This is a genomic window from Proteus mirabilis ATCC 29906 (assembly GCF_000160755.1).
In the GTDB taxonomy this organism is placed as follows: domain Bacteria; phylum Pseudomonadota; class Gammaproteobacteria; order Enterobacterales; family Enterobacteriaceae; genus Proteus; species Proteus mirabilis.
On record NZ_GG668576.1, the window covers coordinates 714144 to 771814 of the forward strand.

Genomic DNA, 57671 nt, shown 5'->3' on the forward strand with positions numbered 1-57671 from the left:
TTAATCCGCTCTCAGAGCGCACAGATAGTGCAAATCAAGTGATCAATCGCCTTCGTATCAAACTGGCTAATGAACCCGGTGCAACACTATTTTTAATGCCTGTACAAGATGTACGTGCTGGAGGACGCCAAGCTAATGCCAGTTATCAGTTTACTTTACTCGCTGATGATTTAAGTGAATTACGTAAATGGGAGCCATTAATACGTAAAGCGTTAGGCGAATTACCTGAGCTGGTTGATGTCAACTCAGATAAAGAAGATAAAGGTGCCGAAATGGCACTCACTTATGATCGCGATACTATGTCGCAATTAGGCATTAATGTCAGTGATGCCAATAATTTATTAAATAACGCCTTTGGACAGCGGCAGATCTCTACCATTTATGCCCCGCTAAATCAGTATAAAGTTGTGATGGAAGTGTCTGAACAATATACGCAAGATGTTTCTGCACTAGATAAAATGTATGTGATGAATACACAAGGTGAACGTATTCCATTATCTGCATTTGCCAGTTGGTATCCCGCTAATGCACCTTTAAGTGTTAATCACCAAGGGTTGTCTGCCGCCTCTACCATCGCTTTTAATGTGCCAGAGGGCTATACCTTATCTGATGCCATTAACGCCATTGAGCGAACCATGACAGAGTTAGGTGTACCTAACACGGTACGAGGCACCTTTGCGGGTACAGCGCAAATTTTTCAAGAAACCATTAAGTCACAGCTTATCTTGATCTTAGCGGCTATTGTCACCGTCTATATTGTCCTTGGTGTGCTTTATGAGAGCTATATTCATCCATTGACTATTTTATCCACATTGCCTTCTGCCGGTGTTGGCGCATTATTAGCACTGCGCTTGTTTGATACCCCCTTTAGCTTAATTGCTCTTATTGGCATTATGTTGTTAATTGGTATTGTGAAGAAAAATGCCATTATTATGGTGGATTTTGCGATTACGGCTCAACGAGAAGGAAAACTATCCGCTCAAGAAGCGATTATTCAAGCCAGTTTATTGCGTTTCCGCCCTATTATTATGACTACCTTAGCCGCGCTCTTTGGCGCTTTACCTCTGATGCTAAGTAGTGGTGATGGTGCGGAATTAAGGCAGCCATTAGGCATTACCATTGTGGGTGGCTTGCTTATGAGCCAATTATTAACCCTGTATACCACTCCGATTATCTATCTGTTTTTTGATGGTGTTCGCCAACGTTGGCAACAACGACGCCATAACAAAAAAGAGGCAAATGCATGAAACTAAGAAGTAAGCTATTTTTGGTGATCTTCGCGACTTGCATGATAGTGGTATTTGCTATGCATATCGGTATTCGTAGTAGCTTCCAGCAGGGGTTTATTGGCTATATCAAGAAAAACAGTGAACAGCGGGCAACCTTGTTAGCCGAAGCGTTAAGCGATCAATATCAATTAACCGGAGATTGGCGTTTTCTCAATCGAGACGATCGCTCTATTTATCAGATACTACGAACCATTGACCAAATAAGTCAAAGTGGTGAAGGCCCTGCCCCTCGAGGATGGCGTACTCAGTTTTGGATCGTCGATAAACAGATGAAACGCTTATTTGGCCATGATAATCAATTTCCCGCAGAAACCTTTAAAAAACCTATTACTTATCATGATGAAATTGTCGGCTGGGTGATTGTCAGTGCAGCTGATAAAATCAGCAACGAAGCAGATATTAGCTTTGATAAGCAACAGTTACGCACCAGTTGGATCATTGCCGGCTTAACGGTGCTTTTTGCGCTATTAATTACGTTAATACTGTCACGCAGCATGATCCGCCCAGTAAAGCGATTAGTGGAGGCAACCCATAAATTAGCCGCTGGCGATTTTGCTGTTCGCGTGACCCCAACCAATAAAGATGAAATCAGCCAGTTAGCAACGGATTTTAATCAACTTGCCAGTACACTGGAAAAAAATGAGCAAATTCGCCGTGATTATATGGCAGATATCTCCCATGAGTTACGTACGCCATTGGCTATCTTAAAAGGAGAGCTTGAAGCGTTACAAGATGGTGTAAGAAAGCCAACTGCAGAAACTTTAAATTCATTACTCTTTGAAGTAACAAATTTAACTAAACTGGTAAACGATCTACATCAGCTATCATTATCTGATAGAGGCTCTTTGACCTATCGTAAGGATTTTATTGATATTAATGAAATTATTTTGTTAGCTGTCGCCTCTTATCGGCATATTTATCAAGCCAAAGAGATTGCTTTACAGACTGATTTAGATGATAACGTCAAACTGATTGTACAAGCTGATCCGGATAGGTTGATCCAACTTTTTCATAATCTATTAGAAAACAGTGTTCGTTATACCAATTCTGGTGGTCAATTGCATATTAGTAGCAAAAGAGAACATAATAATGTGTTGATTGTGTGGGAAGATAGTGCCCCGGGGCTAGATAAAGCACAATATGAAGCGGTATTCCAACGTTTTTATCGGGCCGAAAGCTCTCGTAATCGTTCCAGCGGTGGCTCTGGTTTGGGGCTTGCGATTTGCGAAAATATTGTCGAAGCTCATAATGGTAAAATCACGGCTATGCCATCCGCTATCGGTGGAGTAAAAATACTTATCGTATTACCTGTCTATTCTGAAGATAATTAAATTTTGCTCTATTGATTATACTGAATATTATTGTCCTAATTGATAACTATTGAGCCATATAGACAATGACCACGACCACATCTACATATTCAATTTTAATCGTTGAAGATGAGCCGAAATTGGCACAATTACTTATTGATTATCTTCAAGCATCTGATTATCAAACGCAGTGGCTGGCAGATGGTACTGAGGTTATACAACATATCAAGCAATCTCATTACGATTTAGTACTGCTTGATCTGATGCTACCGGGTAAAGATGGCATTACCCTATGCAAAGAGTTACGTCAGTTCTCCGATATTCCTATTATTATGGTCACCGCAAAAACAGAAGAAGTAGACCGACTATTAGGGTTGGAAATTGGTGCTGATGATTATATTTGCAAACCTTATAGCCCTCGAGAAGTGGTTGCCCGTGTAAAAACATTATTGCGTCGCTATTATCGGCCACAGGATATTGTGCAAAATAGCGCCTTAGTTATTATTGATGAGCAGGCTTACCAAATTCAATATCATAATAAAATTCTTGATTTAACTACCGCTGAATTTCGTCTTATTAAAGCATTAGCTACACAACCGGGCAAAGTGTTAAGCCGTGACCAGTTAATGGATCATCTGTATGATGATTATCGCATCGTAACCGACCGTACTATTGATAGCCATATAAAAAACTTACGGCGCAAACTTGAGCAACTTAACGATCAAATTGAATTTATTCGTTCAATTTATGGACAAGGCTATCGTTGGGAAACCGCAGCCTATCGTTTTCGATGATATTTTTTCAGGAATACATTGAACCTCGCTACAGTTAAGCGCTAGAATCCTCCCCTTTATGATATACCCTTACCTTTTGTGTAGGGGACTGACTTGAAATCAGAACCAGGAAATTAATCATGTTTACACCCGAATTGCTCTCTCCTGCAGGCTCATTAAAAAATATGCGCTATGCATTCGCTTATGGCGCAGACGCGGTCTATGCAGGTCAGCCTCGCTATAGTTTACGCGTACGTAATAATGAGTTTAACCACGAAAACCTTGCTAAAGGAATACAAGAAGCGCATGAATTAGGTAAACGCTTCTATGTTGTGGTTAACATCGCCCCCCATAATGCAAAATTAAAAACCTTTATCCGTGACTTAAAACCAGTTATTGATATGGGGCCTGATGCGCTGATTATGTCTGATCCGGGTTTGATCATGATGGTGCGTGAAGCTTTCCCTGATATGGATATCCACCTTTCAGTACAAGCTAACGCCGTTAACTGGGCTACCGTAAAATTCTGGCGTCAAATGGGCTTAACTCGCGTTATTCTTTCTCGTGAGCTATCTATTGACGAAATTGCAGAAATTCGTAAACAAGTCCCTGATATGGAGCTTGAAGTCTTCGTTCACGGGGCCTTGTGTATGGCTTATTCGGGTCGTTGCTTATTATCAGGCTATATCAATAAACGTGATCCAAACCAAGGTACATGCACAAATGCCTGCCGTTGGGAATACAAAGTTGAAGAAGGCAAAGAAGATGAAGTGGGGAATATCGTCGAGAAGTACCAACCTATCCCGGTAAAAAATGTTGAGCCAACGTTAGGTGTAGGTGCCCCCACTGATAAAGTGTTCTTAATTGAAGAAGCTAAACGTCCGGGTGAATATATGACGGCGTTCGAAGATGAACACGGTACTTATATTATGAACTCAAAAGATCTGCGCGCTATCGAACACGTTGAGCAGTTAACTAAGATGGGTGTACATTCATTGAAAATTGAAGGTCGTACTAAATCTTTCTATTATTGCGCACGCACAGCACAGATGTATCGCCGTGCTATTGATGATGCTGTTGCAGGTAAGCCTTTCGATCCAACACTGCTGACAACGCTAGAAGGTTTGGCACACCGCGGTTATACCGAAGGTTTTTTACGTCGCCATACCCATGATGCCTACCAAACCTATGAATACGGCTATTCTGTATCAGATACACAACAATTTGTAGGGGAATTTACAGGTAAACGTGTTAACGGTTTAGCTGAAGTGGATGTTAAAAATAAATTTATCTTAGGTGATAGCTTAGAGCTAATGACACCAACAGGAAATATTCAATTCACTTTAGATGCGTTATTTAATAAAAAACAACAGCCGACAGATGTTGCTCCGGGTAACGGCCATGTGGTTTATTTACCTGTTCCTGACGATGTTGATTTAAACTTTGCACTGCTTATTCGTAATCTGCCAGGAACGACAACCCGTCAACCTCATAAAATTGATGCGGTAGAAGTGAAGTAAATCATCATTATCTGATTTGATGTGGTCAATTTCAAAGATAGATCACATCAATACCTATTCATTTGCCGTATTATCTATTTCGAAAAATAAAGAACTAGAATGAATACAGTAAGACTAGGAACCACCTCCTTGGCAAATCCAATCTCCCTTGGATTTGCCTTTTCTTTTTTTATCCCCCGCTATTTTTATTATTATTTTTTGAGTAACGTAAATTGCTTTTGGCTTTGGTGATACTTTGTAAAAAAAATGGTAATTCGCCTAATATCCATTATCTTTAAATAAGTCATATTAATTAAGGAGTCATATTGATGGGCCAAATCAGTTTGCTGATTATCAATGGAAAAAACTCAGGCAATGAGGCTCTGCGACAAGCGGTTTATCAACAACGCAAGGAAGGTAATGATATCCAAGTCAGAGTGACATGGGAATCAAGTGATATTCAACGCTTTGTGCAAGAAGCACTACATATTCAAGCGCAAACCATTATCGCCGCAGGGGGTGATGGTACGATCAACAATGTCGCCTCTGAGCTGGTTCGTTTAGCCCCCTCTTCGCCCCCCGCGTTAGGCATTATCCCTTTAGGGACTGCAAATGATTTTGCCACCAGTGCACAAATCCCATTAGAGATGGACAAAGCGCTCAGTTTAGCGATTAAAGGTCGCGCCGTTCCTGTCGATATTATTAATGTGAACAAAACACATTACTTTATCAATATGGCCTCAGGTGGCTTTGGCACCAAGATCACCACTGAAACCCCTGAAGCACTAAAATCCGCCTTAGGTGGTGCTGCTTATTTTATTAATGGTTTATTGCGTATTGATACCTTAAAAGCGGATCAATGCACCGTTGAAGCTGAAAATTTTCATTGGAAAGGTGAAGCTTTAATTATCGGTATTGGTAATGGACGCCAAGCGGGAGGTGGACAACAACTTTGCCCCGAAGCACTGATTAATGACAATAAACTCAATATTACCCTTGTTGAAGCCCGTGAATTGCTTCCTTCTCTATTAACCAGTCTGTTCGATCGTAAGAAAAATGACAAAATTATTGAGCGAGAAAGTGATTGGGTCACTATTAGTGCGGCTCATGAAATGGTATTTAATTTAGATGGTGAACCCCTTTTAGGGGATAAATTTGAATTTATTGTACTACCTGAAGCGATCCACTGCCGGTTACCGCCCCAATGTGACTTGTTATCTTAATGTAGATAAATGACAATCACTATCATCTCATCGTGAACTGGAGTAAGTAATGACTGATATAGTAAGTTTGTTAGGTGCTGATGCTAACTCATTATTGGAACATCGCTGCCAAACCATCCCAAGCGAAAATCTCTACCTGCCAGGTTCTGACTTTGTTGATCGTGTGATGATTGATAACAATCGCCCTAATACTGTATTGCGTTCTATGCAAACCCTGTTTAACCATGGTCGTTTAGCAGGAACGGGTTATCTTTCTATTTTACCTGTCGATCAGGGTGTTGAACACTCTGCCGCTGCCTCATTTGCCGCGAACCCACTCTATTTTGATCCCAAAAATATTGTTGAGCTTGCCATTGAAGCCGGATGTAACTGTGTTGCTTCCACCTATGGTGTTCTAGCTTCTGTTTCTCGTCGTTATGCACACAAAATCCCATTTTTGGTAAAACTTAATCATAACGAAACATTAAGCTATCCAACTCAATACGACCAAACGCTGTATGCCAGTGTTGAACAAGCCTTTGAAATGGGCGCTGTTGCTGTAGGTGCGACTATCTATTTTGGTTCTCCAGAAAGCCGCCGCCAAATCGAAGAGATCTCGATGGCATTTGAACGTGCCCATGAATTAGGCATGGTTACCGTATTATGGGCATATTTACGTAATCCAGCCTTTAAGAAAGATGGGGTTGATTACCATGCAAGTGCTGATTTAACAGGTCAAGCTAACCATTTAGCATCAACCATTGGTGCCGATATTGTTAAACAGAAAATGGCTGAAAATAACGGTGGCTTTAAAGCGATTGGTTTTGGTCATACTGATGAGCGTGTTTACACTAAACTGACGAGCGAAAACCCCATTGATTTAGTGCGTTACCAATTAGCTAACTGCTATATGGGACGTGCAGGATTAATTAACTCAGGTGGAGCATCGGGTAATAACGATCTTGCTGATGCAGTACGTACTGCAGTCATTAATAAACGTGCTGGGGGCATGGGGCTTATCTTAGGTCGTAAAGCCTTTAAGAAATCCATGAAAGACGGTGTTGCTCTAATTAATGCCGTACAAGATGTCTATTTAGATAAATCTGTGACTATTGCTTAATTTTTACGATTAAATTACGCATTGAAGCCCCTCTAATAGGGGCTTTTTGATATCACCACCAGCGATGAAAATGATGTACAGGGCCGAAACCTTGACCCACCTCTAAACTGTCTGCCTGTTCTAACGCTTGCTGTAAATAGGCTTTTGCTTGTTTAACACAACTTTGCCAATCAGAAACTTGAGGACGAATAGCAGCTAAAGCGGCTGAAAGTGTGCATCCCGTACCGTGAGTATTTTTTGTATTGATGCGCGGTGAAGTAAATCGCCATTGCCCATCTTGGGTCAATAACCAATCAGGACTTTCTTTCTCGCTTAAATGGCCCCCTTTCATCAATACCGCCTGACAACCTTGATAAAGTAATGCCTCACCTTGTTGTTTCATAGTTGTTTCATCTGTCGCGATATCACAACCTAATAGTGCTGCCGCCTCAGGCAGATTTGGCGTGATCAAATCAACGCGGGGTAATAACTGAACGAACATTTTATCGATAGCATCAGGTTGTAACAGTGGATCGCCACTTTTGGCAAGCATAACAGTATCAAGTACGACAAAAGGAATGGGATATTGCTGCAGTTTATCGCAAACAACATCAATAATACTGGCATTAGAAAGCATACCAATTTTAGCGCTATCTATTCTGACATCAGAAAGTACCGCATCTAATTGTGCTGCGACAAAATCAGGGGATAAATCATAGACAGAGTGTACACCACAGGTATTTTGCGCTACCAGTGCAGTCATGACTGTTGTGCCATATACACCCAGTGCGGAAAATGTTTTCAGATCAGCCTGTATCCCCGCCCCACCACTCGGATCGGTGCCGGCGATAGACAATGCGTTATATCTCACTGATTAACTCCTCCTTTACCAGTTACAGAAAAGTCGGGCTCTGTTAATCAGCACAGTGACCTTGACTTCCCTACGCTGGCATTATCCAGATCAGGTTATACGGGTTCATCTCAGCCAATAGGCGCCCCGAGCCAAAGCTTATATGATATAAGCCACAAGAGTATCGCATGCAGAAGATAAAGAAGCTAGATAATGACAACCTTTATCAGCTCACTTAACGTGCTTTAAGTTAACTTTTCTATTTTAGAAGATAAATTAATCTAGCTTGTCTATAATAGAGGCAGGATCGATGATTTATATTTTATTAGCTATCAATCTTGAATATATATTCTCATCATAAAACAATGATAAGCATAAAATAAAATATTTTGCTCGTTTTAACGACAATCGATATATAATCTGCTAAATGAGGTATTTATAATGCATTTCTTGACCACCACTGATATGCGGAGGGGCTAAATGAAAAATGAACCATCGCAACAACAAAATGGACAATCAATGCCTTATCTTATTCCTGATGCAGATTTTAATGCGAAATTAAAACTACCAGCCAAAAATATTGAACATACAATACAATTTATAACCCAAGGGGTAAAAGATATTTCTTTAGACGGTTTTGAAATTCCTACGGGCTATCGGTTAGTTAAAGCTGTTCATAGAGATCAATATAGACTTATTACTACTAATAAAGAAAGCGAAACAGCCTATTTAGTTGAACTAAGATTTCGACAAGATATCGTTTATGGACAAACAACATGTACTCAAATAAAAGTATGGCGTTCTCGCCTTCCTAAACATCGCAATGTAATAAGAGATTTACCCCGCACTTTCTTTTATAACCTATTAAAAGTACACAATATTGTTGTGACTGATGAGGAACAAACCTCTGATGGTAAAGGTTTTTGGATTGATATGATTTTATGGGCTTTTAGTGAAGGATATTATATTTATGCTTCAGATGGCACTGAAATGGATCGACCATTACATTTAATTGATAGTGTGGAAGACTTTTATAATAAATGGGATGCGTTTTGCTGGGAAAAAGATCGCGATATTCATACTCATCGACTATTAGTTATTAGTAAAGAACCGTTATCTCAATAATTAAACGATTTTTTCTTAAAATCTGTGGGTTTTCCCCTCGTTACTCATAACTCACAGATTTACCCCTTCTTTAGGGGTGCTATAGTGAAGTGATCACTTTATCCAGCAGCCATAAAACTTAAACACTTTATAAACACATCTTCGTTTTTTGCTTTTTTTATTTAACTCTCATTATTAATTACTCTATTATCCTGCTCCTTTGCAATTTTGCCCATATAACAAACACTATTCATTATTAACGTTATATTAATATTTCAATATGCGATAAAAAAACCGATGGATATGTAATCGTTATATTATGTTATAATGTTTTTTAGATAATATTTAATCGTTATTATCTTGCTTAGTTTGTTTTATTCTAAAATCTAATAAATTATGTATCATTATTAAGCTTAATAAATCCTCAATTATATTAACTAATACTATAAATAATTATCTTTTAAATGGGAGCAACTGAGATACATCTCTTTGTAACCATTTGAAATTAAATATAATGTTATTAAAATAGTTCAATTTCGGATAGCTCTTATCTGAATATTTCACTAATTCAATAACACTATGGCACAAATTTTTTTAACATTACCAGAACCACCGCAATGCCGTATTCGGAGTTATATATGTCATCTACCTATTTTCACTCTAGCCTATTAGCAGCTACACTGTTTTCAGTTACGTTAACAGCACCTGCTTTTGCTTCTGAAAATACGCAAAACACACCTCAGACTATTACGACAAAAAAACCTCAGCCAGCAGAGAACACTTTCTCAGAAAAAAATGAGGAAAGCTATTGGGGAAAATTTAAACGTAATCTTACCCAAACTTGGGATAATGACCAATATAACTACTATTTACCGGTATGGACTTGGCATAACCGTTTTACTTACGATAAAGAAAAAACCAATCGTTATAACGAAACGCCTTGGGGATTTGGTATGGGTAAATATCGTTATGATAATGAGGGTGATTGGCATGGCTTATATGCTATGGCCTTTATGGATTCCAATAATCGTGTACAACCTATTATGGGCTATGGTTTTGAAAAAATGTGGTATCCCGGTGGAGATAGAGAGGGTTTTCGCATGGGGGCGGGCTTTACCTTAAGTGTGACTGCTCGTCATGAGTATAACTATATTCCTATGCCATTACCTCTACCGCTAGTGTCAGTCGGTTATGGACACTTATCATTACAGGCGACTTATGTACCAGGAACCTATAATAACGGTAATGTTTTATTTGCTTGGTTACGTTGGCAGTGATCGATTGCCCTAATAAAAAATAAAGTGACTCTTTTTAGAGTCACTTTTTTAATATCGCGTTTTTCTTATCTTTCGCTTAGGCTAACTTAGCCAAGATAATTTAACTATCTTGCCTTGCTTGTGTGGTTGTCAGCGATTTTTTAGTTCTTGAGATCTTAAAACCTATCCAGAGCAAGCCTACCCAAAATGGCATCAAAATAACGGAAATATTAATTTTTGGCATCATTAGAATAATGACCAAAATCATACATAAAAAGGCTAAACACAGATAGTTACCATAAGGATACCAAAGTGCTTTAAATGAAGGCTCTACACCCTCTTTAATTTTAGCTGCACGGAATTTTAAGTTTGCTAAACAGATCATGATCCAGTTAAGCACTAATGTTGTTACCACTAATGCCATTAATAGCTCTAAAGCTTGATCAGGGAGTAAATAGTTAACCAAAATCCCGAGTGATGTGGCTATCGCAGATAACCCCAAAGAAATAACAGGTACACCACGTTTATTAACCTTAGATAATGAATGCGGTGCATTGCCTTGTTTGGCTAAACCGTACAGCATCCGGCTATTAGAATAAACGCCACTGTTATAGACAGATAATGCCGCGGTTAAAACCACCGCATTTAAAATATGGGCAACAACAAAATTATCTAAATTATGGAAAATAAGTACGAAAGGACTTTCTCCTTTCACCACTTGGGTCCAAGGATAAAGAGAAAGCAGTACAATCAATGAACCAATATAGAAAATCAAAATACGATAAACAACTTGGTTAGTTGCTTTGGGAATACTTACTTTAGGATTTTCTGCTTCTGCGGCGGTGATCCCCACCAGCTCAAGTCCCCCAAATGAGAACATCACAATAGCTAATGCAGACATAAACCCAGTAAAGCCATGAGGGAAGAAACCTAGCTCCCATAAATTGCTCACAGAAGCTTGCGGACCACCATTACCACTGACCAATAAATAGCTACCAAATAAAATCATACCAACGATCGCCAAAACTTTTATAATGGCAAACCAAAACTCGGTTTCACCATACATTCTGACATTAATTAGGTTAATTAAATTAATAGCAACAAAAAACACCGCTACCGAAACCCACACCGGAATATCAGGTAACCAATAATTAATATATTTTCCTGCGGCGGTTAATTCAGCCATACCGACAAGAATAAACATAACCCAGTAGTTCCAACCTGATAAAAAGCCAGCAAATGGCCCCCAATACTTATTGGCAAAGTGACTAAATGAACCCGCAACCGGCTCTTCGGCAACCATTTCACCAAGTTGGCGCATGATCATAAACGCAATAAAACCACCAATCGCATAGCCTAATATAACTGATGGCCCAGTCATATTAATGGTTTGCGCGATACCAAGAAACAGACCAGCGCCGACAGCCCCACCCAGCGCAATCAGCTGGATATGTCGATTTTTAAGACCGCGCTTTAATTCTGCTTGTTGCGACTCTTTCGCCATACATCCTCTTTTCTTCATCTATCAGGTAAAAGTGTAAATCAATGTTTACGATTTTGTTTATTTCAAGCCACCATTAAAACACTAATCTGACTTGAATAACAAATACATTTTGTGATAGAGGGGAAAAAGCATAGAAAGCGGGTTTTTTACGGCTGCTTAGAGGGGAATAAGATGGTAAAGCGACAGATACCTTGCTGAAAATCTTCGCCTTGATCGCAAAAATTATCTAACGCCACAAGGTACAACCCCAAGCTGATAGCTAATATAATTATTAAGCTAATAATTATTTTCTTTGCGTTCAAATTAAAATCCTTTAAATACATTTTGTTAATAGTACTTATTACAAAATAGGCATTCGCTTTAATACGATAACAACGCCTATCACTGTTGTTATAAAATTCGCAATAAGTTATCTCTAAGATTAAATTTAGCATAGTTTTCATAAAGAAAGTTAAATGCTTCCTCGACAGAAAACAGATAATTGGCACTATTTTTTCTTAATTGTACGCAAAATAGGCATTTTTATTTTAATTACACATTTTGCCAACACATAGAAACAGCAATCAACTAATATGGATTTCTCTGTTTGCCACTTTTTGTATAATATTAAGGAGTTAATTTTGTTTTTTACCTTAACTTCATCGATAGAATGGAACTGTAATGCCACAAGATAATCATCTCGCATTAGTTTGCGCGCTAAGTAAATGGATTGAGGAGCATTTAGGTCGCGTAATACACCTTGAAGAGCTAGCGGCTTACTCCGGCTATTCCCTTTGGCATATGCAGAAAATTTTTAAAGAAGTCACGGGCACCTCTTTAGGAAAGTATATTCGCCAACGCCGTTTAGCGGGGGCTATCCATCTTTTACGCACCAGTGACCGCTCAATATTTGATATTGCATTAGATTTCGGCTTTGGCTCGCAATCACACTTTACTTATATGTTTCGTAAAGAGTATGGCATCACTCCATTTGACTTTAGGCAAAATCAAAATATCGAGTTAGAGACAAAACAGCCCTTACATTTGCAATCACTTTGTTGTGATTAGACTGACTTTTATGTGGCATAGAGATATTCTCTTTCGTGTCACATAAATAAAGCCCCAGTTATGTGATGATAATACCTCGCCCTTACCAACCATTAACTGCTTTACTTTAATATGGGGATGATAATGAGTATTAAGCTTATCGTTATTGATTTAGATGGAACGTTACTAAACGAACAACATGAGATCACACCTGAAGTACATCAAGCGATCCAACATGCTAAAAATTCTGGAGTGCATATTGTTCTTGCATCTGGGCGATCTTTTAACGGCATCTCTCCCTATTTAAAAGCACTGAATCTTGATACATCTGATAACTTTTGCATTAGCAATAATGGTAGCCAAATTCACCAAGCAGAAAATGGTGAAATTATCACCGAAGACTTGCTCAATTTTGAAGATTACCTCTATTTTGAAGATCTCTCCCGTGAGATAGGTGTTCACTTTCATGTTTTAAGTGATAATAAAATTTATACCACCAATCGCCATATTAGCCATTTTACTTGTCGTGAAGCATTCTTAACGTGGACACCTCTCTATTATCGCCCCTTAAGCGAAATGCAAAGAGATATGCGCTTTAGTAAATTTATGATCGTTGGTACACCTACGGTATTAGATAACGCAATGCAATATTTACCTGCTAATATCTATCAACAATACAGCATATTACGTAGCGCTCCTTATTTTATTGAGATATTAAATACCGATGTCAATAAAGGAAACGCGGTACAAAAAATAGCAGAACATTTAAAAATCACTCCAGAGAAAATAATGTGTATTGGCGATCAAGATAATGATTTAGCGATGTTACAGTATGCGGGATTGGGTGTTGCGATGGGAAACGCCCCTGAAGAGATCAAAAAAGTGGCGAAATTTATTACATTATCTAATAAAGAACACGGTGTTGCCGTCGCTATCAATAAATTTATTTAAACACGATATTTTTTGTGTTTTATCACTAATGTCTACAAAATTATATAGCAATTGTGATCCTAGCTAGAGGATCACACTGCTTGCCCCCCTGCTTTATAGCCATTTATTATGCTCCTTTTCCTGCTGGATCAGGATTAAACACCTATTTCTTCTTACATCTCCGTCAGAATTTGTTACTATTAATTCTCTTTTCGTTATTCAAACACTATTTTTACAAGATAATTACCTAGTAATTAGGCTAAATATAGAATAACAAGTATAAATTATTAATATATTCTCTCTCAGACAGGTAGTATTAGTTATGCTTTCAACAAAAGACATGCTAGTCCTTGGAATGATGGTTTTTGCTCTTTTCCTTGGCGCTGGTAATATTATTTTCCCTCCAATGGCAGGTTTCCAATCTGGAAACCAATGGTTTAGTACGTCATTAGGATTTTTGGTTACGGGTGTCTTACTCCCTTTTTTAACCTTAGTCACCGTAGCTATTCGTGGACGTGGTGAACGCCTTTCTATCGACTTGCCATCATGGTTTGCGGTGTTATTTTGGATTGCACTTTACCTGATTGTCGGTTCTACCTTTGCAATGCCTCGGGTCACGAACACCGCCTATGAGATGGGATTTTTACCTCTTGGTCTTATTGAAAAAAATACTACGACCCATCTGACTTTCGCATTAATATTTAACCTATTAAGTATGTTCTTTATGCTTAAACAAGGTACGATGATCAGTGCCATCGGTAAATTCATGACCCCAGCGCTCTTAATACTCCTGGTTGTCGTTGGTATTGCTGTGGTGGCTAAACCGCTTTCCCCTATTGAAGAGCCTACCGGCCTTTATGCGGTAAATGGCTTCTTCTCCGGTATTATTGACGGTTATCAAACCATGGATGTGCTATCTGCTATGGCTTTTGGCGGGATCGTCGCTCGTGCGTTATATACCAAAGGGATCACCAATCCTAAACAAATTGGTTTTATCACCATAAAAGCGGGGATGATTTCGGTTTTACTCTTAGCCGCCCTTTATTTATGTTTATTCTATTTAGGTGCCACAAGTCACGCAGTATCTGTTTTTGCTGATCCGGCACTAAATGCCACTAACGGTGGTCAAATCTTCTCACGCTACGTAGACGCTTTATTTGGCTCTGTCGGTACTTGGTTGATGGGCGGGATTGTTTTATTAGCCAGTATGACAACCTTAGTCGGGGTTACTAGTGCTGCGGCAGACTACTTTGCGACATTCCATCATCGTTTAGGCTATCGCTTCTGGGTTGTAGTATTTACACTGTTAACGACGTTAGTCTCTACTTTTGGTCTTGATACCTTATTACGTGTCACTATTCCTGCATTATTAATGATTTATCCAACATCGGTGACACTAGTCTTACTACAATTTGTTCGCCATAAACTAAAATCACCGCGTTTTACTTACCGCTTTACAATCTGTGTCATTGTTTTAATGAGCCTACTTGACACATTAAAACAGTTAAAATGGCTAAATGGAGATTTATTACAACTATTTAGTTACATTCCACTGTCTGAGTATGGGCTAGGTTGGTTATTACCGGGTATTATTGCATTCGCAATTTCATTACTAATTAGTCTCAGTTTTAAAGAAACCGACACAGAAATTGCTACACCTAATACAGTAAAATAAATCTATTATTGCAACTAGCCCCAAAGTAAATAGTCACTTTGGGGCTAGTTTTTATCCTTAATAACGATCAATTATCTGAATGTTTTATTGGCTCAGTTGACGGCTGTATCCACTTAGTTCGATATTTATCAATTAACGCCATTAAAATAGCTTCTGACTGCGCATCAGGAATACCTTTAATATCACTTGGTCTAAAATGCATTTGAAATGCGCTAACCACTTTTTGCGTTTCAGGATCTAATATCCCTGTTGTTGGTGTTTGATAACCATACTTCGCTAACAAGGTTTGAAAATTAGCAATATCAACAGGCTCCGATGCAGCTCTTCCCGCTAAATAGAAAGTGACTGTTTCATCATCTGGCCAAGCGCCTATTCCTTGTTTCGCTAATTCAGCCCATGGGAAAAGTGGTCCCGGATCCACTTTACGTTGTGGTGCAATATCACTATGCCCGACTACATTTTGAGGTTCAATACCATAGCGTTGAATAATATCTTTCATCATCATAGTAATGGTTGAGAGTTGTTCTGCGGTATAAGGTAACCACTCTCTTAATGTACCCTGATCTTTATAACCATAATTCACTATCTCAATACCAATTGAACCATCATTCAAACCTGCACTATTTCCCCACTGACTTAGCCCTGCATGCCATGCTCTTTTATCTTCACTCACTAAAGCAAACACAACCGGCTTACCATCAACATAATTTGGTTTGGTAGGAATTAAATAATGACTGCTTACATTTCCCGAAGTTAACGTTTTTAACGATTCTTTATCGTCAACGGCGGTGTAGTGCATAACTAAAAATTTTACGCGATTATCTTGCCCAGGATTATTGGGAACAACTTGTGCAAAATAATCCCCCCTATCAATAAGCTGAGGTTGCTGAACACAACCTGAAAGCAACCCCAAAGTAACAAGTAAAAAGAGACTGTAGCGACTAAAGATCATTATCCATCCTGAATACATTAGACTATAAATTTAAGGCTAAATTGTAGACAAAAAACCCATATTAAAAAATATGGGTTTTGTATTTTGGTTTTTTTTTAATAATTTTTTAATGAATACCGTACTTGCTCAATTATTGCCTCACCTTTTCACAGCGGACTAACGGCTCATTAGGTAAAGGCTCTTTATCCCAAATACCTTGCTCAATATCATTTTGTAATTCAGGGTATTGGCGAATATTGAAAGTGGGTAATACACCAGCTTGTCGCTGTTGGTTATAATCTTTAATTAACTTCAACGCGACGCCTGAAAGTAAAATAATGGCAATTAAGTTAGTGACAGCCATCAATCCCATCGAGAGATCAGCCATTTTCCACACTAACGGCATTTCAGCCAAAGCGCCAAACATCACCATCGCCAGTACAGCTGATCTGAGTAAGAATAGCCCTGTCATATGATTGCGGCCTAAAAAAATCATATTACTTTCAGCATAGGCATAATTTGCAATAATCGATGTAAAGGCAAAGAAAAAAATCGCAACAGCAATAAAAGTACTCCCCCAACCACCGACAGTTGACGATAATGCTAGCTGGGTTAACTGAATACCATTAATACCATCTTGATAATTATCTAACACACCTGAGGATAAAATAATCACTGCAGTCGCACTACAAATCACCAAGGTATCCATAAATACCCCTAACATCTGAATATAACCTTGCGATGCTGGATGAGGTGGGTAAGGTGTTGCAGAAGCGGCGGCATTAGGTGCAGAGCCCATACCTGCTTCATTAGAAAATAGGCCGCGTTGAATACCTTGGGTCATCGCTTGACTAATACCATAGCCAATTGCCCCTGCTGCGGCTTCCTGTAAACCAAATGCGCTTTTAAAAATTAGCATAAACACTTCAGGTAAACGTTCAAAATGATCTGCAACAACCCAAAATGCTAATAATAAATAGGCGATAGCCATAATGGGTACAACCAGCTCAGCAACACGCGCAATCCAACGTAGACCGCCAAAAATAATAAAGCCGCTCATCACCACCAGTCCAATACCAACATATAATGGATCGAAATTAAATGCTGATGCAGCTGCTTGCGCTATTGAGTTAGCTTGTACCGCATTAAAAACAAGTCCGAAGGCAATGATGAGGAAAATGGCGAATAATACGCCCATCCAACGCATATTGAGACCTTTTGTCATATAATAAGCAGGGCCACCGCGATAGTTACCTTCATCATCTTTAGTTTTATACAACTGTGCTAATGTACTTTCTATTAAGGAAGTCGCCATACCTATAATTGCAACTACCCACATCCAAAAAATGGCCCCAGGGCCACCTGCGGTCAGCGCAATTGCTACACCGGTTAAGTTACCTGTTCCAACACGTGCAGCTAAACTGGTACATAAAGCTTGGAATGAAGAGATACCTGATTTATCTGACTTATGACTATTTTTTAAAATAGAAAACATATGACCAAAATGGCGGATTTGAATAAATCCTGTTCGAATAGTGAAATAAATACCCACACCAAGGAGTAAGTAAATAAGTACATATCCCCATAAAATGTTATTTGCAAAGTTAATTAGCCCTGTCAAATTAATCCCCTTATGTAATAACGTATATAACCTATCCTTACATCGCTATTGAAATAAAAAACAGATAAACACCTATAATTGAACCAATAAATGGCTTATGTATGTCTTTATCTCATATCAAAAATGATTGTCTAAAAAGCGACTTAAATGTAACACAAGATTATACGATATGTATATTTTTTGTTTATTTTTTTATTATTTAATCATTCTATTTAATTATCTTATTAACTAGAAACTTTAGCATAACAAAATAAAAAACCTATAAATATCATTTAGATAAATAATTAAAACATTCTATATTATATAATAAAATAAATTTACTGATCTACAAAATATTGTTAATTGATTATTTAACAACATGCTAAAAGATGAAAAAAACACCAATAAGAATTGATTGCCAAATATACAATTTTCATTTTAAAGTGAGATTTAAATCAAATAAGTGGATTTATTAATTAAATATTCTCTTAGTAGTAATGCTAATAAGAATTTGAAAAGTGCATTAGCATTATAAGAAATGCATAGTGAAAAAATAATATAACTTTAACGAACGGAATTATTATTTTTTAACAAAATATTAATAACTTTACTTTAGGGACAGGACTATTACGAACTCTATTAATAAAAAATGTTTTAAAGTACTCCGTTTTTCTTCTCTATCTTCTTTGTTTTTACTTAAATTTTATTTTACTTATTTCCATTTTCTGCTTATTTATTAGCGCCTTTTCCCTTTTGTTTCCATAACAATTTAATGTTGATTATTTTTTGATTAATAAAAAAATCAATATTCACGTAAATTTACTTATTAACCATTTAGTTAATTTTATTTATAATACATTTTTCCCTGGTGTTGTATTATTTTTTGCCCTGTTTCCCCAACAGGGCTTTTTTTTATCCTTATTTTTCATTCTGTTAGTGATTACTCAATCGTTTTTATAAAAATTAACTTAAAAAATAAAACATAAAATAGACAATATTAACATTTTATTAAAATTTAATTATTACTTTATCTATAATGTAAAAATAATTGATATAAATAAAATTGATCTAGATCAAATATAAAACTCGTCAAAATTGGTTACTAACTCAGGGAAACATTAAAAAAACTAATTTTAAATATAATTAATTCAATATAATAAATATGTTACCTTGGCTAGCTAAAAAATGTACCAGTAGAATAATTTATTTAAAGGCAATATTATTTACTACTAATAACTATTAGTAATAAAGTTTTTTATCCATTATCTATACAATTGCTTTCTATTTCTTTTTTTAAAATTTTTTAAAATAATTTCTTTTAGTTACTTGCATTACTCATCGCTCTCTTTTACTTTACTCTCATATAACAAGGGAGAAAGTACGATGGGTTATAACCTTGCTGAACTTACACAAGAAGAAAAAGATAAAATTAATGTCAACCTAGCCGCTTCAGGGGTTGCCTTTAAAGAGCGTTATAATATGCCAGTAGTGGCTGATGCGATAGCAAGAGAGCAACCTCAAGCTTTACAAAGCTATTTTCAAGAAAGAGTGACCTTTTATCGAGCACGAAGCCAACACTATTCTCGCTTACCTTTTGAGTCGAAATAAATACCGTGCTCAATATTAAAAAAAGAGATAAACATTTACGTTTATCTCTTTTTTATTTTCAAGTAATGATATAAAAAATGGGCGAAAAATCGCTATTTCTTATCAGTTAAATGATACTATTTACTTGATATATAGGTAATTTTATTCTCATCACAATTAACTTCAACATTGTAACGTAGATCGGTACGAGCACCTCTTACATCCAAGATAACATGATAGCTATTATCTCTTTTGATAACATCGTTCGCATTAATATTCGCCACAGGTTTTGGTCCTAGTGCTTTTTTATCATCCTGCCAGCGAGGTAATCGATTGAGTAAATAATCATTTTTCACTCTAGTGGCAAGTTGTTCTTTATCAAGATTAACACAACTAGCAAAAGGGGCTGAGCGCACAACATTATTATCATTATTCACATTTGTGACACTTTCTGCAGAGGCTCCAAAAGAAACCGCAAGAAAAAGACCTGCACCAAGTATCCCTGTTTGACCAACTAATTTGCTTAATTTCATAATAACCTCCCGAAAATATCCCTTAAAGCAGGACGAGTTTCTATTAAGCATAGCATAAGCAAAACAGGGTATTTGTGACATTTGTTAAAAAAATGTTTTAATCATTGTCATCGTCAAACACAATAGAGACTGATTCACGAGTCGTGTGTTTTTCTCTTAATTCTTGAGCGACCAATTGGATCGCCTCACCACTACTCATACCTTCGGACATCAGATGTTGAATTTTTTCTACTGCTTTTTGTTGTTCTTCATGTGTTAATGTAGGCATTCCTAGAAACATAATGTTACTCTTATCTTAATCGATTTCTATGTTGGTCTTTACAATAATGCAATCACTGAACTAATGATTGATAGTGTAAATGATACAGAATACTTGTTTAAATGGTCATAAAATGGATATGCAATTACAGCAACGTGAATTAACTTATACCCCTGATTTAGCATTACGGGTATTTGCACCTATCGCCTCTTTGTCTTGGTCTAGTTTACTGCATTCAGGTTTTGCCGAACATCACCATAATCGTTTTGATATTGTTGTATCCGATCCTGCTATTACCTTAGAAACACGCAAACAAATTACCACTATTAAAGAGAAAACCGGTCGAGTCAAACGCTCTAAAAAAGATCCCTTTACGCTTATCCAAACAGCATTAGACACTTTTAATTTTCATCCAGTCAGTGATGAAACGCTTCCTTTTCTAGGTGGCGCATTAGGTATATGGAGTTACGATTTAGGTCGTCGCATTGAAATATTACCAGAATTAGCAAAAAATGAACTTAATTTCGCTGATATGGCTATCGGTATTTATGATTGGGCACTAATTGTTGACCATCAACTGAAAAAAGCCACATTAATAAGCTACCAAGATATTGACGCACGTCTCCAATGGCTAGCAAAGCACGCTGATAATAACACAATAGAAAAAAAAGAACCTTTTGTCTTAACTTCTCCATGGCAATCAAACATGAGTAGTGATGAATACAATGAAAAAATTGCTAAAATTCATCAATACTTACTTTCAGGGGATTGCTATCAAGTCAATTTAGCGCAACGTTTTTGTGCTAATTATAGCGGTGATGAATGGAATGCATTTTTAACACTAAATCAAGCGAATAAAGCGCCATTTTCTGCTTTTATGCATTTACCTCATCATTTTGTTATGAGTATTTCTCCTGAACGTTTTATTCATTTAAGTGATCATAAAATTGAAACACGTCCAATAAAGGGTACCCTTCCCCGTAAAGCGCATCCCGATGAAGATGATGAACAAGCGCAATTGTTGGCCAATTCTCGTAAAGATCGTGCTGAAAACTTAATGATTGTCGATTTAATGCGCAATGATATTGGTAAAGTTGCCACAACAGGATCAGTCAAAGTACCTGAATTATTCGTTGTTGAACGCTTTCCCGCCGTGCACCACTTAGTCAGCACCATTACCGCTGAACTTCCAGAAAATTTAAACGCAACTGACTTATTACGTGCGGCCTTCCCCGGTGGCTCCATTACTGGCGCACCTAAAATTAGAGCAATGGAGATTATCGAAGAACTAGAGCCACATCGTCGCCATGGATATTGTGGTGCCATTGGCTATATTAGTTTTTGTGGTACGATGGATACTAATATCTCAATTAGAACCCTACTGACGGAAAAAAATAAAATTTACTGTTGGGCGGGGGGTGGAATTGTCGCTGATAGCGTTGCCGAACAAGAGTACCAAGAAACCTTTGATAAACTTGGTCAAATATTAACTGTTTTAAGTGAAGTTTCTCTCGATGACACTTATTGATACCTTTATCAATCGCTTTCAACTTACTTTACCCGAGCCGGTAAATCAGCCTATTGATGCTAAAAAATCGGCAGCGGTTTTACTGCCGATTATCAATAAGCCTAATCCAACGATCCTCTTAACAGAGCGCGCATCAACGTTGCGCTCTCATGCCGGACAAGTTGCGCTCCCCGGAGGGAAACGCGATCCACAAGATAAAAGCCTCATTGAAACTGCATTACGTGAAGCCCATGAAGAGGTCGATATTCCGCCCAGTATGGTTTCTGTGATCGGCCAATTAGCCCCATTACGCAGTTCAGAAGGTTATTTAGTAACCCCCATTGTCGGGGTGATCCCCCCCAATTTATCTTTACGTCATAATCCCACAGAAGTCGCTTCTGTCTTTGAAATGCCATTAAGTTATGTACTCAATACTCAGCGCTATTTACCGTTAGATTTTCGTCGTGCCGGTAAAATGCATCGCATCTATTTTTACCCTTATGAAGGGCATTTGGTGTGGGGACTAACCGCAGCTATTTTACATAACCTCGCGTTGCATATTACTTAATTTATTATTTTATTATCCAACGCTATCTTTTTATCGTCACCACTACAACTGTACTTAGCTATTTTAAAAAAATGTTGTAAACTAGACTATTAACGGGACGATATAATCGTAAAAACGCTCCCCTTACTATAAATAACTATATTTTTATTATTTTTTTAACCCTCACTCTTATTAAGGAGTCTGACGTGATTAGCGTTTTCGACATGTTTAAAGTGGGCATTGGGCCATCTAGCTCTCACACCGTAGGCCCCATGAAAGCGGGGAAAGAATTTGTCGATGATTTAGTCAGCCAGGATCTGATTGCGTCTGTCACTCGCGTAGCTGTTGATGTATACGGCTCATTGTCATTGACAGGCAAAGGTCACCACACTGATATCGCAATTATTATGGGCTTAGCAGGTAATGCACCCGCTACTGTCGATATTGACAGCATTCCCGGTTTTATTCGTGAAGTTGAAGAAACTGGCCGTTTACCATTAGCAAATGGATTAAAAGTTGTCGATTTTCCAGCTGAAAGTATGCATTTTAGCAATGATAATCTTTCATTACATGAAAATGGCATGACAATTCATGCTTTTGCAGGTGACAAAGAAATTTATCGTAAAACCTACTACTCTATTGGTGGTGGATTTATTGTTGATGAAGAAAACTTCGGCAAATCTGTGCTTGATAGCCAACCTGTTTCTTATCCTTATGCAAGCGCTGAAGAGTTATTAAAACATTGTAAAGAAACCGGATTATCAATCTCTAGCTTAATGATGAAAAATGAGCTAGATCTTCATACTCAAGCCGAAATTAGTGCCTATTTTGCTGATGTTTATAAAACCATGCAAGAGTGTATCGAGCATGGTTTAAATACCGAAGGCGTATTACCGGGACCACTTCGTGTTCCTCGTCGTGCTGCGTCACTAAATCGTTTATTAACTTCCAGTAATAGCCTGTCAAACGATCCGATGAAAGTCGTTGATCTTATCAATATGTTTGCACTGGCAGTGAATGAAGAAAATGCCGCAGGTGGACGAGTGGTCACCGCACCAACGAATGGCGCATGTGGTATTGTTCCAGCTGTATTGGCTTATTACGATCGCTGTATTGAAAAGGTCACGCCTGAAATTTATACCCGTTATTTCTTAGCCTCAGGGGCGATTGGTATTCTTTACAAAATGAATGCTTCTATTTCTGGCGCTGAAGTAGGTTGCCAAGGCGAAGTGGGCGTTGCTTGCTCAATGGCTGCCGCAGGACTTGCTGAATTACTCGGTGCTAGCCCTGAACAAGTCTGTGTTGCTGCTGAAATCGGTATGGAGCATAACTTAGGTTTAACTTGCGATCCTGTTGCAGGACAAGTACAAGTTCCTTGTATTGAACGCAATGCAATTGCCTCTGTTAAAGCGGTAAATGCTGCTCGTATGGCATTACGTCGTACCAGTGAACCACGAGTTTCACTTGATAAAGTGATTGAAACTATGTACGAAACAGGTAAAGACATGAACGCAAAATATCGCGAAACCTCTCGTGGTGGATTAGCAATAAAAGTTCAATGTGACTAATTAGCCTGATTTTATTTCTAAAGTCCATTTATAATAAATGGACTTTTTTATTTCAATAATAGTTAAACCGATTAAAAATAATAACCCCATAAATAACACCTATATTATTTATCTATAAATTACTTATCTGTTTTAAAATGTCAGTTAATAACTATATACCTACCAAATATAGGTTTATTTAACTTTCATTTAATTTATTCTCATTTTTATAACTTATAATTTATGTGTGTATTAATTTTTTATTTTATCTAAAAAATAAGATAAAAATAAATACATTATTTATTATATGGTTAATATTTCATCATATTGAATTTTATCATTTTTTTAACATGATAATAATATAAAAAATATATTTTCAAACGAAAAAACAATAATGATAATTATTATCAATATCATCTTTTAAATATATGAAATAATATGTTGCCTTTCATAAATAATATGATATCTTCTGCATCAAGTCATTGGGGAGTAGCCTGTCTTAAAATAAATCTCATTATTTTAAGAAGTCTGTATCAACATACTCGCTTATTTTTATTTAGCGTGGTACAGACGCCATTATTTGGTTGGCAAGACCATAGACACATAATTGTACTTCTTTGGTTGGGGGTCAATTGTGTGTATATGGAAACACCCCAACCGAGGCTATTGTTATGAGTTTTTACGCCACAATTATTCTCGCCCTTGCTCTTTCTATGGACGCATTTGCCGTCGCTGTCTGTAAAGGCGCCACCTTACATAAACCTCATTTTCGTGAAGCCCTCCGCACCGGTTTTATCTTTGGTATTATTGAAGCAAGCACCCCGATTATTGGTTGGGCATTAGGTTTATATACCAGTCAATATATTATTCAGTGGGATCACTGGGTCGCCTTTGGTTTATTGGTTATCTTGGGTGGACGAATGATTTATCAGAGTTTAAAGCGTGGTGATGATTGCATTTGTGAAGAGGCTCCTCAACGTCACGGTTCACTCTCTTTAATTGCGACAGGTATTGCCACCAGCCTTGATGCGATGGCAATTGGTGTCGGCTTAGCCTTTCTACAAGTCGATATTGTCCATACCGCGATGACCATCGGTATGATGACCATGATTATGGCAACACTGGGTATGCTGATCGGTCGCTATATTGGCCCTGTGCTTGGCAAAAAAGCTGAAATTATCGGGGGTATGGTGTTGATTGCTATCGGCTTTAATATTCTTTTTGAACATCTTGATCTGTTTATGTACGCACATTAAGTCGCCATAATATGAAAAAGCTTAGGTATGAACACAACCTAAGCTTTTTTATTCTAAACACGTTGATAAACACGAATTAGAAAATCAGTTTCACAAGCAAATTGCTCTGTTTTATCTAATGTCTCTTTTACCTCTTCACTCGCACGCCAAGCAAAAGGCGTCATTTGTAATAAATCAACCGCTTGTTTACCTGTTAACGCCATATTATAAGCAACTTGATGCTGTGCTATTTGCTTGAACCCAGCAAATATCTCATCTTTTAGTGGATGAAGATGCACTGTTGAATAAATCAACGCTTTAAGTTGATAAAGATGACGTGGTGCGGGTGTCACCGTAATAATATATCCATCTTGAGCAATAACTCGTGTTAATTCGCTGGCATTGCAAGGGGCATAAATACGTACCACTGCATTTAATGACGCATCACAAAAAGGCAGACGTTGGCTGGACGCAACACAAAACTGAATAGGAGCATAGCGTTTTGCTGCATATTTAATGGCAACCTTCGCCACATCTAAGCCATAGACTTGTGGATTTTTTGACTTTAGTTGTTGATATATCTGATAGGTATAATACCCTTCTCCACAACCAATATCTAACACCTGAGGATTATCTTTCGGTAAATGTTCAGCCACTAATTGAGCCACTTTGTCTCGCATTGGTTGATAAAAGCCCGCATCTAAAAAATCACGCCGAGCACTAATCATCTCTGCACTATCCCCCGGCTCTTTAGAACGTTTAAATTGTACCGGGAGTAAATTAACATACCCCTCTTTAGCGCAATCAAATTGATGGTGATTGTCACAAACCCAACTATGGGCTTTAAGAGCAAGTGGCTGGGAGCAAAGTGGACATTGATAAGACATAATATTTTTACATATTCCAAAATAAAATTGGGAGAGATAATAACATATCTCCCCCAATCATGCGGAAAACCTTAATGCACAGAGACCATTTCAATGCATTGTTGACATATTGTTATTCGGTTAGCTTCGTTTTAATTTTTCGGTATTTGCAATAAATAACGCGATAACGAGCAATAAAATGGCACCGGACTGAATCAAAGTATCTACCGAGTCTTTATGTTCAACAATAATCAGACGCACAATAGCTGTAATACCTATATAAATAAAATACCTTAAAGGGAAATGACCACCGGATAAAAAATATTTTACAATCAATGCGATAAACTCAAAATAGAGGAAGTAGATCAAAATTCCTTCTAATAACTGATAAGAAGATTCTTCAGCAGCTAAGTTAAATAATAAAGAGGCGATAACATAAGTTTCTTTGATCAAAAAACTGACTAATACGATGGCTAGAATAAGTAATCCGCAATTCAGCACCCATTGTAATATTGTTGCAATACATTTTAATAATTCTTCGCTTGATTTTCTCATAGCTTTATAACCTAAGGTTATCATTTATTGATAACAAATAATGATAGTAAACTACCTGTCGTTAACTTGGCACAAGTTTAATAGAACAATCTTTTTTCCACACCTATTTTTTATCTTTTAGGGCTAAAAACCCCAAAATAATGGCGCCATAATCGCAATATTCATCTTTAAATTTCAGCTTAGCCACTAAATTACCTATACTACTCGAGTGAAAAGGTTAATTTTTTACAGAAGGTAAATTATGGCTAAAACAATACTGGTAGCAATTGACTTATTAGAAGATGATAGAATTCACCGTATGGTTAAAGATATTCAATTTCTAGCAAGAAAAGCTGATCACTATTTTCATTTTGTCACAGTCATGCCTAATTTACGTTCTCTTGAAGCTTATGGGCTTGATTGTGATAGCCCTTCAGTTATAGAGAAAAAACATCAAGCCGTTATTTTGTTAACTGAAAAACTAGCACACTGTGTTCAACAACAATTCCAATTACCTAAAGAGCAGTATCAATGCCATGCCCTTATAGGGACACCAAATTATAATATTCTCGAACTCGCCAATAAGATGGATGTAGACACTATTGTCATTGGCTCTAGCTCTCGTAATAGACATAATATATTGCTTGGCTCTACTGCAGATTATATTGTTAACAACACCAATTGTTCTGTTTTAGTGATCCGTTGATAATTGACGATACATTGTTAATAAAAAATGCTAGGATTAAAATCAAAAACCTTTTTTTAATCCCATACTAAAATCAACCATCCCATTTTTGATTAACATATTGATGTATCATTTAAAAAATAATCTTTGCCCTGTATTAAAATCTTTGGCATTAAGATAGCTACGGCCAAGCGCACCGGTACAATGGCAACCATAAACCTCAACATGGTGACCTATTGCTTTTTTCGCTCTTTTTAACGCCGCCAGTGAGGCACAGCGAAGATGTAGCCCTCCGACAATAGCTTGGATCTTGTCATTTCCCGTTATTTTTTTCGCATGGCGAATAATCGCATCAATACCAGAATGGCTACATCCTGTAATAATCACCAGTCCTTGCTGACCTTGCCAAATTAGAAAACTATCATCAAGTACATAATCATCCGTTTCGCTACTTTCACTGACAATAACGCCATAACGTTTATGTATTTGACGCTCTGTCACTTGACCAGAATAGATAAATCTTTTATCGATAGCTTTAGGTGTCGCTGTTAACTGAAATGAAAACTGCTGTTCTAGCCGCTGTCGGTTAAAAAATGGAGTAAGGCGCTTAAATTTAATAGACTGGCGCCCCATAAAAAGTGCTGAATAACGTACTGAAAATAAATCAGGATGGGCAATAATATGTGGCTTAGTAATAAAGAAATCTTCATTTAAATGAGTTAATCCACCAAAATGATCATAGTGCCCATGGGAAATAACAATTGTCGTTAATGACGTCAAATCAATCGCCATTTTTTTAGCATTATTGATAAAAGTGAGATCTTTACCAGTATCAAATAAAATTTTACTTTCGCTTTCAGTGTCTTCTAATAGCAGTGAAAGGCCAGGATAATGGCTAAGAGCGGGATCGCTTGTCTTATTTTCTAGTAGTGCCGTAATAGTAAGCATAATTTTTAATTATTATCTTATAGGGGATAATGCATGATAATTAAAAACAGCTAGAGTGCCAAATTAAAAAGGCAGTTGATGAGACGCCATCAACCGCTTAATGGTATTGCTAATAAAATAAAGAGTCGGCTATCTTGCTACCATCACTGAACGTTTCGCATAACGGGTAATATCTGCCGCTGTTGAGCCTAAATGATAGCTGTCTGCTTCAGGATTATGTGAGCTAACAACAATTAAATCAGCATTAACCTGATCGGCTATCTGCAATATGCCATCCCGTGGTTTACCAATACAGATATGCGTTTCAATACGATCTTCCGGTAAATCAAATCGAGCAATAATTTTTTTTAACTCTTTTTCTGCTGATTTTTTTAAGCATACTTGGTCAAGTTGATCGCCATTCATCACTAAGCGATAATAAGAAGATTGTGGCAACTTTGGTAAAACATACAAAAAATGGACATAGGGATCTTCTCTTTTGGCAATGTTCTCCACTAATGTAATGGCTTTATTTAGTAAGTTATCTTCATCGATATCAATGGGAACCAAAATAGTCTTATACATATCGCCTCCTATTATTTTTTAATTGTAGGATAGTCTATTTTGAAAAAAATACCGGATATAGTTAACATATTTAAGAAATAGATTAATAATAATAGATATGTATAATTCACATGCACTTAAAGTTTTTGAATTAAATTATACTTAGAGAAAATAAAATTTATTTTAAAATAATACATTACTTTAAATTTTAAATTAAAAAATAAAATAACAAATTTATATTCAAAATATTCTGACTAATGGTTTAACTCAAATTAAAGTATAACCCTATCGAAAAAGATAGGGTTATATTTATCCAATGACCATCAATTCAACTAAAAAAGATTAATTTTTTAATTGTGCTTTTTGTTTACGCTTTTTCACAAAATGATACCCTATTCCTAAAGCAATAAACCAAATGGGCGTTACCATCAGTGCTTGACGGGTATCATGTTCAAATGCCAATAACACGACCATAAACACAAAAAATGCTAAGCATAGCCATGACATCACTATCCCTAATGGCATTTTATAAATAGATTGTTGATGTAATTGAGGACGTTTCTTACGATATGCTAAATAGCAGCATAAGATCATACTCCAAATAAACATAAATAATAACGCAGAGACCGTTGTTACTAACGTAAATACCCGCATCACATCTGGAATAAAATAAATTAGCACAATACCGCAAGATAAACAGAGACTCGTAAAGAGTAAACCATTGGCAGGTACTGAACGTTTTGATAGCTGGCTAAACTGTTTTGGTGCCTCCCCCTCTTTCGATAAACCAAATAGCATACGACTGGTTGAGAAGATACCACTATTTGCTGAAGAGGCGGCTGCCGTTAATACCACAAAGTTAACTAAACTGGCTGCGGCTGGAATACCAATCATGACAAAGAGTTCTACAAACGGGCTTTTGTCTGCCAAAATCGAACGCCACGGCGTTACTGACATAATAATCGCCAAAGCCAAAACATAAAAAGTAATAATACGAATAGGAATAGCGTTAATCGCCTTAGGTAATGATTTCTCAGGATCACGTGTTTCAGCCGCTGCTGTACCTACCAGCTCAATCCCCACAAAAGCAAAGATAGCAATTTGAAAACCAGCAAAAAATCCGCTGATCCCTTTAGGGAACATACCGCCATCATTCCAGATATTTTCAATAGTTGCCGTGTGGCCGGCTGGAGATTGAAAATTTATGCTAATCAATACGATACCAACAATAATTAAAGAGACAATAGCGGTAATTTTGATCATCGAAAACCAAAATTCCATTTCCCCAAATAATTTTACTGTGGCTAAATTCAAAATAAGGAGTGTCAGCACACAAATAAAAGACGTTCCCCATTCAGGAAAATTGGGCGCCCAATAACTAATATAGGAGGTAATGGCAACAATATCAGCGATACCGGTGATAACCCAGCAAAACCAATAACTCCATCCAACAAAAAAGCCAGCCCAAGGCCCTAATAAATCCCCGGCAAAATCGCTAAATGATTTATATTCTAAATTTGATAATAATAGCTCTCCCATTGCTCGCATAACAAAGAACAGGACAAAGCCGATTATCATGTAAACAAAAATAATCGATGGCCCAGCTAGCGAAATGGTTTTCCCAGACCCCATAAATAAACCAGTACCGATAGCACCACCAATAGCGATTAATTGGATATGACGATTGGTTAGCCCGCGTTGTAGAGTGGCATTTTTCACTCTAACGGGCTGAGTAACTTCTGTTTGCTCTTCCATACAATACCTGAAATGTTTTCATATTTTTGATGTTGTTACGCCACTTTTTTATTTTTTCGCCGTGGCTAAGTTTGCGAAATTATTGTGACACAAATCTCAGAATAAGTAATGAAAAGATCACTTTTAGTAAAATGAGTGACGATTTGATAACCAAATAATATCCTTTCTTCATTTTAATAGACGATATTTTATACATTTGGAAAAAATTTCAAATTAAGGGTTGACCCGCCCTTAAGAGAGGAGAATAATTAGCGCATCGGGTTGTTAGCTCAGTTGGTAGAGCAGTTGACTCTTAATCAATTGGTCGGGGGTTCGAGCCCCCCACAACCCACCAAATTTACGCTGAGTAATCAGGCAGATAGGCCACTTAGAGATAAGTGGCTTTTTTGTTTCTATCGCTGAGTGTCGCAAAAGTGTCGCACGAGTTTTTTTATCTCTACCTTTCGAAAGCCGAAAGTTATCGGTTTTATTTAAAAATAATTAGTCGTAATAAATTTAATAATTAATAAAAAACACACAGAATAAAAAACCATTAAAAACAATAAAATTAGATAATAAATTCACACCTACTCTATGTTAATCGCGCATCTCAAAAATAAATTTTCTTAATCATTTCAATTCGGCACTTACGCAAAGAACCCAATTCCCGCGCACTCTCGCGATATATTTTGTAAAAAATTTAAACTGAAATAATTTTTTGATCCAAATTGTGCAGGCGAGTGCATATGGTTAATATGGTTACTTCCAATAATCCTGACTGTCTACTATACTCTGCAACTGTAATATAGTAGGAACACTGATTGAAATCACTGGGTATATAAGGCAAAATTTTATGGTCTCTATTTATAGCTATCAGTGCTTATCGTTTTTTCCTACAACTTGCGAGTAAATTATCCCGTATTTTACGTAATAAAAAATACCACTAGTAATTTAATCTAGAAATATTTGGTAATAGCTCACCTGTAATTGACCGCATTATTGAGGAGTACGGTTTTAATTTATGCTAGTTTGAATTAGCATTGAGTAACTTGCATTAACGATATAAAAAGACAACTTCCCAGCTAATTTAATTGTTTATTGTATGGTTGAGACTGTAGTTACTCTTGGATAGCTAATATTAGATATTTTATGTTTACCTAAAGACAAACCACTTATTTATGGGGAAAAATTCGAAGCTAATACTGATATATAATGTTTGTCAAAATTTTATTTAAACAAGGTGTTCTATTCCCCAAAACCCCAATAGCGATTCAAAATGGACAAAATTACTACATTATAAATTGCCAATTTTGTGAGGTTTACGATGGTAAATGGCTAGTCAAAATAGATAATAAAGTTAGAGTAAGAGAACTAACAAGGATGCCAATGCAACGCATACGCGTTTCTGGTATTAGAATGGCATTTGATTGTGAGCTAAAAAACTTAGAAATTATAAGGCATGTCGTCAAAAGGATTATTGATATGAAAAATACAGATTTTATTGTAAATAAAGAAACTATTAATGAAACACTTAAAAAAAATGAAGAATTTCTAATCCAGAATACAGAAAAGTGGTGTGCTCACCATGCAACACAACCATCAGCAACAGATTATAGTGACCCTATATACCAAAGTATCTACACAATGAGATATTTTCCTGCGTATTATACTGAATACTGTATGCTGTCCTGTTGTTTTTGCTTATATATATTAAAGAACAAAGTTAAACACTTAAATTTTATTTCTTTAGGTTGTGGCGCAGCAACAGATTACTATGCATTAAAAGACAATCTTATAAATATAACCTTTAATTATAAAGGATTAGATATTAACAATTGGGATGATACATTATTTCCGAATAAAGATAATAATTTTTCACGTATACAAAAGTCAATACTAGATATTGATTCAAGTGATTTAAATGACATTGACGCTATCATTTTCCCAAAATCAATATCAAATTTAGATATTGATAATGCTTTAGTTAATCTTGCTGATTTATTAAATAAAAGCGGTCGATCTTCATATTACATACTTATATCTAGAGAGAATTATTATTATTCCATGTCATATAATAAATTCCATAGTAGAATGATTGATAATGGATTTTCCTTGTCAACAATATGTAACCTAAAAGATGAAGTAGATAAAACGCAAACATATACAACAACATGGTATTTTATTGGGGAGTCTTTTTATGAGGCTTCAAATAACTTTATGACTCGAACTATTTCATGTGCTACTAAAGCAGCCAGTACAAAGCAAGAGTGTGAAAATTGTATGGTTGTTTATAATCCAATATCGAAAATCGATACAAATAAAATGGGGTTTAATTTTTTCATGTATACAAAGGAGCAGTCATGATCATTAGTGCTAGTAGGAGAACTGATATCCCTGCTTTTTACACTCCATGGTTTTTAAATAGATTAAAGGCTGGATTTGTTCTAATACGTAATCCTTTTAATAGAAGAATAACAAGAGTTTCCTTGTTACCAGAAGATGTTGACGCATTTGTTTTTTGGACTAGAAACGCATCAATGCTGATGAAAAACTTGGGAGCATTGAGGGAGTATAAATATTATTTTCAGTACACAATAACAGGGTATCCAAAAACAATTGAAAAAAATGTTAAAAGCCCATACAAAACAATTGAAAATTTTATTGAGCTAAGTGAGCTAATAGGTAAAGAAAAGGTTATTTGGCGCTATGATCCTATTTTAATATCTAACACTCTAACTCTAAATGAGCATAAAAGGCTATTTACTAAAATAGCCGATAGTTTAGCAGGAAAAACCAATAAAGTTGTTATCAGTTTTGCTGATTTCTATAAAAAAACTATAAAAAACCTTAGTTTAATAGAAAATTTTCAGTATGTAGATATTTTGAATGAAGAAACAACTATGAATGAATTAGTAAAATTCATGATCAATATAGCAAATGATAGAGGGATGGTGATAGAAACTTGTGCTGAATCTATAGATTTAAGCTATCTAGGGGTCCAACATGGAAAATGTATTGATGATAGGTTATTAAAATCAGTTTTTAATATTGATATTTCGTCTAAAAAGGATGCGGGACAACGAGAAGCCTGTGGCTGTGTAAAAAGTATTGATATAGGTGAATATAATACATGCCTACATAATTGTACATATTGTTATGCAACATATAATCTAGATTCGGTAAAGAAAAATAAATCTAGGCATTTTTCTGATAGCCCTTTTCTTATCGGTGATGCTGAAGGTATTGATCCCAAGTTATTAATACCACCAATTAAACAAGGCAGTTTATTTTAAATGGCAATAAACAAACAACCAGATGCTCGTTGGCAAGTTGAGCTTTACCCCAACGGACTAACAGGTAAACGAATTAGAAAAGTATTCACTACAAAAGGTGAAGCCATTTCATTTGAACGTTATGTTCTTGAACAAACAGAAGATAAACGTTTATTATCTGAGTTGGTTGACATCTGGTTTCGTACTCATGGTATTACATTAGCTGATGGTGAAAGCCGAAAACAAATGATGTTATTCGGTTGCCAAGCAATGGGCGAACCTTTAGCAACAGAGTTTAATGCTAAGTTATTTTCTGTTTATCGTGAAAAGCAATTAAGTGGAAAAATTACTCGTGCTGATAGGATCAAGTCCGTTGCTCCACGAACAACAAACCTTGAACTAGCATATTTTCGCGCTATGTTTAATGAATTGCATCGATTGGGTGAGTGGAAAGATGATAACCCATTAAAGAATATTCGTTCATTTCGTACTGATGAATCAGAAATGGCCTTTCTTTCTGATGAACAGATCATCCAACTGCTAGAAGAATGCGATAAAAGCAAAGCGAAAGACTTATCTATTATTGTCAAAATCGCACTTTCTACTGGAGCGCGCTGGTCAGAAGCTGAAGGTTTAACCAGTTCACAAGTTACTCCTTACAAAATTACATTTACTAAAATAAAAGGCAAACGCAATAGAACTGTGCCCATAAGTAAAGTTTTGTACGATGAAATCCCTAAAAAGCGTGGTGCTTTATTTACCCCTTGTTATTCTGCTTTCAGAATGGCAATGAAAAGAACAGGTATAGAATTACCTCATCGACAATCATCACACGTATTAAGACATACATTTGCATCACATTTTATGATGAACGGTGGCAATATTCTTGTGTTACAAAGAATTCTCGGTCATACGGATATCAAAATGACTATGAGATATTCTCATTTCTCTCCAGAGCATTTAGAAGATGCTGTTAAATTTAATCCTTTGAGTAATAATTATGAAAAATAGATTAACCTTTTATATTTTTATACCTATATTATTATGCGCTCCAATATTAATGTATATGTACTCATTTTTTGGTCATCCTATTTCAACTAAAAATACAGACTGGGGAAGCTTTGGTGCTTACATAAGTGGTTCATTTAGTATTATCACCACAATATTTGCATTTTTTTCAGCGCTCATTCTTTATGAAACATATAAAAATTCAAAACAAGAGCTAACACTGAGTAAGTTTAATTTATTGCTTAATGATGCATATAAGCATCTAGATTCAATAGCTGAAAATTTCAAGCGTGAGTATGGTCTTGTTGACTATAGAGAGATATTTCAAAAAATATATTATGCACATTTGTACAATGTAGAGGAAACTCATTTAAATAGCATTGAAGCAGTAATTAAAAATAAGATGAGAGAAAATATAAATGACCAAATTTTGGATATAGCTAAGGATTTATTCAACTGCCCTCCCTTTAGGTCTCTTTCAAAAACTCTATATAATATGTGTATAATAATTAAAACTGAAAAAGATAATTCATTAAAATCAATAATAAAATCATTACTAGAGGCAAATTTAGATAATGATAGTATTTATTGGATATTAATGTTTAAGACAAAAGGTAATTCATTAAGTGATTTTGACATATATGATTTTTGTAAAGCACCTGACTTGGTTGGAATTTCATCGCAAGAGTGTCGTCAAGAAAATGAACTCTGAGCATTATTCACCTTGTAGCTCTTTAACCACTATCTTTATTTATAAGATATTATTTTACATGTCAAATTTAAATGATTTGTGATTAACGGTGAGAATATTCTTGTGTTACAAAAAATTCTCGGTCATACGGATATCAAAGTACTATGAGATATTCTTATTTCCCTCCAGAGCATTTAGAAGATGCTGTTAAATTTAATCCTTTGAGTAAACATTATGAATGATGAATTACATAAAAAGTTTCTAGATTTTCTTTATAAAAATATTAATTCGATTTTATTTTGGGTAATCATGTTTTTTATTTTACCTATAATCTTTTTTATAATTATATATGGATTTTTTTCAAATAATATTGATAAACTTGGTGCATTTGGTTCATACATAGGTGGAGTATCTACTTTTTTTATATCTGTGCTAACACTATTTACTTTAATTATGTTATATATAACATATATAAAAACCATAAACTTCAATAAAAATCAATTGAAAATTGCACAAAATGAACTTGAAATTAACAACTTCAACTATATTACAAATATAATAAAATCCAATTTTGAAAATATGATAAAAGACGATATTAAAAATCATGAAAAAAAAATAGCCTACATCCCTGATGAATTTAAAAAAATATATCCTTTAAAAGAAACAAGAATAGATTTTCTTTCTAATTACTTTATCAGTCTATTAAATGACCCTAGCGGTTATATTATGAAAGGAGATTTATCACCTGAATTAATTAATTTCTTAAATAAGAGACTAGCTGATAAATCACCTAAAATAGACATTCGCTTATATGCTAAAGAATATGTCAAATATATGGAAACCAAATATCTTAACTCTATATACTCATTAATAAAATCATTATGTGTTAAAATAAATAATAGTACTGATAAGGAACAAAAAGAATTATTAAATGATATATTGATTGCATCAATAGATAGCCAGATTTTATTTTGGAGTTTAGCTCTGATTAATGACTCTTGTTTTGATAAATTTATGGTAATTCCAAGTTATATTATCGAAAAAAGTAACTTTGACGTCTAAAGCACAAAAGTGTCGCACAAGAAAAGGGATATTGAACATTATTTATCTTTATTGCTATTTAAATTATTGTTTTTATTTCTAAATTATTGTTTTATATATTGCATTCAAACGACTCTTAATCAATTGGTCGGGGGTTCGAGCCCCCCACAACCCACCAAATTTACGCTGAGTAATCAGGCAGATAGGCCACTTAGAGATAAGTGGCTTTTTTGTATCTGGAAGAGAATGACGACAAAATAGCGATAACAGCTAGCTATTATCACGCTCATTAATTGCGTTATATAGCTGACTAATATTTAACCTATAAATTGTGATTAAAAAATAAGTGTATTACAAAATATTAAACCAATAAAAATATTAGTATCAGTATTATTGACTAGTAACAGCATCAATGAAGTTTGATGGGTTAAATATCGCTTTTATTAAGCAATCTTAATGCTATTAATATCATGCTAAACAAAACCCTTTAATGGTTAATATTTACTGTTATTTTGCCAAAAAAATACCACCTATATTTTTATATAGATGGTATTTCATGAAATAAAATCTCACTGCTTATTAATAATTAAGTGTTACGATATTCCGCTTCTGCTTCATCAAAACGTTGTTGATTTTCTGCCGTTGGTGACTTACCCATTAAACTGACAATAACAATGGCTATGGACGCGAAAATAAAGCCCGGAATAATTTCATAAAGGCCGAACCATTTATATTGCATCCATACCAGTACCGTTAATGCACCAATTAACATTCCCGCAAAAGCACCATTACGAGTCATACGTTTCCAAGTGACAGAGATAAGGATCACCGGACCAAATGCAGCACCAAATCCTGCCCAAGCATTACTCACCAAATCAAGTACTTTATTTTCTGGATCACGGGCTAAATAAATAGCGATAACCGCAACTAATAACACCATGCCACGACCAACCCAAACTAGCTCTTTTTGACTGGCATTTTTACGAATAAAAGGCTTATATAAATCTTCAGTTAATGCACTGGCGCAGACTAATAATTGGCAGCTTAACGTACTCATTACCGCAGCTAAAATCGCAGATAACAAAATACCAGCTATCCACGGGTTAAAAAGTAACGAAGCTAATTCCATAAAGATACGCTCATTTTTAGCCATAACCGGACCTGCAACGGTCGGATTAACCTCAAAATAAGCAATACCAAAGAAGCCCACCGCCACCGTTCCGCCTAAACAGAGGATCATCCAAGTCATACCAATACGGCGCGCTTTACGAATAGTTTGATTTGAATCTGCTGCCATAAAACGCGCGAGAATATGAGGCTGTCCAAAATAACCTAATCCCCAAGCTAATAATGAAACAATAGCAATAAAATCAAGCCCTTTAAACATATCAAGATAAGCCGGATCTTTCGCTTTAATGATCTCTATAGAGGTGTCAATTCCACCAATTGAGAAAATAACAATAATTGGTGTCAGAATAAGTGCGAAAATCATTAATGTGGCTTGTACCGTATCCGTCCAACTTACCGCCAAAAAACCACCTAGGAAAGTATATGCAATGGTTGCTAGTGCACCATAAATCATCGCTTCATGATAAGGAATGCCAAAGGTAGACTCAAAAAGCATACCTCCTGCGACGACACCTGATGCACAATAAATAGTGAAGAAAATAAGAATAACTAACGCAGAAATAATGCGTAGCATTTTGCTTTTGTCATCAAAGCGAGAAGTTAAATAGTCTGGTAAAGTCAGTGCATTATTGTTTTTTTCTGTTTGTAAACGTAAGCGCCCTGCAACTAAACGCCAGTTAAGCCATGCACCTAAACATAAACCAATGGCTATCCAACTTTCGGAGATCCCCGCAAAAAAAACCACACCTGGTAACCCCATTAATAGCCAGCCACTCATATCAGAAGCGCCCGCAGAAAGTGCCGTTACTACACTACCAAGCCTTCGGCCCCCTAAAATATAATCATCAAAATTTTTTGTTGATCGATACGCTAGATAGCCGATAAAAAGCATCCCCAATATATAGATCGTAAAGGTAATTAGCATTGGCGAATTTAGAGCCATAATCGCAGTTCTCCATATATCTGTTACGATCAATTGCTATGCTTTCAACTTATGCAGGAACGTTGCACTTCGTTGCACACCAATGACCTTATCAGTTTTTATTTAAAATAATTTCTTACTGTAACAAATAAAACATTCATATCAATCCTAGAATAGGTTATAAGCATTTAACAAGAAATTAACGTATCGGTGTTTAATTTTTGTATGTAACTTCACACTATTTGCTTCGGTTGAAAGAGATTAATATTATCTCTTCATTGAAGAAAAATATATAACCTAATGAATTATAAGTATTATTTATTTATCCATCTAAGATAATATTTTTTAACCATTTATAAAACCTGACAACTTTCACATTATTTATAAATTTATTGTTAACAATGTTGCACAAAGTTGCAACATGGCTGATATTAAGAAAAATAACTGGTCAATGTGCCGTATAAGTAAGATGCACGATATGAGGAGCACTGCATGAGTAGCACAACAATGGGTGTTAGACTTGATGAAGAAACCCGTAATAGATTAAAAGATGCTGCACAAAAATTAGATAGAACATCTCATTGGCTAATTAAACAAGCCATCTTCAATTATCTTGAACAAATTGAAAATGATCAGCTCACCCTAACCCCTATCACACAGGCTGAGCAAGATATTGAAGAAAGCACAGCCCCCCTAACGGCACATTATCAACCGTTTTTAGAATTTGCAGAGCAGATCCACCCACAATCGGTGTTACGCTCGGCAATTACTTCTGCTTATCGTATACCTGAAACACAAGCGGTGCCTATGCTACTACAGCAGGCAACACTACCTGAGCATGAGGCTCAAGCCACGCATAAACTGGCTTACTCCATTGCAGAAAAATTACGCAAACAAAAACAGGGTGTTGGACGCTCAGGTCTGGTACAAGGCTTACTGCAAGAGTTTTCTCTCTCTTCCCAAGAGGGGGTTGCCTTAATGTGTTTAGCCGAAGCTTTATTGCGTATTCCTGATAAAGCAACCCGTGATGCCCTGATCCGAGATAAAATTAGCCATGGCAATTGGCGCTCGCATTTAGGGCAAAGCCAATCTATGTTTGTCAATGCCGCCACTTGGGGTCTACTGTTTACAGGCAAACTCGTCTCTACCCATAACGAAGAGAAATTATCTAATTCTCTAAATCGCATTTTAACTAAAAGTGGTGAACCTTTAGTGCGTAAAGGCGTTGATATGGCGATGCGGTTAATGGGGGAACAATTTGTCACCGGTGAAACTATCTCCCAAGCGTTAGCCAATGCACGCAAACTTGAAGAAAAAGGCTTTAGATATTCCTATGATATGCTAGGAGAAGCGGCCTTAACGGAAAAAGATGCGCAAGACTATTTAGTCTCTTATCAACAAGCCATCCATGCCATTGGTAAAGCCTCTAATGGACGAGGTATTTATGAAGGACCGGGGATCTCCATTAAACTTTCAGCGTTACATCCCCGTTATAGTCGAGCTCAATATGATAGAGTGATGTCGGAGCTTTACCCTCGCCTACTCTCTTTAACGCTACAAGCCAAGCAATATGATATTGGTATTAATATTGATGCAGAAGAAGCGGATAGACTGGAAATATCCCTCGATTTATTAGAAAAACTCTGCTTCGAGCCTGAATTAGCGGGTTGGAATGGTATAGGATTTGTTATTCAAGCCTATCAGAAACGCTGCCCTTTAGTGATTGATTATATTATTGATTTAGCTCGCCGCAGTCGCCGCCGTTTAATGATCCGTTTAGTAAAAGGGGCTTACTGGGATAGTGAGATTAAACGCGCGCAAATGGATGGACTGGAAGATTACCCTGTGTATACCCGTAAAGTGTATACCGATGTCTCTTACCTTGCGTGTGCGAAAAAACTGCTCGCTTCACCGAATTATATTTATCCGCAATTTGCCACACATAATGCCCATACTTTATCAGCCATTTATCATCTAGCGGGTCAAAATTACTATCCTGGTCAATATGAATTCCAATGCTTACACGGTATGGGTGAACCCCTCTATGCACAAGTTGTGGGTAAAATTGCTGATGGTAAACTTGGTCGCCCTTGTCGTATCTATGCGCCAGTAGGTACTCATGAAACCCTACTGGCTTACCTTGTGCGTCGATTATTAGAAAATGGTGCAAATACCTCGTTTGTAAATCGTATCGCTGACACCACCATCTCCTTAGATGAATTAGTTGCCGATCCGGTTAAAGAGATCAATAAAATTGCGCAAGCTGAAGGACAAATCGGACTTTCACATCCTAAAATCCCGCTCCCAATGCAGCTTTATGGTGATGAACGTAAAAATTCACCGGGGATTGATATGTCCAATGAGCATCGTTTAGCCTCATTATCCAGTGCATTACTGACCTCTGCGATGGAAAAAATTCACAGCCATCCTCTCCTTGGTGGTGAGTGTAATAGTGCAGAAGAAGTGATTGCACCACAATCTATACTCAATCCGGCAAATCACACCGATGTCGTCGGTACAGTACGTGAAACAACGGCCGCCGAAGCTAATTTTGCTTTAGATATTGCCCAAGAAAATGGTGAAATTTGGTTTGCAACCCCACCTGCGGAAAGAGCGGCGTTTTTAGTCCGCACAGCAGAACTGATGGAACAGCAAATGGGTCCATTAATGGGTGTCTTAGTCAGAGAAGCGGGTAAAACCTATAGTAATGCTATTGCAGAAGTGCGTGAGGCGATTGATTTTCTTTATTATTACTCAGCACAAGTGGCAAATGATTTTGATAATAATACCCATCGTCCTTTAGGCCCTGTTGTCTGTATTAGTCCTTGGAACTTCCCATTAGCCATCTTTAGTGGACAAATTGCAGCAGCGTTAGCGGCAGGTAATACCGTACTGGCCAAACCTGCGGAGCAAACCCCTCTGATTGCTTTTAAAGCCGTAGAACTATTTTATCAAGCAGGAGTACCTCGCAGTGCATTACAACTCTTACCGGGTCAAGGGGAGACCATTGGTGCACAATTAGTGGCTGATGAACGCGTGCGTGGTGTGATGTTTACAGGCTCTACCGAAGTTGCCCACATTCTGCAAAAAACCTTAGCGGGTAGACTCGATAGCGAAGGTCGCCCTGTTCCTTTAATTGCTGAAACAGGTGGCTTAAACGCCATGATTGTCGACTCTTCTGCCTTAACGGAACAAGTGGTCACTGACGTTATGGCCTCTGCTTATGATAGTGCGGGTCAACGTTGCTCTGCTTTGCGTATTCTCTGTATTCAAGAAGAGGTGGCTGATAGCACGATTGAAATGTTAAAAGGTGCAATGGCACAAGCCATAATAGGTGATCCAAGTCTCTTATCAACAGATATCGGCCCTGTAATTGATAAAGAGGCAAAAGCGGGTATTGAAAAACATATTCAGACTATGCGCACAGCGGGTTTTGACGTTTATCAAGCAACCTATAATCAACTTACTAAACAGGCTGAAAATAACAGTACTTTTGTTCCTCCTACCTTAATTGAGTTAGATAAAATTAGTTCACTTAAAAAAGAGATTTTTGGCCCTGTACTGCACGTCGTACGTTATTCAAGCCAAGATCTGCCTGCTTTATTAGCTGAAATTAATGCGACTGGATATGGATTAACGATGGGGGTTCATACCCGTATTGATGAAACTATCGCTTATGTAGCGACTCATGCAAAAGTAGGAAATTTATATGTAAACCGCAATATGGTAGGTGCTGTTGTCGGGGTACAACCTTTTGGTGGTGAAGGTTTATCGGGTACGGGGCCAAAAGCTGGAGGCCCTGCTTATCTGTATCGTTTATTATCAAAACGTCCTGAAAATGCCATAACACAAACCTTAGCACGTCAAGATGAAACATTACCCCTTGATGCCTCTATGCGACAAAAGTTATTACAAACCTATCATCACTATATGACGTGGTTAGCAAATAAAACGGAACCTGCACATTATCAGGCGCTAGAAGAATACGCCAATGCATCACAAGCCGGAACATTGCGCGTATTGCCGGGGCCTACTGGCGAGCGTAATACCTATCAATTAGTCCCTTGTGGCAAGGTGCTTTGTCTCTCAGATAATGAGCAAGATATATTTACTCAGTTAGCGGGAGTCTTTGCATCAGGATGCCATGCTATTGTCCATAATGCTGTTTTCTCCCAAAAAACCTATCGTGAATTGCCTGATATGATCAGAAAAGCAATCACACTCACGGACAACTGGCAAGATGAGTCACTAAGCATTAATGCCGTTATTTATCATGGCGATAGTGATCAGTTAAAAGAAACTTGTCAGCAAATTGCACAACGTAAAGGGGCTATTATTTCAGTACAAGGCTTCTCACGTGGTGAGACAGCATTGTTATTAGAGCGTTTATTGCATGAACGAGCATTAAGCGTCAATACCGCCGCTGCCGGAGGCAATGCCAGCTTAATGACGATTAGTTAAACCCAGCGTTCTCTTTCTCACTTTATTTTTGAGACCACCTTTAACTTACTTATCTATTAAAGGTGGTTTTTTTATTTCTGGAACAAAAAATAAAAAGGAGCAACATAATGTTACCCCTTTTTTTAGGTCTCTCTTGAATGCGATTAGTGACCACTACTCATCGAGGTTGGCGCTTGGCACCAATCAAGATATTGCTCATACTTACGTAGGGCAATGTTGTAGTTACTAAATGCGGAGGGAGTGAGCTTTTTACTCAAGTCTGACTGAATTTTCTCTGTCGTAAATTCTTGACGAGGAAAATTAGTGGAAGTCAGCAATTCATCGAGTCGACGTAAACGAACCACATACTCACGAACAGTACTGTGGCTCATCTCCGTTTGTTCGAACAAATACTGCTTAAAAGACATAATGTCAAAGTAATCAGTTTCACTATTACAGTAAATCTCACTACAAAAACGGCACAGCGCAGAAAACTTTCCTTGCAAGGTTTCCCATGTTTCATCATCAATTAAATCTGTCATTTCAGAAATGGCTTCTTTATTGATAACTTGGCGATTGAATACGAGAGAAATCCGATCAAGCGCCTTATGGCAATGCAAACAATGAGTTTGGCTGTGTTTATAGTCTTTAATGTAACGGCTTAGCGGCCGTTTCTTTTGTGTTGAAACAGACATAAGAGATAAAGCCCTGTGTTGTAGTCTTAATAAATAAAAACAAAAATAAGCAAAACTTCTATTTCTCTGGGTTTAAGCGTGCTCGCAGCCTTTTGATTGCTTGGCTGTGTAGCTGACTTACGCGGGATTCCCCGACATTAAGCACTGCGCCTATTTCTTTCAAATTAAGTTCTTCCTGATAATACAGGGTAAGAACCATTTTTTCCCTTTCGGGAAGCAATTCTATCGCGTCTATGACTCTTTGGCGAATATCACTTTCCAATAACATTTGTAAAGGATTGTCATCGTGATCTTCGTCTTGAGATGGTTCACAGCTTTCACCGTAAATTTCATGCCATTCGTCATAAGAGAACAACTGGCTGTTATTTGTATCCAATAGGATCTGCCGGTATTCTGCTAACTCAATCTGCAAATGATCAGCAACTTCCTGTTCTGATGGTGGTCGTCCTAGATCCTGCTCTAACTGATGAATGGATTGTGTCACTTCTCTTGCATTACGGCGCACACTGCGGGGCGCCCAATCACGACTTCGTAGCTCATCTAACATAGAGCCTCGAATACGTTGCACAGCATAAGTAGTAAAGGCGGCACCTTGCATTGAGTCATAACGCTCAACGGCATTCAGTAGGCCAATCCCCCCTGCTTGCAAAAGATCATCCAATTCAACACTCGCAGGTAACTTGACCTGTAATCGTAATGCTTCATGGCGAACCAAAGGGACATATCGCTCCCAGAGGCTATTTTTGTCCATCACGCCTTCGGCGGTATACAAATCACTCACAACAAAAGACACCTTTGGATAAAAGACCGGAAACCATTATCCGACGAAATAGTGTTAGCAATCGGCTGAACAGTGAAGCAAAAGCCCCTCTTTTTCACCTATGCTAAATTTTCAGCGAAAATTGGGTTTTCATTGATAATTTAATTTGTTATTGCATTACAAGTACATACTGTACCTTAAGATGGGTCATACTAATCCGCAGAAAAACCGTTAAATAAATTGATATTTTGTCTTATTGAAAGAAATGTATTCATCAAATCTGTATTTTGTTGATAAAAAAATAACATATAAATCATATTACTTATCTTTTATCTATTTTTACCTACAACCTATCAATGGGAATACCTATCCATGATTAATAAAAAAAACGATTGTTTTGATGAAAAAACACCCACAGCAAAAATGGCTGTGGGTGGGATCTGAAGATGAGTTTAATGAAGGATTAACGTAACAGAGACAGAACAGTTTGTGGTACTTGGTTTGCTTGAGCCAGTACAGCAGTACCTGCTTGTTGCAAGATTTGATTTTTACTCATATTGGACACTTCTGTCGCATAGTCAGCATCTAAGATACGGCTACGTGAAGCAGATAAGTTATTAACAGTGTTGTTTAAGTTATTGATAGTAGATTGGAAACGGTTTTGAATTGCACCTAATTTAGAGCGGCTTTCATCAACCTTACTAATTGCGTTATCTAAAGTTGCTAAAGCGTCATCCTTAACATTTAAAATTTTAACATCTTTACCTGCATCTGCTGTAAATTTAGTGGTTTTACTACCAGTGAACTCAATTTCACCAGTAGTAGTACCTGATTTTAATGTAAAGTCTGATTTACTTACTACGTACTCGTCGCTACCCTCCTTTAAGACAACTTTATCAGCAGAAACCTTACCATCTACTTTATACTCTTTTACTGAAATACCAGACAAATATGATGTACCACCTGAAACACCGATATCTTTCGCATCGATTGCAGCACCCGTTTCTTTAACCCCTTTTTTCTCTGTTTTAGCATCAAACAGGTTATCACTAGCAACACCTAATGTGTCGTTATCAATTTTATCTAAATTGAATTCAATCACTTCATTGTCATTAGTACCGACTTGAATGGTCATTTTTGACTTTTCACCACTCAGTACTTTCACACCGTTAAACTGAGTTTGTTCTGAAACACGATTGATTTCATCTAAACGTTGATTAACTTCATTTTGGATAGAAGTGATATCTGAGTTAGAGTTAGTCCCGTTTTTCGCTTGAACAGTTAATTCACGAATACGTTGTAAGTTATTGTTGATTTCGTTCAATGCACCTTCAGTGGTTTGAGACACTGAAATACCATCATTCGCATTACGAGATGCTTGAGTTAAACCGTTAATATTTGAAGTGAAACGGTTAGCAATAGCTTGACCTGCCGCATCGTCTTTCGCGCTGTTAATACGCATACCTGAAGATAAACGTTCAATTGCATTACCAAGTGCGCTTTGTGAACGATTTAGATTATTTTGAGTGACTAAAGACAGATAATTAGTATTAATAACTTGTGCCATACAATATTCCTTCAATTTTATTTGAAAATTTTTAATTAATAGGTTTGTTATTACACTCCTGTAATAACGTTGCCTAAACACTATCGTCATTAAATCGAAGGTATTTATGTGTTTTCGCGTCGCGAAAATAGTAAAAAAAGCCAATTAATTAATTTATAAGAGATAATGACTAGCAGAAAAAACAAAAATAGATGGAGAGAAAAAAATAAACTAAAACAGAGTGAGTTTAAATATAAAATAAAATGACAAAAAAGACCCTCAGATGAGGGCCTTTGATATAGAAAGGTATCTTTTGTGTCAGGGTACGAATTAACGTAACAGAGACAGAACAGTTTGTGGTACTTGGTTTGCTTGAGCAAGTACTGAAGTACCCGCTTGTTGCAAGATTTGACCACGGCTCATGTTAGAAACTTCTGTTGCATAGTCAGCATCTAAGATACGGCTACGTGAAGCAGATAAGTTGTTAACAGTGTTGTTCAGGTTGTTGATAGTAGATTCAAAACGGTTTTGAATCGCACCTAATTTAGAACGGCTTTCATCAATGGTGTTGATAGCTTTGTCTAAAGTTGCTAAAGCGTCATCTTTAACGTTTAAAGTTTTAACGTCTTTACCTGCATCTGCTGTAAATTCAGTTGTTTTAGCACCAGTAAATTTAGCTTTGTCAGCACCTTCCAGTGCGAAATCGCTTTTATTTACGAGGTAATCTTTAGTACCATCATTGAAAATTACTTTATCAGCAGAAACAACACCATCTACTTTATATTCTTTTACTGTACCTGAATCGTATGAAGTTGCACCAGCAACGCCGATATCTTTCGCATCGATTGCAGCACCTGCTTCTGTAACACCTTTTTTCTCTGTTTTAGCATCAAACAGTTTATCGCTAGCAACACCTAATGTATCGTTATCAACTTTATCTAAGTTAAATTTGATAGTTTCATTATCGTTAGTACCAACTTGGATAACCATTTCTGATTTCTCACCGCTCAGTACTTTCACGCCGTTAAACTGAGTTTGTTCAGAAATACGGTTGATTTCGTCTAAACGTTCTTTCACTTCGTTTTGGATAGAAGTGATATCTGAATTAGAGTTAGTCCCGTTTTTCGCTTGAACAGTTAACTCACGGATACGTTGTAAGTTATTGTTGATTTCGTTTAATGCACCTTCAGTTGTTTGAGCGATAGAGATACCATCGTTCGCATTACGTGAAGCTTGAGTTAAACCATTTACGTTTGAAGTGAAACGGTTAGCAATTGCTTGACCCGCTGCATCGTCTTTTGCACTGTTGATACGTAGACCAGAAGACAGACGCTCGATTGCACTTCCTAAAGTTCCCTGAGATTTGTTCAGGTTGTTTTGAGTTACCAGGGATAGATAGTTGGTATTAATGACTTGTGCCATAGCTAGATTCCTTTAAAATCAAGTCGATAAAATAAAAGTTTGCCTATTCATTTACGGTGTCAATCACCGGCAACAAGTTTATCGGCACCCCAGATACAACCTTTAACTTTTCCAACAAATTTTTCTGTGATTTTTTATAGAATTGTCATTAACTAAATGATATATAAAGAAATTAATTTATTATTTTTTTATATTATTTTTATCAATTCTCGTCATAAACCTTTTTTCTTATGCAAAATTCGACTTTAGTATTCAATGACAATAAAAGGCTTCTATATGGCGGTCTGTTTCCCTCATCAAAAATAGTAAATAGACGTAAACTTTTCGCCAATTCTTCCGATAACGCTGTGTAGGGATTATTTTACGAACACAGAAAGGAGACCAGTATGGCTGGTATTAGTGCACTAGGAATAGGCGCCAAGATGCCACTTGGCGAGACATTAATGCAATTAGAGGCTGCGGAAAATAAGCGCCTTGAACCTTTAGACAAACAGATGAAAAGCTACGATGCACAAATTACTGCATATGGAAAAATTCGTAGCCAATTAGATAAATTACAGAAAGCATCTGAAGAATTAAAAAAATTCGATAAAATCGTCGCCACCAAAGTTGATGATGAGTTTGATGCTTTTAAAGTAACCACTGATGGTAAAGCAAGCATTGGTAATTATACGGTCTCGGTAACAGAGCTTGCCCATGCTCAAACACTGAAATCAAAAGCCGTCAGTGATATCAAAGATCCTATTGGTGAAACATTAGGTGAAGGCAAAACACGGACTTTAGTGATCACCCAAAAAGGTGAAAAAGAGCCTTTAAAAATAGAGTTAACAGACAGTCAAACTTCTATTATTGAATTACGTGATGCTATCAATAAAAAAGAAGGCAACGTTTCTGCCACTATTGTAAAAGCCCAAGATGGCGTTAACCATTTAGTTCTGACTTCTCGTAAAGAAGGTACAGATTCTCAAATGGAAATCACTGTTGAAGGTGATAGTAAGCTTAACGATTTTATTAGCTACTCCACTAAAACAAACAGTGGTGCAATGACAGAGATCGTTAAGGCAAATAATGCAAAGTTAACGATTAATGGGATTGAAATTGAACGTCAAACTAATGAAATTAAAGATGCGCCTGAAGGGATCACGTTAAATCTTAAGAAAAAAACCAATGATAATAAAGATGGCGTAGATAAGCCTGAAATTATTACGGTTGCGCGTGATATTGAGCCAATGAAAAAGGCCATAAAAGCCTGGACCGATGCTTATAATGAATTAAATAAAACCTATAAAGATTTCACCAAGTACACCCAAGTTGAAAAAGGTGAAGATGCCTCTAAAGACAATGGTGTGTTATTAGGTGATACCACTAGCCGGATGATTATGTCTGAGCTAAAAAGCTTTATCACTCGTTCTCAATCTTCATCTGAGATTGATACCCTTAATAAAATGGGCATTAAATTTAAAGTAGATGGCACATTAGAAGTTGATGATAAAAAACTCGATAAAGCATTAAAAGAAAAACCTGCTAACGTCAAAGAGTTTTTTATGGGTGATGGTAAAGAAACAGGATTTGGTACTCAAACCTATAATTACCTGAAAAAAACGCTGCAATCCAACGACGGCACCCTTGATATTGCCACTGATGGTGTTAAAAAACGTAAAAAATCGTTAGATAACCAAATTAAAAATACCAAACGTACTATTGAAGCGACGATGGAACGTTATAAAAAACAGTTTCAATTATTAGATAAAATGGTTAATGCCATGACTAACTCAAGTGCATCAATTGAACGTTTATTACGCTAATTTTTAAGTAGGATATTAGGATATTATGTATCAACAATCAGCCAGTAAAATGTATGCTCAAATCGATGTTGAAAGTGAGATTTTAAATGCTTCACCTTACCAGCTGATCCAAATCCTATTTAATGGGGCGCTAAGCGCCCTTCGCCGTGCATTAATATTAATGGAACAAGGAAATATCGCCGGTAAAGGAGAAAATATTTCTAAAGCTATTAACATTATTGGCAACGGCTTAAAACAGGGGCTGGATAAAGAAAAAGGGGAGGAGCTTGCTGAAAATTTAGCATTACTTTACGACTATATGATCACTCAACTACTCGATGCCAATTTAAAAAATAATCCAGAAAAAATTCATGAAGTCATCAAGTTATTAACTGAAATTTCTGATGCTTGGCAACAAATTGGCACACAGATTAATTCTTATTAAAAAGCGTGGACAGCAAATATGGATATAATGGCAGCTTACGAGCAGGTTTTGAAATTAAGTGAGCAAATGTTAACGCTTGCCAAAAATCAGCAGTGGGATCAGCTGATAGAAATGGAAATGGATTATTTAAAAAGTGTAGAAATTATCACTAAGATGATAAAACCCACTGAGGGTGAGCTGATAATACAACAGCAGCTCACCAATATGTTAAAGAAAATACTCGAAAATGAAAATGAGACGCGAAATTTATTACGAGCAAGATTAGATAAGCTCGCTGTTTTAATAAGACAGACTGAACAAGAGCAGAGGGTACAAAATAGCTATGGTCAGTTTTCAGAGCATAGTTATTATCCTGATCTCAATCTAAAATAACTTTCCTCTGCGCCAAAAGCGGTTTTATTAGCTAATGGCGTCTTTATTTACCGAGTTATTTCTTGCTATACGATATTATTTGTTATCGGTAACGTTGTGACAATTAAACGATATGATATAAAAATAACATAATAAAAACTGAATTTATTACACTACATCATTAGACTATCACTATTATCATCTGCTCTTCCCCATCTATTTGTTATCCATTTACTGATATCATCACCGATAAATAAAAATCGCCTACACATGGCAGGCGATAAACTTACTGTTTCAAATAGATAATAATTGATTGATTTATTTAATCACATCGTAGAGTTGAGGATCTGCAAAATAGTCTGCGGTTAATGCCATAGAAGGCTCATATTGTGCCCCATATATATCAGAGAATGCTTTGCCCTCTTTACCTAATGAAACTTTACGTTCATCATCACCGCTACTTTCATATATGGAATAAGTTTTACGGCGCATAGCAATATATTTATCCTCATCATTTTTAATATCAGTATGATGCTCAAATATCTCCTTATCAGTTAATTCTAGCTTGTTCGCTAATTGACATCCCCAACGTGTTAAACATCTTTCTGCAAAATGTCGCACAATTAACCCCGGTGAAAATAGTGCATTTTTACCTTCACTACCATCAATCGCGGCATTGCCTACTAAGGTCGCATGGCGTCCAGAAAGCGGGAAAATATGCATTTTCGTCTCAGCAGTCACTGTTGGAATAACGCAAGCAAATCCTTTTGAGCGTTCATCAATGGCATAAAATCCGACATATTCCTTAACATTGCTACCTAGTGTCACCTTTTCTGGTTGGAAATTAAGTGGCCCTGGAACTGGGTCAATAGCAAAAATATTGACTGGAATATCTTTTAATAGGGGATCTTTTAACATGGCATTGGCAAGCATATGACAGGTGATGCCACCACGGCTCCAACCAATTAAATTCACTTGGGTGGGAATGATGCCATCTTTGCGAAAGGTACGAATAATTTGTTGCTGAAGTTGTTGTTGAGTGACATAGCGGTCACCATAATTATATTTACGCCATAAAAAAGAGCCGGTCACTTCAACATCTTCAATGGGAATGCCCGCTTTTTTCAGTTGATTATATTGTTGTTCTGTTAACTTTTCACGTTGCCAGTCAAAGTTGCCTTTCATTAAGCACAGTGCATGTTCAACATTTTCTTCCCATCCACTGCCAAATAAAGAGCCTTTTAAATCTGAATAATTAGGGCTTTCAACCCATAAATCATCTTCTTGCAAATTACCGCTACCTGGGCCATCTACAATAAACCACTGAGCAAATTCGCGATCTAGATTATTATGCGCCAAGGTGGAAACAAGCTCACCTTGCCAATAAACAGGATTATTATGATTATTATTATCAAAAGATGAAGCGCCGGTACCACATAAATAAACGGTTAATACTGTCATAATTAAAAATTCCTTGTATGTTTTACTAAAAAATCAAAATATGATCTCTATTTCCTTGTATCGAGCTATTCCTTAGCTCAAGTAAACTTTAACGACGACACTTTTTTTATTCAAATATAAAAAAGTCATTATCACAGTTCAGATCACATAATTAATAACTATTTAAGTTAAGTCGTATATTAATTGCTGTATAGCCATATTAATTAAACTAATGCTATTCATTATCTGCTTTTTTAGCGAAAAAATTATTTTGATTATAAAAATAATATCGAATATTTCACGAAGTTAAGAGACTAAATCTTAATAGATTTATTATTTATTGTGATAGCGAATTGGGATAGTGAAGAGAGTAGTTAAAAATAAATCATTAACGAAGTGTTTATTTTTCTTCTTACCGTTGAAGTTGAGATAAAAACAAAAAAATCTCGCTAATGATCTTAACGAGATTTTTATCAATTGATACGCTTATAAACGATTAAATGCCACAACTCTCACCGCAGGAATATCAGCTTGAGCCCCTTGTGCAACTTCCTGACATGCTTTTTCTAACGCAATATGGGGTGTGATCCCACTCTCAGTTTCTACTATTTTATGCCCGGCGTAGGTATCACCATTTCTGGAACGCACTTTATACGCAATAAACCAATATTCCATATCATCACCGTTTACGTTATTAATCATAAAATTACCATAACGGTTTATGACTAACGTTAATGTGATAATAATCAATAATTTTCAGTTTTTTCGTATCAGGTCGATAAAAATGATAACGGCGTACAGATTTAGCGATTAGCGTCCATTTCAGTTTGTATCATTTTCTTAATTTTTATGGCTTTTTCAAAATGATCTAATTTATGCGTCAATATCCACCAAGTTGCCGCTTCCATTAATAATTCAGGATCATCATTTTTATTAGCAAAAAAAGCATAAAAAGAGAGGCCTACCCCTTCTCCCTTTTGCGCTATTTTTATATCACATACTTGGATGATTTTTTGCTGCAACATTCTGCGCATCGTTTGTGTCACTCAGTGCGTTGTTAGTTAGTACAGCTTACATAGGAAATGTTGTCTTGTGAATACGAAAATGACGGAAAGGATTTTATTAAAAATGAGTGTTTTAAAGTTGATTAATTTAATTATATTTATATAAAAATATAAAACAATCTAAATAAGAGTATCTAATTACAAATCTTGTTTAATTAATATAAAATCCACATTTACCTATCGGGATTAAAACACTATTTTTAATTATCTCTTTTAGAGAACATCGGATAGTAAAATAAACTCACTTTAAGAAAGTCTAAATTAGATATATTAAAGAACATATTTATTTAACATTAAATAAATAAATAAAAGGTGTATTATATAATATTGTTTTGTTATTTATCCTCTAAAAAAGAATAAAGGAATAATGATATGAAAAAAGTATTACTCAGTCTTGCTATGCTGAGTGTAATATCAACGCCAGTATTGGCTAAAACGCCTGTTGCTAACTTAAAAATCAATGGTGATATTAAGCCACCAACTTGTACTGTTCATGGGGCGACACAAAGTGATGTTATTTTTGATTACGGAGTCATAAGCCCAACACTTATCCCTCAATCGAAAAACTACGAGTATCCTTTAGCTACAGGTAAAAATACCGTTACGGTTGAATGTGATGCTAAAACATATTTAACCTTTGTTGCATCTGATACTTATGACAGTGCGGAATTAGCTAATGATACGACAGGACAATTTCATTTAGTTGATAAAGCAAATCCTGAAACCGCTGTTGGTGCAGCTTTTTTTATATGGACAAATATTACTGTCGATGGTAAGCCTGCGTATATTTCACGAGCAAATGATGTTGCTATTACGGGGAATAAATTTAATAACGTCCTATACAAAGGCCCTACCAATGGTTGGACCTCAGAACAACAATCAGATATTAATAAAAACTCTCTGTCTCTCATTTCAGGTGAAATTTTCCAAGCGAATTTCAGTCAAGGAAAGACAAGTCGTACTTTTATTTTATCCAAAGATGCACTAAGTAAAAAAGGAATAGATATTGCTGATGGATTAGATTTTGTCGGAGAGGTTGTTCTCACTTTTAACTTTGGGGTCTAATTTTAACATATTGATAATCACATTATAATTAACCTTTATATTGTGATTATCTTTTACGTTAAAAAATAAAGAGGCCTGATTTATTAATTAATCAATTACCAATTTCTAGTGCCCTTATTTTCTTCCTCTTCTTTTTGTCTGGGTTCCTCTTTCACCTTCTGTGCTTGTAGTAGCATAAGTAAATTGGTCCCCCATTCAGAGGTAATATTATCACTTCATCAACAGATGGGGGACCCATCAGCAAAAATGGTACAGGATAATATGATGCTTAGATGCATGAATACGAGCAAAACCCAATATTGCTATTAAGCCAAACATTGAATGCTCCTATCCCCTATATGTCCCCATCGAGCCACAACAAAGATAATATTCTTTTATCTCAATGAGTTAACTTTATCACACCTGCATTGACATAATCTCTTGATAAGCGGCGACCAGCTTATTACGCACTTGTACGCCCATTTGTAATGAAATACTGGATTTTTGCATATCCACCATCACATCATTTAATTCAACGCCGGGCGTACCTAACGTAAATGCTTGTACTTTGTTGGTTGCATTAACACGAGTTTCGTTAATTTTACCTACTGCTTGAACCAACTGAGTTGCAAATCCTGCCTGTACTGGCTGGGGTTTGGCAATATTGGATGCTTGTAAAGTTTGAATTTGCATTTTATCCAGAACACTTTCAATAGCTGGAATTGACATATAAACCTCTGCGTTAATCATCTAATTCAATTTTTGAATCAATGTCATAGTAAGTAGGTGAACCAACACGCTTACCGAGTAATACCCTAACACAGGGGCTTCATTCCAAAGCGAGTAATTAACGCAAAAGTTAAAGGCTAATTACGCCATTAAATGAAACGCAAAAGGCCAATAATGAGACACCTGAGAGTAGGTTTATTTATTTGCGTAAGGGGAGTCTGTTTTGTTACGCCACGCTTTTAGTATTCATCCCGAACTACAAGGCAAGGATTGTCTATGAATGCCGAAAAAACCGACGTTGTGAACCAGAAAAAAGGTTTTAACGCCATTATTAACCGGATAAAAGCCGATCCGAAAATTCCGCTTATTATTGCGGGATCGGCGGCGATTGCCATTTTTGTTGCTGCTTTTTTATGGCTACAAAGCCCTGATTATAAAGTGCTTTATAGTAATCTTAGTGATAAAGATGGTGGCGAAATTGTCACACAGTTAACACAAATGAATGTACCCTATCGCCTATCACAAAATGGTTCTGCGATTATGGTACCTGACAATCAGGTTCATGAATTACGCCTGAAACTCGCACAAGCGGGGCTTCCAAAAGGTGGAGCTGCCGGTTTTGAACTACTTGATAAAGAAAAGTTTGGGATCAGCCAGTTCAGTGAACAGATTAACTATCAACGTGCACTTGAAGGGGAGCTTGCTCGTACCATCGAAACCTTAGGTCCAGTGCAAAATGCTCGTGTTCATTTAGCATTACCTAAACCCTCTCTTTTTGTTCGTGAGCAAAAATCACCTTCTGCTTCTGTAACAGTAGGTCTGCTGCAAGGTAGAGCCTTGGACGAAGGTCAAATTAATGCCATCGTACATATTGTAGCAAGTAGTGTTGCAGGTATGCCCGATAGTAATGTGACCATTGTTGATCAAAGCGGTAAGTTATTAACACAGCCCGATGCTTTAGGTCGTGATCTTAATTCTATTCAACTCAAATATGTCCAAGAGTTGGAAAGTCGCTACCAGCAACGTATTGAAACACTATTAGGCCCTATTGTTGGGCGTGGTAATGTTCATGCGCAGGTCACCGCTCAAGTTGATTTTTCTCATACAGAAGAAACCGCTGAAGAGTACAAGCCTAATCAGCCCCCTAACCAAGCTGCAGTACGCTCAAAACAAGTGAGCCAAAGTGAGCAAAATGGAGGCATGTTAGCTGGCGGTGTGCCCGGTGCGTTATCTAATCAACCTGTTGCACCACCGCAAGCGCCGATTGAAAAAGCCAAAGACACGGCGGCTGATGAGAAAGCAACATCTACCAATGCTAATCGTTCAATGACGCGTAATCCAAACAGCAATAGCCGTTTAGATGAAACAACCAACTATGAAGTAGATCGTCGTATTCGTCATGTTAAACGACCTGTTGGCAATATTGAGCGCCTTTCTGTTGCGGTAATCGTCAATTACAAAACCGTAGAAGACAAGAAAAAAGCAACAGAAGGTGAAGAGCCTATTGTCGAAAATAAACAAGTTCCGTTAACCGATGAACAGCTTCAACAAATTGAAAGTTTAGTACGTGAAGCGATGGGTTATTCCCAAGAGCGCGGTGACTCTTTAAGTGTGGTTAATTCTCAATTTAACGATACCGAAGAGCCAGTGATTAGCGTTCCTATGTGGGAAAATCCACAAATATTGGCTAAAGCATTAGATTTAGGCCGCTGGTTATTGCTTGTTATCATCGCGTGGATCTTATGGCGTAAATTAGTGAAACCTCAACTTGAAAAACGCCGTGAAGCAGAAGTCGCCGCACAAAAAGCGATTTTGAAAACCAAGCTTGAAGTGACAGATGATGTCAACGAAGCCGAATTAGATGAAGAATCAAGACGTAAACAAGCACGTCAACGTGTTAGTGCCGAATTACAAAGCCAACGTATTCGAGAGATGGCAGAAAAAGATCCTCGTGTTGTAGCCATGGTAATTCGTCAATGGATGAGTAAAGAACAATGAGTAATGACTTAACTGGAACCGAAAAAAGCGCCGTTATGTTACTGACATTGGGTGAAGATCGCGCAGCAGAAGTATTTAAACATCTAACGACACGTGAAGTGCAACAACTGAGTATTGCGATGTCTTCTATGCGTCAGATCTCCAATCAACAACTCATTGATGTGATGGCAAGCTTCGAAGAAGATGCTGTTCAGTATGCAGCATTAAATGTGAATGCTAATGATTATTTACGCTCTGTACTTGTTAAAGCCTTAGGTGAAGAGCGTGCTAATAATCTGCTCGATGAGATCTCAGAAACCCGTGAAACCACAACAGGTATTGAGACACTTAACTTTATGGAGCCACAAATGGCTGCCGATATTATCCGTGATGAACATCCACAGATTATCGCCACCATTTTAGTTCACTTAAAACGTGGTCAAGCTGCTGATATTCTTGCTCTGTTTGATGAAAAGTTACGTAATGACGTTATGTTACGTATCGCAACATTTGGTGGTGTTCAGCCATCAGCCTTAGCTGAATTAACGGAAGTACTGAACAATTTACTTGATGGTCAAAATCTCAAACGTAGCAAAATGGGTGGTGTTCGTACTGCAGCTGAAATTATCAACTTGATGAAAAGTCAGCAAGAAGAAAATGTTATCACCGCAGTACGCGATTACGACGGCGAATTGGCACAGAAAATTATCGACGAAATGTTCCTGTTCGAAAACCTTATCGATATCGACAACCGTTCAATTCAGCGCATTCTACAGGAAGTGGAATCCGAATCCTTGGTTGTGGCATTAAAAGGTTGCGATCAAGAACTACGCGATCATTTCCTCAACAATATGTCGCAGCGTGCTGCTGAAATTATGCGTGATGACTTGGCGTCTCGTGGACCTGTTCGCATGTCTCAAGTGGAAGCTGAGCAAAAAGCAATTCTGCTTATTGTACGTCGCTTAGCTGAGAGCGGTGAAGTTGTTCTTCATGGAGGAGACGATACCTATGTCTGATAAAAATACTGATACAAACTGGAAGCCTTGGGTTCCAAAAGAACTTATTGACTGGGAATTAAAAGTCAAGGAAGACACGGGGTTAGACGAGAAGGAAGACGAAAATCAAGAAAAAGAAGTCGTTCAGCAACAGAAAGTCCTCGAGCAAATTAATATGCTTGATGACATGAAAGAAAAGGCCCAAAAACTGGGCCATGCTGAAGGCTTTGAGGCAGGGAAAAACCAGGGTTATCAGGAAGGCTATCAGGCAGGATTACAATCGGGTATCGAAGAAGGTATCCGTCAAGGCATTGCTAAACAAGAACCTTTTATTAATGAATGGC

At 36.8% G+C, this 57671-nt stretch carries 51 protein-coding genes, 1 tRNA gene, 1 pseudogene and 2 riboswitches (2 of these 55 cut by a window edge); of the genes and pseudogenes, 32 read left to right on the forward strand and 21 right to left on the reverse strand.

Annotated features, from left to right (window positions below; genetic code table 11):
• From mdtC to fbaB, 6 genes are all read left to right on the forward strand, one after another.
• Window positions 1-1247, forward strand: partial view of a multidrug efflux RND transporter permease subunit MdtC gene (gene mdtC, locus HMPREF0693_RS03310; protein WP_004243447.1) — the final stretch only. The gene continues 1837 nt to the left of window position 1, outside the view; only the last 1247 of its 3084 coding nucleotides appear in the window; the start codon falls outside the window, past its left edge; it ends in the stop codon at window positions 1245-1247.
• Window positions 1244-2620, forward strand: coding sequence for an envelope stress sensor histidine kinase BaeS (gene baeS / locus HMPREF0693_RS03315; protein ID WP_004243448.1), 1377 nt, complete (start codon window positions 1244-1246; stop codon window positions 2618-2620). The genes mdtC and baeS overlap by 4 nt, the downstream gene beginning before the upstream one ends.
• Before the next feature lie 65 nt (window positions 2621-2685).
• Window positions 2686-3393: an envelope stress response regulator BaeR gene (gene baeR, locus HMPREF0693_RS03320; RefSeq protein WP_004243449.1), complete on the forward strand. Its 708-nt coding sequence runs from the start codon at window positions 2686-2688 to the stop codon at window positions 3391-3393.
• Between the two features lie 119 nt (window positions 3394-3512).
• Window positions 3513-4892 carry a prephenate-dependent tRNA uridine(34) hydroxylase TrhP gene (trhP, locus tag HMPREF0693_RS03325; RefSeq protein WP_004243450.1) on the forward strand — a complete coding sequence of 460 codons (1380 nt, stop codon included), beginning with the start codon at window positions 3513-3515 and terminating at the stop codon, window positions 4890-4892.
• 308 nt (window positions 4893-5200) lie between these two features.
• Entirely contained in the window at window positions 5201-6094 is an 894-nt protein-coding gene (yegS, locus tag HMPREF0693_RS03330; RefSeq protein ID WP_004243451.1) for a lipid kinase YegS, read from the forward strand.
• 49 nt (window positions 6095-6143) lie between these two features.
• Window positions 6144-7193 (forward strand): class I fructose-bisphosphate aldolase, encoded by a 1050-nt coding sequence (gene fbaB / locus HMPREF0693_RS03335; protein ID WP_004243453.1) that lies wholly within the window; start codon window positions 6144-6146, stop codon window positions 7191-7193.
• 52 nt (window positions 7194-7245) lie between these two features.
• Here fbaB and thiD read toward each other — a convergent pair whose 3' ends face one another.
• Window positions 7246-8043 (reverse strand): bifunctional hydroxymethylpyrimidine kinase/phosphomethylpyrimidine kinase, encoded by a 798-nt coding sequence (gene thiD, locus HMPREF0693_RS03340; RefSeq protein ID WP_004243454.1) that lies wholly within the window; start codon window positions 8041-8043, stop codon window positions 7246-7248.
• A 50-nt stretch (window positions 8044-8093) separates the two neighbouring features.
• A riboswitch (TPP riboswitch) is annotated at window positions 8094-8182 on the reverse strand.
• A gap of 320 nt (window positions 8183-8502) precedes the next feature.
• On the opposite strand from thiD, the gene HMPREF0693_RS03345 reads away from it, so the two are divergent.
• Together HMPREF0693_RS03345 and pagP are read left to right on the forward strand one after the other, a co-directional pair.
• Window positions 8503-9147 (forward strand): hypothetical protein, encoded by a 645-nt coding sequence (locus HMPREF0693_RS03345; protein WP_004243455.1) that lies wholly within the window; start codon window positions 8503-8505, stop codon window positions 9145-9147.
• Window positions 9148-9764: 617 nt separating this feature from the next.
• Entirely contained in the window at window positions 9765-10403 is a 639-nt protein-coding gene (pagP, locus tag HMPREF0693_RS03350; protein ID WP_004243456.1) for a lipid IV(A) palmitoyltransferase PagP, read from the forward strand.
• A gap of 100 nt (window positions 10404-10503) precedes the next feature.
• On the opposite strand, the gene HMPREF0693_RS03355 is transcribed toward pagP, so the two are convergent.
• Window positions 10504-11886: an amino acid permease gene (locus tag HMPREF0693_RS03355; RefSeq protein ID WP_004248300.1), complete on the reverse strand. Its 1383-nt coding sequence runs from the start codon at window positions 11884-11886 to the stop codon at window positions 10504-10506.
• A 146-nt stretch (window positions 11887-12032) separates the two neighbouring features.
• Window positions 12033-12329 carry a PhoP/PhoQ regulatory lipoprotein MgrB gene (gene mgrB, locus HMPREF0693_RS19715; protein ID WP_004243459.1) on the reverse strand — a complete coding sequence of 99 codons (297 nt, stop codon included), beginning with the start codon at window positions 12327-12329 and terminating at the stop codon, window positions 12033-12035.
• A 217-nt stretch (window positions 12330-12546) separates the two neighbouring features.
• On the opposite strand from mgrB, the gene HMPREF0693_RS03365 reads away from it, so the two are divergent.
• The 3 genes from HMPREF0693_RS03365 to brnQ all read left to right on the forward strand — a co-directional run bounded on the left by HMPREF0693_RS03365 (window position 12547) and on the right by brnQ (window position 15517).
• On the forward strand, window positions 12547-12933 hold the full coding sequence (locus tag HMPREF0693_RS03365; protein WP_004243460.1) for a helix-turn-helix domain-containing protein: 387 nt from the start codon (window positions 12547-12549) through the stop codon (window positions 12931-12933).
• A 123-nt stretch (window positions 12934-13056) separates the two neighbouring features.
• Window positions 13057-13863 (forward strand): sugar-phosphatase, encoded by an 807-nt coding sequence (gene yidA / locus HMPREF0693_RS03370; protein ID WP_004248301.1) that lies wholly within the window; start codon window positions 13057-13059, stop codon window positions 13861-13863.
• A 301-nt stretch (window positions 13864-14164) separates the two neighbouring features.
• On the forward strand, window positions 14165-15517 hold the full coding sequence (gene brnQ, locus HMPREF0693_RS03375; protein WP_004243464.1) for a branched-chain amino acid transport system II carrier protein: 1353 nt from the start codon (window positions 14165-14167) through the stop codon (window positions 15515-15517).
• Between the two features lie 67 nt (window positions 15518-15584).
• On the opposite strand, the gene HMPREF0693_RS03380 is transcribed toward brnQ, so the two are convergent.
• Complete coding sequence (locus HMPREF0693_RS03380; protein ID WP_017628032.1) at window positions 15585-16469, reverse strand: peptidoglycan recognition protein family protein; 885 nt, start codon at window positions 16467-16469, stop codon at window positions 15585-15587.
• Between the two features lie 130 nt (window positions 16470-16599).
• Window positions 16600-18069 (reverse strand): alanine/glycine:cation symporter family protein, encoded by a 1470-nt coding sequence (locus tag HMPREF0693_RS03385; protein ID WP_004243466.1) that lies wholly within the window; start codon window positions 18067-18069, stop codon window positions 16600-16602.
• A 1362-nt stretch (window positions 18070-19431) separates the two neighbouring features.
• On the opposite strand from HMPREF0693_RS03385, the gene HMPREF0693_RS03390 reads away from it, so the two are divergent.
• Window positions 19432-19656 (forward strand): DNA polymerase III subunit theta, encoded by a 225-nt coding sequence (locus tag HMPREF0693_RS03390; RefSeq protein WP_004243467.1) that lies wholly within the window; start codon window positions 19432-19434, stop codon window positions 19654-19656.
• Between the two features lie 116 nt (window positions 19657-19772).
• Here HMPREF0693_RS03390 and yebF read toward each other — a convergent pair whose 3' ends face one another.
• Both yebF and HMPREF0693_RS03400 read right to left on the reverse strand, forming a co-directional pair.
• Window positions 19773-20168, reverse strand: a complete 396-nt coding sequence (yebF, locus tag HMPREF0693_RS03395) for a protein YebF (RefSeq protein ID WP_004248304.1) — start codon at window positions 20166-20168, stop codon at window positions 19773-19775.
• A gap of 97 nt (window positions 20169-20265) precedes the next feature.
• Complete coding sequence (locus HMPREF0693_RS03400; protein ID WP_004243469.1) at window positions 20266-20448, reverse strand: YoaH family protein; 183 nt, start codon at window positions 20446-20448, stop codon at window positions 20266-20268.
• Between the two features lie 79 nt (window positions 20449-20527).
• Between HMPREF0693_RS03400 and pabB the strand changes: the two genes are divergently transcribed.
• The 4 genes from pabB to mntP all read left to right on the forward strand — a co-directional run bounded on the left by pabB (window position 20528) and on the right by mntP (window position 25284).
• Window positions 20528-21955, forward strand: coding sequence for an aminodeoxychorismate synthase component 1 (gene pabB / locus HMPREF0693_RS03405; protein ID WP_004243471.1), 1428 nt, complete (start codon window positions 20528-20530; stop codon window positions 21953-21955).
• A complete protein-coding gene (locus HMPREF0693_RS03410) occupies window positions 21942-22502 on the forward strand; it encodes a CoA pyrophosphatase (RefSeq protein ID WP_004243472.1) in 561 nt (186 codons plus the stop codon). The genes pabB and HMPREF0693_RS03410 overlap by 14 nt, the downstream gene beginning before the upstream one ends.
• A 185-nt stretch (window positions 22503-22687) precedes the next feature.
• The gene (locus tag HMPREF0693_RS03415) at window positions 22688-24049 is read left to right on the forward strand and encodes an L-serine ammonia-lyase (RefSeq protein WP_004248310.1); all 1362 of its coding nucleotides are present in this window, start codon (window positions 22688-22690) and stop codon (window positions 24047-24049) included.
• A gap of 451 nt (window positions 24050-24500) precedes the next feature.
• Window positions 24501-24639: riboswitch (yybP-ykoY riboswitch) on the forward strand.
• Between the two features lie 60 nt (window positions 24640-24699).
• Window positions 24700-25284: a manganese efflux pump MntP gene (mntP, locus tag HMPREF0693_RS03420; RefSeq protein WP_004248311.1), complete on the forward strand. Its 585-nt coding sequence runs from the start codon at window positions 24700-24702 to the stop codon at window positions 25282-25284.
• A 53-nt stretch (window positions 25285-25337) separates the two neighbouring features.
• Here mntP and rlmA read toward each other — a convergent pair whose 3' ends face one another.
• Window positions 25338-26150: a 23S rRNA (guanine(745)-N(1))-methyltransferase gene (gene rlmA, locus HMPREF0693_RS03425; protein ID WP_004243475.1), complete on the reverse strand. Its 813-nt coding sequence runs from the start codon at window positions 26148-26150 to the stop codon at window positions 25338-25340.
• A 120-nt stretch (window positions 26151-26270) separates the two neighbouring features.
• A complete protein-coding gene (gene psiE, locus HMPREF0693_RS03430) occupies window positions 26271-26684 on the reverse strand; it encodes a phosphate-starvation-inducible protein PsiE (RefSeq protein WP_004248313.1) in 414 nt (137 codons plus the stop codon).
• Window positions 26685-26925: 241 nt separating this feature from the next.
• Between psiE and HMPREF0693_RS03435 the strand changes: the two genes are divergently transcribed.
• Entirely contained in the window at window positions 26926-27369 is a 444-nt protein-coding gene (locus tag HMPREF0693_RS03435; protein ID WP_004243477.1) for a universal stress protein, read from the forward strand.
• Window positions 27370-27477: 108 nt separating this feature from the next.
• On the opposite strand, the gene HMPREF0693_RS03440 is transcribed toward HMPREF0693_RS03435, so the two are convergent.
• The 3 genes from HMPREF0693_RS03440 to cycA all read right to left on the reverse strand — a co-directional run bounded on the left by HMPREF0693_RS03440 (window position 27478) and on the right by cycA (window position 30594).
• On the reverse strand, window positions 27478-28296 hold the full coding sequence (locus HMPREF0693_RS03440; RefSeq protein ID WP_004243478.1) for an MBL fold metallo-hydrolase: 819 nt from the start codon (window positions 28294-28296) through the stop codon (window positions 27478-27480).
• A 129-nt stretch (window positions 28297-28425) separates the two neighbouring features.
• Window positions 28426-28860, reverse strand: coding sequence for a universal stress protein (locus HMPREF0693_RS03445; RefSeq protein ID WP_004243479.1), 435 nt, complete (start codon window positions 28858-28860; stop codon window positions 28426-28428).
• A gap of 321 nt (window positions 28861-29181) precedes the next feature.
• A complete protein-coding gene (gene cycA, locus HMPREF0693_RS03450) occupies window positions 29182-30594 on the reverse strand; it encodes a D-serine/D-alanine/glycine transporter (protein WP_004243480.1) in 1413 nt (470 codons plus the stop codon).
• Window positions 30595-30852: 258 nt separating this feature from the next.
• Between cycA and HMPREF0693_RS03455 the strand changes: the two genes are divergently transcribed.
• The 7 genes and pseudogenes from HMPREF0693_RS03455 to HMPREF0693_RS03480 all read left to right on the forward strand — a co-directional run bounded on the left by HMPREF0693_RS03455 (window position 30853) and on the right by HMPREF0693_RS03480 (window position 36606).
• A tRNA-Lys gene (locus tag HMPREF0693_RS03455) sits at window positions 30853-30928 on the forward strand.
• 857 nt (window positions 30929-31785) lie between these two features.
• Complete coding sequence (locus tag HMPREF0693_RS18335; protein WP_004243481.1) at window positions 31786-32937, forward strand: S24/S26 family peptidase; 1152 nt, start codon at window positions 31786-31788, stop codon at window positions 32935-32937.
• Window positions 32934-33866, forward strand: coding sequence for a DUF1848 domain-containing protein (locus HMPREF0693_RS03465; RefSeq protein WP_004243485.1), 933 nt, complete (start codon window positions 32934-32936; stop codon window positions 33864-33866). The genes HMPREF0693_RS18335 and HMPREF0693_RS03465 overlap by 4 nt, the downstream gene beginning before the upstream one ends.
• Window positions 33867-34856, forward strand: coding sequence for a phage integrase (locus HMPREF0693_RS19790; RefSeq protein ID WP_004243486.1), 990 nt, complete (start codon window positions 33867-33869; stop codon window positions 34854-34856).
• A complete protein-coding gene (locus HMPREF0693_RS03475; RefSeq protein WP_004243487.1) occupies window positions 34846-35565 on the forward strand; it encodes a hypothetical protein in 720 nt (239 codons plus the stop codon). Before HMPREF0693_RS19790 ends, HMPREF0693_RS03475 begins: the two co-directional genes overlap by 11 nt.
• 75 nt (window positions 35566-35640) lie before the next feature.
• A pseudogene (locus HMPREF0693_RS19415) lies at window positions 35641-35786 on the forward strand (site-specific integrase); the annotation flags it as partial.
• Entirely contained in the window at window positions 35779-36606 is an 828-nt protein-coding gene (locus HMPREF0693_RS03480) for a hypothetical protein (protein ID WP_004243488.1), read from the forward strand. The pseudogene HMPREF0693_RS19415 and the gene HMPREF0693_RS03480, both read left to right, overlap by 8 nt.
• Before the next feature lie 565 nt (window positions 36607-37171).
• On the opposite strand, the gene putP is transcribed toward HMPREF0693_RS03480, so the two are convergent.
• Entirely contained in the window at window positions 37172-38656 is a 1485-nt protein-coding gene (putP, locus tag HMPREF0693_RS03485) for a sodium/proline symporter PutP (RefSeq protein WP_004243490.1), read from the reverse strand.
• A 471-nt stretch (window positions 38657-39127) separates the two neighbouring features.
• Between putP and putA the strand changes: the two genes are divergently transcribed.
• Window positions 39128-43096 carry a trifunctional transcriptional regulator/proline dehydrogenase/L-glutamate gamma-semialdehyde dehydrogenase gene (putA, locus tag HMPREF0693_RS03490; protein WP_036932163.1) on the forward strand — a complete coding sequence of 1323 codons (3969 nt, stop codon included), beginning with the start codon at window positions 39128-39130 and terminating at the stop codon, window positions 43094-43096.
• 143 nt (window positions 43097-43239) lie between these two features.
• Here putA and fliZ read toward each other — a convergent pair whose 3' ends face one another.
• From fliZ to HMPREF0693_RS03510, 4 genes are all read right to left on the reverse strand, one after another.
• Window positions 43240-43770 (reverse strand): flagella biosynthesis regulatory protein FliZ, encoded by a 531-nt coding sequence (gene fliZ / locus HMPREF0693_RS03495; RefSeq protein ID WP_004243493.1) that lies wholly within the window; start codon window positions 43768-43770, stop codon window positions 43240-43242.
• 58 nt (window positions 43771-43828) lie between these two features.
• Window positions 43829-44551 carry an RNA polymerase sigma factor FliA gene (locus HMPREF0693_RS03500; RefSeq protein WP_004248319.1) on the reverse strand — a complete coding sequence of 241 codons (723 nt, stop codon included), beginning with the start codon at window positions 44549-44551 and terminating at the stop codon, window positions 43829-43831.
• Between the two features lie 442 nt (window positions 44552-44993).
• Window positions 44994-46097 (reverse strand): FliC/FljB family flagellin, encoded by a 1104-nt coding sequence (locus HMPREF0693_RS03505; RefSeq protein ID WP_036932165.1) that lies wholly within the window; start codon window positions 46095-46097, stop codon window positions 44994-44996.
• A 309-nt stretch (window positions 46098-46406) separates the two neighbouring features.
• Entirely contained in the window at window positions 46407-47498 is a 1092-nt protein-coding gene (locus tag HMPREF0693_RS03510) for a FliC/FljB family flagellin (protein ID WP_004243496.1), read from the reverse strand.
• Window positions 47499-47884: 386 nt separating this feature from the next.
• Between HMPREF0693_RS03510 and fliD the strand changes: the two genes are divergently transcribed.
• From fliD to fliT, 3 genes are read left to right on the forward strand one after another with little or no spacing between them, the layout of a single operon-like run.
• Entirely contained in the window at window positions 47885-49303 is a 1419-nt protein-coding gene (gene fliD / locus HMPREF0693_RS03515) for a flagellar filament capping protein FliD (RefSeq protein WP_004243498.1), read from the forward strand.
• Window positions 49304-49328: 25 nt separating this feature from the next.
• Complete coding sequence (gene fliS / locus HMPREF0693_RS03520) at window positions 49329-49727, forward strand: flagellar export chaperone FliS (RefSeq protein ID WP_004243499.1); 399 nt, start codon at window positions 49329-49331, stop codon at window positions 49725-49727.
• 18 nt (window positions 49728-49745) lie between these two features.
• On the forward strand, window positions 49746-50099 hold the full coding sequence (gene fliT, locus HMPREF0693_RS03525; RefSeq protein ID WP_004243500.1) for a flagellar protein FliT: 354 nt from the start codon (window positions 49746-49748) through the stop codon (window positions 50097-50099).
• 297 nt (window positions 50100-50396) lie between these two features.
• Here the strand turns inward: fliT and HMPREF0693_RS03530 are convergent, their stop codons facing one another.
• The 3 genes from HMPREF0693_RS03530 to HMPREF0693_RS03540 all read right to left on the reverse strand — a co-directional run bounded on the left by HMPREF0693_RS03530 (window position 50397) and on the right by HMPREF0693_RS03540 (window position 52552).
• Entirely contained in the window at window positions 50397-51539 is a 1143-nt protein-coding gene (locus HMPREF0693_RS03530; protein WP_004243501.1) for a hypothetical protein, read from the reverse strand.
• 465 nt (window positions 51540-52004) lie between these two features.
• Window positions 52005-52220 carry a hypothetical protein gene (locus tag HMPREF0693_RS03535; RefSeq protein WP_004243502.1) on the reverse strand — a complete coding sequence of 72 codons (216 nt, stop codon included), beginning with the start codon at window positions 52218-52220 and terminating at the stop codon, window positions 52005-52007.
• Between the two features lie 101 nt (window positions 52221-52321).
• Window positions 52322-52552 (reverse strand): DUF6500 family protein, encoded by a 231-nt coding sequence (locus HMPREF0693_RS03540; RefSeq protein ID WP_036932168.1) that lies wholly within the window; start codon window positions 52550-52552, stop codon window positions 52322-52324.
• Between the two features lie 402 nt (window positions 52553-52954).
• Between HMPREF0693_RS03540 and HMPREF0693_RS03545 the strand changes: the two genes are divergently transcribed.
• Window positions 52955-53647, forward strand: a complete 693-nt coding sequence (locus HMPREF0693_RS03545; protein WP_004243505.1) for a fimbrial protein — start codon at window positions 52955-52957, stop codon at window positions 53645-53647.
• Between the two features lie 396 nt (window positions 53648-54043).
• On the opposite strand, the gene fliE is transcribed toward HMPREF0693_RS03545, so the two are convergent.
• Window positions 54044-54355: a flagellar hook-basal body complex protein FliE gene (gene fliE / locus HMPREF0693_RS03550; RefSeq protein WP_004248328.1), complete on the reverse strand. Its 312-nt coding sequence runs from the start codon at window positions 54353-54355 to the stop codon at window positions 54044-54046.
• A 276-nt stretch (window positions 54356-54631) separates the two neighbouring features.
• Between fliE and fliF the strand changes: the two genes are divergently transcribed.
• The 3 genes in view from fliF to fliH are tightly spaced (each overlapping or abutting the next) and all read left to right on the forward strand, a layout consistent with a single transcriptional unit that may run on beyond the window.
• Window positions 54632-56353 (forward strand): flagellar basal-body MS-ring/collar protein FliF, encoded by a 1722-nt coding sequence (gene fliF / locus HMPREF0693_RS03555; RefSeq protein WP_004243509.1) that lies wholly within the window; start codon window positions 54632-54634, stop codon window positions 56351-56353.
• Complete coding sequence (fliG, locus tag HMPREF0693_RS03560) at window positions 56350-57348, forward strand: flagellar motor switch protein FliG (protein WP_004243510.1); 999 nt, start codon at window positions 56350-56352, stop codon at window positions 57346-57348. The genes fliF and fliG overlap by 4 nt, the downstream gene beginning before the upstream one ends.
• Window positions 57341-57671 carry the start of a flagellar assembly protein FliH gene (gene fliH / locus HMPREF0693_RS03565; RefSeq protein ID WP_004243511.1) on the forward strand. 392 nt of this gene lie beyond the right edge of the window, so only the first 331 of its 723 coding nucleotides appear in the window; its start codon is at window positions 57341-57343; its stop codon lies beyond the right edge, outside the window. Before fliG ends, fliH begins: the two co-directional genes overlap by 8 nt.

What these genes read in the sequence shown, in the direction of transcription:
- putP (WP_004243490.1), bottom strand. Translation starts at nt 38,656, where the DNA reads ATGGCTCTAAATTCGCCAATGCTAATTACCTTTACGATCTATATATTG.
- baeR (WP_004243449.1), top strand. Translation starts at nt 2,686, where the DNA reads ATGACCACGACCACATCTACATATTCAATTTTAATCGTTGAAGATGAG.
- HMPREF0693_RS03510 (WP_004243496.1), bottom strand. Translation starts at nt 47,498, where the DNA reads ATGGCACAAGTCATTAATACCAACTATCTATCCCTGGTAACTCAAAAC.
- HMPREF0693_RS19790 (WP_004243486.1), top strand. Translation starts at nt 33,867, where the DNA reads ATGGCAATAAACAAACAACCAGATGCTCGTTGGCAAGTTGAGCTTTAC.
- fliF (WP_004243509.1), top strand. Translation starts at nt 54,632, where the DNA reads ATGAATGCCGAAAAAACCGACGTTGTGAACCAGAAAAAAGGTTTTAAC.
- HMPREF0693_RS03365 (WP_004243460.1), top strand. Translation starts at nt 12,547, where the DNA reads ATGCCACAAGATAATCATCTCGCATTAGTTTGCGCGCTAAGTAAATGG.
- HMPREF0693_RS03440 (WP_004243478.1), bottom strand. Translation starts at nt 28,296, where the DNA reads ATGCTTACTATTACGGCACTACTAGAAAATAAGACAAGCGATCCCGCT.
- HMPREF0693_RS03530 (WP_004243501.1), bottom strand. Translation starts at nt 51,539, where the DNA reads ATGACAGTATTAACCGTTTATTTATGTGGTACCGGCGCTTCATCTTTT.
- fliT (WP_004243500.1), top strand. Translation starts at nt 49,746, where the DNA reads ATGGATATAATGGCAGCTTACGAGCAGGTTTTGAAATTAAGTGAGCAA.
- HMPREF0693_RS03380 (WP_017628032.1), bottom strand. Translation starts at nt 16,469, where the DNA reads ATGATCTTTAGTCGCTACAGTCTCTTTTTACTTGTTACTTTGGGGTTG.
- HMPREF0693_RS03445 (WP_004243479.1), bottom strand. Translation starts at nt 28,860, where the DNA reads ATGTATAAGACTATTTTGGTTCCCATTGATATCGATGAAGATAACTTA.
- HMPREF0693_RS03355 (WP_004248300.1), bottom strand. Translation starts at nt 11,886, where the DNA reads ATGGCGAAAGAGTCGCAACAAGCAGAATTAAAGCGCGGTCTTAAAAAT.
- fliE (WP_004248328.1), bottom strand. Translation starts at nt 54,355, where the DNA reads ATGTCAATTCCAGCTATTGAAAGTGTTCTGGATAAAATGCAAATTCAA.
- HMPREF0693_RS03505 (WP_036932165.1), bottom strand. Translation starts at nt 46,097, where the DNA reads ATGGCACAAGTTATTAATACTAATTATCTGTCTTTAGTCACTCAAAAT.
- fliD (WP_004243498.1), top strand. Translation starts at nt 47,885, where the DNA reads ATGGCTGGTATTAGTGCACTAGGAATAGGCGCCAAGATGCCACTTGGC.
- mntP (WP_004248311.1), top strand. Translation starts at nt 24,700, where the DNA reads ATGAGTTTTTACGCCACAATTATTCTCGCCCTTGCTCTTTCTATGGAC.
- HMPREF0693_RS03475 (WP_004243487.1), top strand. Translation starts at nt 34,846, where the DNA reads ATGAAAAATAGATTAACCTTTTATATTTTTATACCTATATTATTATGC.
- psiE (WP_004248313.1), bottom strand. Translation starts at nt 26,684, where the DNA reads ATGAGAAAATCAAGCGAAGAATTATTAAAATGTATTGCAACAATATTA.
- HMPREF0693_RS03480 (WP_004243488.1), top strand. Translation starts at nt 35,779, where the DNA reads ATGAATGATGAATTACATAAAAAGTTTCTAGATTTTCTTTATAAAAAT.
- trhP (WP_004243450.1), top strand. Translation starts at nt 3,513, where the DNA reads ATGTTTACACCCGAATTGCTCTCTCCTGCAGGCTCATTAAAAAATATG.
- fbaB (WP_004243453.1), top strand. Translation starts at nt 6,144, where the DNA reads ATGACTGATATAGTAAGTTTGTTAGGTGCTGATGCTAACTCATTATTG.
- mgrB (WP_004243459.1), bottom strand. Translation starts at nt 12,329, where the DNA reads ATGAAAACTATGCTAAATTTAATCTTAGAGATAACTTATTGCGAATTT.
- HMPREF0693_RS03535 (WP_004243502.1), bottom strand. Translation starts at nt 52,220, where the DNA reads ATGATTAATAACGTAAACGGTGATGATATGGAATATTGGTTTATTGCG.
- HMPREF0693_RS03400 (WP_004243469.1), bottom strand. Translation starts at nt 20,448, where the DNA reads ATGTTTCTAGGAATGCCTACATTAACACATGAAGAACAACAAAAAGCA.
- HMPREF0693_RS03390 (WP_004243467.1), top strand. Translation starts at nt 19,432, where the DNA reads ATGGGTTATAACCTTGCTGAACTTACACAAGAAGAAAAAGATAAAATT.
- HMPREF0693_RS03435 (WP_004243477.1), top strand. Translation starts at nt 26,926, where the DNA reads ATGGCTAAAACAATACTGGTAGCAATTGACTTATTAGAAGATGATAGA.
- yegS (WP_004243451.1), top strand. Translation starts at nt 5,201, where the DNA reads ATGGGCCAAATCAGTTTGCTGATTATCAATGGAAAAAACTCAGGCAAT.
- yidA (WP_004248301.1), top strand. Translation starts at nt 13,057, where the DNA reads ATGAGTATTAAGCTTATCGTTATTGATTTAGATGGAACGTTACTAAAC.
- fliZ (WP_004243493.1), bottom strand. Translation starts at nt 43,770, where the DNA reads ATGTCTGTTTCAACACAAAAGAAACGGCCGCTAAGCCGTTACATTAAA.
- cycA (WP_004243480.1), bottom strand. Translation starts at nt 30,594, where the DNA reads ATGGAAGAGCAAACAGAAGTTACTCAGCCCGTTAGAGTGAAAAATGCC.
- putA (WP_036932163.1), top strand. Translation starts at nt 39,128, where the DNA reads ATGAGTAGCACAACAATGGGTGTTAGACTTGATGAAGAAACCCGTAAT.
- HMPREF0693_RS03540 (WP_036932168.1), bottom strand. Translation starts at nt 52,552, where the DNA reads ATGCGCAGAATGTTGCAGCAAAAAATCATCCAAGTATGTGATATAAAA.
- yebF (WP_004248304.1), bottom strand. Translation starts at nt 20,168, where the DNA reads ATGAAATTAAGCAAATTAGTTGGTCAAACAGGGATACTTGGTGCAGGT.
- HMPREF0693_RS18335 (WP_004243481.1), top strand. Translation starts at nt 31,786, where the DNA reads ATGTTTGTCAAAATTTTATTTAAACAAGGTGTTCTATTCCCCAAAACC.
- pabB (WP_004243471.1), top strand. Translation starts at nt 20,528, where the DNA reads ATGATACAGAATACTTGTTTAAATGGTCATAAAATGGATATGCAATTA.
- HMPREF0693_RS03410 (WP_004243472.1), top strand. Translation starts at nt 21,942, where the DNA reads ATGACACTTATTGATACCTTTATCAATCGCTTTCAACTTACTTTACCC.
- baeS (WP_004243448.1), top strand. Translation starts at nt 1,244, where the DNA reads ATGAAACTAAGAAGTAAGCTATTTTTGGTGATCTTCGCGACTTGCATG.
- fliS (WP_004243499.1), top strand. Translation starts at nt 49,329, where the DNA reads ATGTATCAACAATCAGCCAGTAAAATGTATGCTCAAATCGATGTTGAA.
- pagP (WP_004243456.1), top strand. Translation starts at nt 9,765, where the DNA reads ATGTCATCTACCTATTTTCACTCTAGCCTATTAGCAGCTACACTGTTT.
- HMPREF0693_RS03465 (WP_004243485.1), top strand. Translation starts at nt 32,934, where the DNA reads ATGATCATTAGTGCTAGTAGGAGAACTGATATCCCTGCTTTTTACACT.
- brnQ (WP_004243464.1), top strand. Translation starts at nt 14,165, where the DNA reads ATGCTTTCAACAAAAGACATGCTAGTCCTTGGAATGATGGTTTTTGCT.
- fliG (WP_004243510.1), top strand. Translation starts at nt 56,350, where the DNA reads ATGAGTAATGACTTAACTGGAACCGAAAAAAGCGCCGTTATGTTACTG.
- rlmA (WP_004243475.1), bottom strand. Translation starts at nt 26,150, where the DNA reads ATGTCTTATCAATGTCCACTTTGCTCCCAGCCACTTGCTCTTAAAGCC.
- HMPREF0693_RS03345 (WP_004243455.1), top strand. Translation starts at nt 8,503, where the DNA reads ATGAAAAATGAACCATCGCAACAACAAAATGGACAATCAATGCCTTAT.
- HMPREF0693_RS03545 (WP_004243505.1), top strand. Translation starts at nt 52,955, where the DNA reads ATGAAAAAAGTATTACTCAGTCTTGCTATGCTGAGTGTAATATCAACG.